The following is a 56,102-nucleotide window of genomic DNA, read 5'->3' on the forward strand; positions in this document are numbered from 1 at the left end:
GATCACGGATCTTCTCGCGCTCGGCGAGTGTCAGAAACCGCGGGTGAAGCTGCTTCTCCAGGGCTGTCAGGCCCACCGGTGGCGTGGTCACATCGGGCATCGTGACGGTCCCCGCCGCGTAGTCGACACGGCGCCCGTCCGGATAGGTGCGCGAAGAGCGGGTCTTCCTGACGCCCCAGTCCCAGTCCTTGGCCGTGCGCTCGTTCACACCGACCTGCCGGGCCGCCACCCGGCGGGCGACGCCCCGAGCCCGCAGACGCTCGTACTCGTCGCGCCGGGGGTGCCTGCGCGGCATGCGCACAGAAGTCCGTCCGGCCTTCCGGGCCCAGCCGAAGGCTGTGTTCCGGTTCACCCCCAGCTCCCGGGCCACCACGGTCACGTTCCCCACAGCATCCAGCCGCGCAAGGAAACGCTCCCTCAATCCCGCAAGATCAGCACGCTCAACGCCCACGGTCCTCGCAACTCCCACAGATCGCGGGTGTTGCGAGGACCGTTAGAACCCAAGGGGGGTCCCCCCGGACGGAGTCTGGGGGAGAACCGAGCCACAAAAACAAAACCGCCGCGGCCTACTCGCCCGTCTCCTTCGACACCGCCCGCTGCGCGATGCCGCCCAGGACCGCACGGGGCTCGGCGCCGGGGGCGACCGCCTCGCCGATGTGCTGCTTGATGTCCTCGCTGACCGACGCCCACGAGGTCTTGCCGACGGGCGGCAGCATCGAGGTGGGCAGCGCGTCCAGGAACTCCTTGAGGTCCTGGTGCTCCGGGTCGTCCTTCATCGTCGCGGACGCCGAGATCGTCACCGGCAGCAGGTCGTTCTCCGCGGCGAAGTCGAGGACGTTCTTGTCGTTGAACAGGAAGTTCATGAACTTCCCGATCTCGGCACGGTTGCCGTTCTGCTTGAAGCCCATGATCCAGTCGGCGACCCCCATCGTGGCCTTCGGCCTGCCCGCGCGTCCCGGCATGGGCACCTTGCCCAGTTCGATGCCCGCCTTCTCCGCGGAGTGCATCAGCGAGGGGTGGCCGTTGAGCATGCCGACCTCGCCCCGGGTGAACGCCGCGAACGCCTCCTTGCGGTTCAGCTTGCCGGGGGCGACGGGGCCGGTCAGCTCCTTCTCGACGAGGTTGGTCTTCAGCCACTCGAAGGTGTCGATGTTCTGCTCGGAGGCGATCACATAGCTGCCACTGGACCCCACGTACCCCTCGGTGCCGTTGCCGAGCAGCCACATCATGGTCTCCGCCTGGGCCTCCTCGGGTCCGAGCGGCAGGGCGAAGGGGTACTCGACGTCCGTCTTCTCCTTCAGCTGCCGCGCGCTGTCGCGCAGTTCGGCCCAGGTCGTGGGCGGCCGCGATATGCCGGCTTCCTCGAACAGCTTCTTGTTGTAGAAGAGCAGCCGGGTGGAGGCGACGAAGGGCAGCCCGTACTGGACCCGCCGGTGCTCGCCCGCGTCGGTCAGCGGTGGCAGGAAGTTGGACTGGACCGGAATGGAGAGAAGGTCCTCGGCGGCGTAGAGCTTGCCGTCGGCGGCGTAGTCGGCGTACGCCCCGATCTGGGCGATGTCCGGGGCCTTGCCGGCCTCGACCATCTCCGCCACCTTGCGGTCCACATCGTTCCAGGACTCGATCTGGACCTGAAGCTTCACACCGGGGTTCAGTGCCTCGAACTCGGTTTTGATCCCGGCCCAGTAGTCCTTGCTGCTCTGTCCGCCGTCGACGTCGTAGTCGGCGGCGATGAGCCGGAGGGTGACCTCGGACGAGCCGCTGGACGAGCCGCAGCCCGACAGCGTGGCCGTCATCCCCAGCGCGGCGGTGGCCGCGGTCACTCCCAAGAGATGCCTGTGCACAGCTGTTCCCCACCTTTGGGCCGGACAGCCTGACGGCTGGACGGCCCGAATTTGTGCGTGAAAGGCCCCCGTGACGCTCCCGTTGCGTCCCCATGTGCACCCGGGTGTCCCGCTACGTCCCCCGACGCTGCCCGGGATGAGGAGCGATTTTTCCCCATCGTTCTTCAGAGGTCCATGCCACGCGGTCTCGCTTGTGCAACTTCTTCATCACCGATGGTCACCATTGCCGGGGTACCGGGTCATGAGACAGGCTGCTGAGTACCTTTCGACACGAATGTGGCCCGCACGCGCGAGGAGCACGCCGTATGTCCCGTACAGCAACGGAAATAGCGACCCAGCCCGCCTGCTGGCGGCGGGCGGCCGAGTCGGCCGCAGGATTCGACGGGCTGCCACGGCCGGGCGAGCGGGTGGCCGTCACGGGCTGCGGGACCTCGTGGTTCATGGCGATCGCCTACGCGGCGCTGCGCGAGGCGGCGGGACAGGGCGAGACGGACGCCTTCGCGTCGTCGGAGTTCCCGGTGGGGCGCACGTACGACCGTGTCGTCGCCATCACCCGTTCCGGTACGACGACGGAGGTGCTGGAGCTGCTGGCGCGGCTGAGGGGCACGGTGCGGACCGTCGCGCTGACGGCGGACGACAAGACGCCGGTCATGGACGTGGCCGACGAGGTCGCCGTACTGGACTGGGCGGACGAGGAGTCCGTCGTACAGACCCGGTTCGCCACGACCGCGCTGGCGTTCCTGCGGGCCGGGCTCGGGGACGTGCCCGGAGTGAAGTCCGTCGCCGACGCGGCCGTGGACGCGGAGTCGGCGGTGACCGAGCCGCTGCCGGACGCCGTGCTCGCGGCGGAGCAGTGGACCTTCCTGGGCCGGGGCTGGACGTACGGGCTGGCGCTGGAGGCGGGTCTGAAGATGCGGGAGGCGGCGGGCGCCTGGACGGAGGCGTATCCGGCGATGGAGTACCGGCACGGCCCGATCTCCATCACCGCGCCGGGGCGGGTCGCCTGGGTCTTCGGCGCGCCGCCGGAGGGGCTGGCGGCCGATGTCTCCGCGGTCGGCGGGACGCTGGTCGCGAACGAGGCCGCGGATCCGCTGGCGGATCTGGTCCGGGCGCAGCGGCTGGCGGTGGCCCTGGCGGAGTCGCGCGGGTTCGACCCGGACCGGCCCCGCAATCTCTCGCGGAGCGTGATCCTGCCCTGAGCGCGCCCGGGTTGGCCCGGGGCCCCGGGGCGGGGGCACCCGAGGCCGGGGCCACCTGGTGTTCGTCCGGCACCCGAGGCCCGGGGGCATCCGGGGTTCGGGGTTCGCCCGAGGGCCCGCGGGTCCGCCCACGGCAGCCAGCCCGGGGTTCCTCGCCCGGGACCCCGGGGTTCGTCCGGGACGCGAGGCCAGGGTCACGCGAAGTTCGGGGTTCGCCCGAGGCCGGGGTCACCCGGTGTTCGTCCGGCACCCGAGGCCCGGGGCACCCAGGGTCCGGGGTGCCCCCGAGAGCCCGCGGGTTCGCCCACGGCAGCCCGGGGCGGACCCGAGACCGGAGGCACCCGGGGTCCGGGGTTCGCCGACACCCGGGCCGGGCCGGAGGTCAGGGGCCCGCGGGTTCGCCCGGCACCCCGGTGCCGTCCCCGGCAGCCCGCGCGACAGGCTCCTGACGGACCCCCAGAACCCGGGCCCGTCCCGGCCCGTCCCCCGTCCCCGGGTTCGGCCCGCTCCCCGTGTCCCGTGTCCGGCACCGCGCACCCCCGGGCCCCCCGGGTGCCAACCGTGCGACAGGCGCCCGCCGTGAACCCGAGCCCGGCCGGGCCCGCCCCCTCCCCCTCGCCCCGGCGCCCCAGGCCGCCCCGCCCTGGCGGGATCCCGCCCGGGGCTGGCGCGATCTTGTGCCGGGGCCGGTCCCGCCGTACGGAACGAGGGCTTCCGACCCTCCGCGCGAGCAAACCACTCACACGCGCGGATCGGGTCCAAACGGGTCGAGTCGCAGGCATCCACACCCCAAATCGCGGCAAACAATCCCAAAAAAAGCCACTTGAATTTGTATGGCCACGCAACAATCCGGTGTAGTGGACTAGACCTTTCGGGTGCTCACCCGCCAGACTGTGCGCGTGAGACACGTCATCGCCCTCGATGTGGGCGGCACCGGCATGAAAGCCGCCCTCGTCGGGGTGGACGGGACGCTCCTCCATGAGGATCGGCGCGCCACAGGGCGAGAGCGGGGGGCCGATGCCGTCGTGCAGTCGATCCTCGACTTCGCGGAGGACCTCCGTGCCTACGGGGTCGATCACTTCGGCCAGAGCGCCCTCGCCGCGGGCGTGGCCGTGCCCGGCATCGTCGACTCCGACCTCGGCATCGCCGTCTACGCCGCCAACCTCGGCTGGCGCGACGTCCCGATGCGCAACCTCCTCAGCCGCCGGCTGCGGGGCATCCCCGTGGCCCTCGGGCACGACGTCCGTACGGGCGGCCTCGCCGAGGGCCGTATCGGCGCGGGCAGGGGAGCCGACCGGTTCCTCTTCGTACCGCTCGGCACCGGTATCGCGGGAGCCATCGGCATCGGCGGCGCCATAGAGGCCGGCGCGCACGGCTACGCCGGCGAGATCGGCCATGTGGTCGTACGCCCCGACGGCCCCGACTGCGGCTGCGGCCAGCGGGGCTGTCTGGAGACCCTCGCCTCCGCCTCCGCCGTCACCCGCGCCTGGGCCCAGGCCAGCGGCGACCGCTACGCGGACGCCGCCGACTGCGCCAAGGCCGTCGAGGACGGCGACCCCCGGGCGATCGCCGTCTGGCGGGACGCCGTCGACGCCCTCGCCGCCGGGCTCGTCACCGCCCTCACCCTCCTGGACCCCCGCACCCTGATCATCGGTGGCGGCCTCGCCGAGGCGGGGGAAACCTTGTTCACACCGCTCCGGGCCGCGGTCGAGGGGCGCGTCACATTCCAGAAACTCCCCGCCATCGTCCCCGCCGCCCTCGGGGACAACGCCGGCTGCCTGGGCGCCGGGCTGCTCGCCTGGGATCTGATCGCCACCGACTCGGAGGTAACCGTCTAATGGCCGCACGCGCCGCACTGGCCGAGAGCGCCGCACGCGCCGACTGCACGATCCTCGCCGGAGCCCGGGTGGTACTGCCGACCGGGACCGTCCACAACGGACGGCTGATCGTCGACGGGACGAAATTCGCCGGGACCGCCCCCGACGACACTCCCGCCCGCAATCTGTCCGGCCACTGGATCGTCCCCGGCTTCGTCGACATCCACAACCACGGCGGGGGCGGTGCCTCCTTCACCGGCGGCACCGCCGAGGACGTACTGCGGGGCGTGCTGACCCACCGCGAGCACGGTACGACCACGATCGTCGCCTCCCTGGTGACCGCCGAGACGGACTTCCTCGCGCACCGGGCCGGGGCGCTCTCCGAGATCGTCGAGCAGGGGGATCTGGCGGGCATCCACTTCGAGGGCCCGTTCATCTCCCCCTGCCGCAAGGGCGCGCACAGCGAGGAACTGCTGCGCCACCCCGACCCGTCGGAGGTCCGCAAGCTGATCGACGCGGCGCGCGGCACCGCGAAGATGATGACGCTCGCGGCCGAGCTGCCCGGCGGCATCGACTCCGTACGGCTGCTCGCCGAGCACGGCGTGATCGCCGCGATCGGGCACACGGACGCCACGTACGAGCAGACCGTCGAGGCGATCGACGCGGGCGCGACCGTGGCGACGCACCTGTTCAACGCGATGCCCCCGCTCGGGCACCGCGCCCCCGGCCCGATCGCCGCGCTGCTGGAGGACGAGCGGGTCACCGTCGAGCTGATCAACGACGGCACCCATCTGCACCCCGCCGCCCTCGAACTCGCCTTCCACCGCGCGGGCGCGCGCCGCGTCGCCTTCATCACGGACGCGATGGACGCGGCGGGCTTCGGCGACGGCCACTACCAGCTCGGCCCGCTCGCCGTCGATGTCACCAACGGGGTCGCCCGGCTGGTCGAGGGCGGCTCGATCGCCGGTTCGACGCTCACCCTGGACACGGCCTTCCGGCGCGCGGCCACCGTGGACCGCATCCCCGTGGAGGACATCGTCCAGGCGATCTCGGCGAACCCGGCGAAGCTGCTCGGCGTCTGGGACCGGGTCGGCTCGCTGGAGCCGGGCAAGAACGCGGATCTGGTGGTCCTGGACGAGGAGTTCCAGCTCAAGGGCGTCATGCGCCAGGGTGCGTGGGTGGTGGACCCCTCTTAGGGTGATTCCGGCACAGAAACGGCGGGGCGGTCGGTCCGGGGTCTGGGCCAACCGCCCTTGCGTTTGGCATGATCAGGACCGCAGGCAAACTGTCGTACGAACCGTTCGTACGACGGGCTCGTACGGTTGGCACGGCAGGCTCGTACGGCAGGCTCGTACCGCCCGGCACGACGGGCTTGTACGGCCGGCACGACGGGCTCGTCGCGACGGACCCGTACGGCGGGCCGGTGCACGGGCTCCTGCGGCGGGCTCGTCCACGGGCCGGTGCACGGGCTGGTACTCGTACAGGCTGCCGGTGCGGCGGAACGGCCACGGTGGCCGGTCGCGGCGGCCGGCACGGCAGAGGCGACCGGGACAACCGGGACGGCAAACACGGAGGGGTGGCGCGGTGATCCTGACGGTGACGCTGAACACCGCGCTCGACATCACCTACCGCGTGCCCGCCCTCACCCCGCACACCAGCCACCGGGTCACCGACGTCCGGGAGAGGCCCGGCGGCAAGGGCGTCAACGTGGCCCGGGTGCTGTCCGCCCTCGGCCATGAGAGCGTCGTCACCGGCTTCGTGGGCGGCCGGTCCGGCGCCGTCCTGCGTGAACTCCTCGCGCCCCTCACCCCCCACGACGCCCTCGTCCCCATCGCCGGGACCACGCGCCGCACGATCGCCGTCGTCGACGCGGCGAGCGGGGACACCACCCAGCTGAACGAGCCCGGACCGGCCGTCACCGCCGACGAGTGGATCCGCTTCCTCGACGCGTACGACTCACTGCTGCGGGACGCCGACGCGGTCGCGCTCTGCGGCAGCCTGCCGCCCGGGATCCATGTCGGCGCGTACGCGGAACTCGTCCGCCGGGCCCGTACCGCCGATGTTCCCGTCCTCCTCGACACCAGCGGCGAGCCCCTGCGCCGGGGCATCGCCGCCCGCCCCGACCTCGCCAAGCCGAACGCCGACGAGCTGGCGCAGCTGACCGGCACCCGTGAGCCGCTGCGGGCCGCGCTGGGCGGGCGCCGCAGGGGCGCCCGCTCCGTGGTGGCCTCCCTGGGCGCGGACGGCCTCCTCGCGGCCACGCCGGAGGGCATCTGGCAGGCGAAGACCCCGGCGCCCGTGAAGGGCAATCCGACGGGCGCGGGCGACTCCGCGGTCGCCGCGCTGCTCGCGGGGGTGGTGGAGGGGCTGCGGTGGCCGGAGCGGCTTTCGCGCGCGGTCGCGCTGTCGGCGGCGACGGTGCTGGCTCCGGCGGCGGGGGAGTTCGATGTGTCGGCGTACGAGGAGTTGCTGCCGAGGGTGACGGTGGCGGAGCGGGCGGGGGTGGCATGAGCGGAGCGGGGCGGGTGTGGCAGGGCCGTGGGGGTCTGTGCGTTGGGGGTCGTGCGGAGGCGATGTGCCCGCGCCCCGGGGGCCCGCGCCCGCACCTCAAGGGCCTCTGCGTTACAAGTCATGCCCCCGCCCCGCACCCGCACCCGCACCACAAGGGCCCGCGCCCCACGAACCACGCCCCAGCCCCGCGCCCGCACCTCAAGGGCCTCTGCGTTACAGGTCATGCCCCGGGACCGCACCCGCACCACAGGGGCCCGCGTCCGGTCCCGGCGCCCGTGCCCGGCGACCCGCGCCCCATGGCGCCGTACCCCGGCCCGCACTCGCGCCCCAAGGCCCCGGGCCACATACGCCGGAGTCCGTCCAGCACCACGAACCAGGCCCCGCCCCCGCGCACCCACCCCAGGAGCCCGCACCCCACAAGCCACGCCCCGGCCCCGCACCCGAGCCCCAAGAGCCCGTCGCATCCCGCCCCTCGCCCCAGGCGCCCGCATCCGGGGCCGTCGTGCGCCCCGGGCCCGCGGCGCCGAATCCGCAACGACTCCGGAAAGTGAGGCGCGCCCATGCCCCTCGTCCGTACCGGTGACCTCGTCTCCGCCGCCGTCGCCGAGGGCCGGGGCGTCGCCGCGTTCAATGTCATCACCCTCGAACACGCGGAGGCCATCGCCGCCGGAGCGGAGAGCGCGGACTCCCCCGCGATCCTCCAGATCTCCGAGAACGCGGTGGCGTTCCACGGCGGCCGGCTCGCCCCCGTCGCCGCAGCCGCGGCGGCCGTGGCCCGCGCCTCCTCCGCACCCCTCGCGCTCCATCTGGACCATGTGACCTCACCCGCGCTGCTGGAGGCCGCCCGCGAGGAGGGCTTCGGCTCGATCATGTTCGACGCCTCGAAGCTCTCGTACGACGACAATGTGCGCCGGACGAACGAGGTCGTCCGCTTCGGTCTGCGGCACGGCATCTGGGTCGAGGCGGAACTCGGCCGGGTCGGCGGCAAGGAGGGCGAGACCCCGCTCGACGCGCACACCCCGGGGGTGCGCACCGACCCCGAAGAGGCCGCGGCCTATGTCGCCGCGACGGGGGTGAACGCCCTCGCGGTCGCGGTGGGCTCCTCGCACGCGATGACCGAGCGCACGGCCACCCTGGACCACGCCCTGGTCTCCCGGCTGCGCGACGCCGTCCCCGTACCGCTGGTGCTGCACGGCTCGTCCGGCGTCCCCGACGCCGAGATCCGCGCGGCCGTCGCCGCCGGCATGGTCAAGATCAATGTGGGTACAGCGCTGAACACCGCGTACACCGGCGCCGTCCGCGCCTTCCTGGCGGCGGAGACGGCCGCCGTCGACCCCCGCAAATACCTCGTCCCGGCCCGCGAGGCGATGGCCGGGACGGTCGCGGACTTCCTGGGACTGCTCAGAGCTCCCCGTCGCTGACCTGGAGCCAGTCGAGGATCGCGTCGCACTGGTTTCCCTGCTCGCAGGAGATCTTGATCTCGTTGGTGCCCTGCTTCAGGTTCACCGGCGCCCAGGTGGTCTGCCAGTTCTTCTCCAGCTCCGGGTCCGAGGAGTCGATGAAGTTCCTCAGGCGTATCGGATTGGAGTTGGCCTTGCCGTTGATCGTCAGGGTCGCGTTGGCGTCCTTCGCGGGGATGGCGTAGCGGACGTAGAGCCGGTACTCGCCGGCCTCCGCCACGCTGGCCTTCCACGTCACGGAGGCGCCGACCGCGTTGAAGCCGGTCACGAACGCCCCGCCCGTACCCTCCGCGCCCTCGATGTCCGTACCCAGCTGCGCGGGCGCGCCGAGCTGGAGCGTCGCCGCGTCCTGCTTGGGCAGGGCGGCCTCCGCGGGCTTCTCCGTCTTCGGGGCCTGCTCGCTCGGCTTCACCGACTCGGCCGCGCTGGGACCGCCGCCGGTCCGGGGGTTGCCGTCCGCCTTGTCCTTGTCGCCGCCGCTGGTCATCAGAGCGGCGGTGATGCCTATGACCACCACCGCGACCACCGCGATCGCGCCGAGCAGCAGGCCCTTGGTGTTGGGTCCGCGTCCGCCGCGGCCGGTGCCGGGGTTCGGGTGCGCGGGGCGGGCCGGAGCGCCGCCGGGGTAGGTCTCGGGCGCCGCGTACTGGGCGTTCGGCTGCCCGTACGCCTCCTGGGGGCCGTACCCCTGCTGCTGCGGGACCTGGCCGTGCGCCTGTCCATGGCCCTGCCCGTGACCCTGTCCGTGGGACTGGCCGCCGTACTGGCGCTCGCCGACCGTCCGTACCTGGTTGTACGAGGTCCTGGGGACACCGGGCTGCGCGGCGGGACCCGGGTAGCCGTAACCGCGGCTCTGGCCGGGCGGTGTGGCGCCCGCCGCCTGACCGTCCTCGTACAGGTAGCCGAACGGGTCGTCGTCCTCGGGCGTATTCCCGCCGTTGTTCGCGGCCGTCATCCCTTGTCACCCCTCACCATGTCGTCAGCGCTACGCCGACGCGGGCGAGCCTACCCGCTCCGCTGTGACCAATTGTCTGGCGTTGACCCGATAACCCGGGCCGCGCAGTGCCCCGGCCGGGGGTCCTGCCGCCCCGGCGCCCGTACGGTCCCCCGGCCCGGCGGGGACCTTCGCGTCCCGCCCGCGGGCCGGTCCCCGCAGGTCAGCCCGCCCGGCGGTGCACCTTCGACCGGGACCGCTTCTCGATGTACATCCGCTGGTCGGCGGATTGCAGCACCTCGTCCACCGACATCCCGCAGCTCGCCCAGCCGACGCCGAAACTCGCGCCGACCCGCACGCTCCGCCCGCCCACCCGGATCGGCAGGATGATCGCGTTCCGCAGGCGTACGGCCAGATCGGCGGCGTCCGCCGCGCCCAGGCCGTCGGCGAGGACGACGAACTCATCACCGCCGAGCCGGGCGACGGTGTCCCCCTCCCGTACGCCGGTGGTGAGCCGTCGCGCGACCTCGACCAGCACCGCGTCACCGGTCTGGTGCCCGAAGCGGTCGTTGATCGACTTGAAGCCGTCGAGGTCGCAGAAGAGGACGGCGAGCCCTTTGGCCCCGTCGTCGAGGTCGCCGTCGGGCGCGATGGTGTGCACATGGTGGTCGTAGGGGTCGCCCGGGGACCTGAAGTCGAAGCCGTCCGTGCTGTAGATCGCCTCGGCCTCGGACTCGTACGCCGCGTCCATCGCACCGACCGCCGTGCCCCGCCCCACCGGCTGCGGCAGCTCGCACAGCTTGGCGCTGAGCCTCGCGCGCAGCTCGGCGCTGTTGGGCAGACCGGTGAGCGCGTCGTGCGAGGCCCGGTGCGCGAGCTGGATCTCGTGGCGCTTGCGGTCCTCGATGTCCTCGACGTGGGTGAGCAGGAAGCGGGGGCCGTCGGCGGTGTCGGCGACGACGGAGTTGCGCAGCGAGACCCAGACATAGCTGCCGTCCCGCCGCCCGAGCCGGATCTCGGCCCGCCCGCCCTCGGCGGAGGTGCGCAGCAGGGTGCCGACGTCCTCGGGGTGGACCAGATCGGCGAAGGAGTAGCGGCGCATCGCGGAGGCGGGTCGGCCGAGCAGCCGGCACAGCGCGTCATTGGTCCGCAGCAGGCGACCGTGCTGGTCACCGCCCATCTCGGCGATCGCCATACCGCTCGGCGCGTACTCGAACGCCTGCCGGAACGACTCCTCGCTGGCGCGCAGCGCCTGCTGCTCTCGCTCCAGGCGGACCAGCGCGCGCTGCATATTTGCTCTGAGCCGTGCGTTGCTGATCGCAATGCCCGCCTGGGACGCGTACATCTGGAGGGCTTCCCGCCCCCAGGGGCCCGGACGGCGCCCGTTGCGGGGCCGGTCGACCGAGATGACGCCGAGGAGCTCACGGCCGGTGCCGGAGGCGTACATGGGCGCGTAGAGGCGGTCGCGCGGATGCCACTCGTCCTCGAAGCGGGGCTCGGGTCCGTCGGTGTGCCACTGGGGCACATCGTCCTCGATGAGCACCCAGCCCTCGGTGTGCGGGATGAACCGCAGCTCCCCCCACGCCTCCCCCATGGACAGCCGGCGCTCCCAGGACGGGCGGGAGCCGACCCGGCCGGTGATCAGGGCCTCGGCGGCGGCACTTCCGGCGAACGCGGCGACGACGAGATCCCCGTCGGGTCGTACGAGGTTGACACAGGCCAGCTCATAGCCGAGACCGGCCACTATCCCGTCGGCGACGGTCTGCAGCGTGTCGGCGAGGCTGCGGGCCATGTTGAGGTCCGCGACCACCTTGTGCAGCTGCCGCAGGGACGCAAGACGGACGTAGGGCTCCGACTCGGTCTCCATGCTCGCTCTCCCCGAGACCTCGACAGCAGACTCCAGGTATCTCTTCGGCCTTCTTGTTGCGGTCTTCTCGCGGTCGTCTCGCGCACTACTCGTCACGCGGTTTCCCGGCCACTGAATCACAGCGAGCTGTCCACTCGGTACACAGGGTCAACAAATACCGCCCTCTGTGACTCAAGTCACATCGACAGATGAGTGACCAAGGCTTCCGCGTGGAAGTGCGTTTGGCTCTTACCAGCGTTTTCTGAGAGCAAATCGGTGTTGCCGACGAACCGGACGGGGGCGCGGCGGGGGCGCGGGACGGGGGCGTATGGAGGGGCGCATCCGGGCCCGCGAGAAGACGCCGGGAGGGAAGGCGGCCGGGAGGGCGTACCGGGCTTCTCCGGGGTGCTCACGGGTGCTCACGGGACCGGGGGCCTTCCCGGGTTCCCCGCCGCCCCTCCGTGGTCCTAGGACTTTCGCCGGTCCTTTCGCCCGATGCGCCGGGAAGGTTCCCGCGGCTAGCGTGCGACTGTGCTCCAGACGACACCGGCCACCGGCCCCGATCCCGATCCAGCGACCGCGACCGCGATTCTGCATGCCGCGATCCCCCATGCTGAGGGGGTGAGCAACGAGGAGTTCCGGGCCGCCATGTCCCGGCTGGCGGCGGGCGTGGTCCTGGTGACCGCGCGCGACGACGACGCGGGCCCCCGGGGCGAGGACGCCGGGATGACGGCGACCGCGTTCGTCTCGGTGTCGCTGGACCCTCCGCTGGTGATGGTCAGCCTGCGCAACGGCTCCCGGATGGACGACCTCCTGTCCGAGCAGCCCCTGTGGGGGGTGTCCGTGCTCTCCGAGAGCCAGCGCCACATCGCGGGCCGTTTCGCGATGAAGGGCCGGGTCAGCGACCGCCTCCTCTTCGACGACATCCCCTATACCCGGGGGAAGGTCAGCGGCGCCCTCCTCGTCGGCGGCGCCCTGGCGACGCTGGAGTGCCGTACGGAACAGCGGGTGCCCGCGGGGGATCACACCCTGGTGATCGCGCGGGTACTGGAGGTGGGGCTGCCGAGCGCGGAGGGCGGGCCCCTGACGTACTTCCGCGGCCGGTACCGGCAGCTGGGCTGACCGCCCGGCCCGGCCGGCGGCTGGGCCGACCCGGCCGGCCCTCTCCAGCACCGGCAGCTGGGCCGACCGCCCCGCCCCCTCCGGTTCCAGCAGCCGGGCCCCACCCGGCCCGGGTGGGGCCCGGCCGGGTGGGGCCTGGCCGGGTGGGGCCTGGCCGGGTGGGGCCCGGCCCCGCTACAGGACCGCGATGCCCAACGGGCGCGAGCCGCCCGGCAGCCGGCGGGTGTCGCCGTCCGCGAGGCCGACGACGGTGATGCCGTCCCAGTAACCGTCCCTGGTGAAGCCCCCGGTGACATAGGCCGTCCGGCCGTCCCGGGACACGGCCACGTCCTCGTGCGGCCCTTCGAGGGGGACGACCCGTTCCCGGCCGTCCTTGGCACGGATGGTGAGCGACGCGTCCCCCTCGGCCGAACCGATCGGTCCGGTGCCGACCGCCAGCAGCGTGCCGTCGGGGGTGAGCGCGGCGCCGTGCTGGTGGGTGTCGGCCGTCATCCGCTCGATCGTCACCCGCCCGGTGCGCGGGTCGAGCACCGCCAGCCGCTCCCCCTCGAACGGCAGCAGCAGCCGCCCGTCCTCCCGTACGGCCGCGTAGTGCGGCTTGAGCCAGGAGCCGAGTCCGCCCTCCGTGCCGTACGGGGCCACCTCGAAGCGGCGGGCGTCGAGACCGTCGGTCCGCACGGCCGTCACATCGAAGGAGTCGTGGTTGGTCGCGTACACCTCGCGTCCGTCGCGTGACACATCCACGTCGAAGGGCCTGCGGCCGACGGGCACGGTGTCCACGACCCGGCGGGAGGCCGTGTCGACGACCTCCAGCACCCCGGCCCCGCCGGGCACGTTCACCCCTATATAGAGGCGCTTCCCGTCGGGCGCGAGCGCGATCCCCATCCCGCCGCCCCGGTACTCGCCGTCCGTGACGGGCCCGGTCTCCGTCCGGTACGGGATACGGCCGAGGCTCTCGCGGGTGCGCGTGTCCACGACCGCGACCCCCTCGGCCGTGGCGACCCAGGCACGGCCGTCCGCGCCGACGGTGAGCCCGTACGGCGCGGTCCCGACCTCGACGGAGGCGAAGGGTCCGCGCTCCGGGTCCATGAAGGTGACGGTGTCCCCGCCGAAGTCGGCGACGAGGAGGGTCCCGGCGGGGGTGGGTGTGCCGGGCGCCGGCGCGGAGGCCGCGGGCGGCTTCGGGCTCGTACCCCGGCCCTGGTCCTGCGCCGCGCCCTGCCGTGTGTCCGGGTCCGCGCCGCCCGGGTCCTGTGCGCACCCGGCGAGCAGCCCCAGCAGGACCGGCACCACGAGCAGGGCGCGACGCCTCTTCGGGCGTTTCGCCGGGCCTTCGACCGGTCCCCGCGCGAGGTCCTTCCTCCGGCCGTTCACCCGCCCCGCCCTCAGGCTCTCCCTGTCGCCTTTCACCGGGCGTTCCGCAGCAGGGCGGCGATCTCCTCGAACCCGCGCCGCTCCGCGTGGTCGAGCGCGGTGAGCCCGTCCTTGTCCCGGATCGTCGGGGTGGCCCCCGCCGCCAGCAGGGTCTCCACGATCTGCCGGTGGTCCCGCCCGCCGTCCCCGAGGATCACCGCCTCCAGCAGTGCCGTCCAGCCCAGGTCGTTGACGTGATCGACGTCGATGTCGGTCTCGTTCAGCACGGCCCGTACATACGCCACATGCCCGCGCTCGCTGGCGGGGATCACCGAGACACCGCCGAAGCGGTTGCGCAGGGCCGTGTCCGGCCGGGCGGGCAGCAGCGCCCGCATCATCGCGACACTCCCCGTCACCCCGGTGACCAGCCAGGCGCTGTCCGCCCGGTCGTCCTGCGCGTCCGGGTCGGCACCCGCGGCGACCAGCACCCGCGCGGCCTCGACATGGTCCCCCAGCGAGGCCAGCAGCAACGGCGTACGCAGCCGCTCGTCCCGCGCCTCGATCTCCGCACCCTCCCTGAGCGCGGCCGCCACCCCCTCGGCGTCCCCGCCACGGGCGGCTTCCAGCAACCTGGTGTCGACGGCACTGTTCATGGGCTCACTCCTGTGTGACTCGGGCGGCTGTCGGCCGGGCGGCGAAGGGCTCGTACCGCACTGTTCCTCCACCCTGCGCCACGGCACCCCGTCCACCGGTCCGCGCACCGGTCGCTTCCCGCGACCAGGACAGCTGACCCTTACATCATCCAATCGGCCGATACGGGCGTTCCGCCCGGGCCACAAGTACGGAAACCGTGACCCGGGCCCGGCGGGGGTGCCCCACCGCGCATATCACCATCATCGGACCTGTTCACCCGGGGTGGGTCCCGGGGCGAGAAGGGGCCCGCAGCATGGGCATTGCGTATTAGAGCGAGCGTTCCATCCAGCGGATGGGGGTGGGGGCGTGGGTGACGCGCCCACCGTGGGTGCAGTGCACGGCGGCGGTACGGGCTTGCCCAGCGCCCCGACGCTCACACGGAACCCGGTGCGCATTCCGCCGTGCGCCACCCGGTGACACCCGTCCGGACACCGCGCCCTACCCCATCAGTCCCAGCCGGTCGGCCATCCCCAGTACCGCCACATCCCGTCGTGGCGCCCGCACAGCGCGAAACCCTGTGTACCCGATCAGCCGCGTACGCGGCGGGGGTGCCACACGGGGTAGCTCACCGGCATCGGACCTGTTCGCCCGGGGTGGGTCCGGGGGTGAGAAAGGGTGCGCAGTGCGGGCATGCATAGTGGAGCGAGCGTTCCAACCAACGAATGGGGATGGGGGCGTGGGTGAGGCGCCCACAGCGGGTGCAGTGCGCGGTGAGCAGCGGCGGTACGGGGTTGTCGAGCGCCCCGCGTTCACACCGTCACCCCCGGGAGTCCCCCGGCCGCGTAGAACAGCACCCGTCGGGGCCGTACCGCCGTGAGCCGGAGCGTGTCGTCCAGCGGTGCGTAGGGCCGTACGAGCAAGGTGTCCTCGCCCCGGAGCGGAGTGTGCCGTTCCCTGACGTGGTGCGGAGTGGGGGTGGTCCAGGGCCGGGCCCAGAGGTCGTCCGGTTCGGGGCTGGCGGGCAACACGTCCGCGCGCTCGGGTAAGACCCGCTCCAGCGCCCACAGCAGGGCGCGCGTGATGAGGGTACGCATCTGGCAGCTCTCCGTTTCCGGCGGAATCGGCGGGGTGGCCCCGGCCCACTGGGGGTGGCGGACCGGGGCCGGGAACGCCCGCGACGGGTCGGCGAAGGCCGCGGGCGTGGTCTGTGTTCTGACGCTGGGACTTCGAGGGACCGCTATGCCTCGGCCGGCAGATCGTCGGCACCGGCCTCCGGGGGCGGCGACCCGAAGGCGGGACCGGAGGGGCGGCAGACCGTCCCTCCAGGGGCGGCCCCGCGCTCCGGCCCGCTCGCCCCTTCTCCAACGGGACCGCCCTCGGCCTGCACCACCCGCAGATACGCCGTCCTGATCTCCCGGAACCCGGTATGCCCGGTCACCCGCGCATGCGAGATCGCCCACGCCTCCGGCCCGAGCCCGACGGTGCATGCCTCCGAGCCCTCGTCTCCGGAGGTGCACTCGATCTCGCGCATCGGCTCGGAAACACCTTCGGACCGGTCCGGCCCGATGAGCCAGCTCGTCTGCTCCGCCATTGGCCTCATGGCCCCACTTTCACGGTCTCACTCAAGAGCATCGGCGTGCCCACACCGCACGACCGACGTGACTTGCACGTCATGGCGTCAACTCCCGTTGCAGGTTGCCTGATTCGTCCGTCCAGACAACCGCACACCCGGCCCTGGCGGTACCGTCGGAGGGGGTGGCAATGAGTGGCACACCGCTACTGCCCGCGACCGAGGGGTAAGGGCTCCATATGACGTCGCCGAACACAAGCCTCACGGACTGGCTCGAACGGTCCGGCATGAGTAACAAGGAACTCGCCCAACGGGTCAGAGCCACGGCCAAGGTGTGGGGGCAGCCGCACATCCAGACCGACGGAACTGCCGTACGACGGTGGGTCGCCGGCCTGCGGCCCCGCACACCGGTGCCCGACATCCTCGCGGACGTGTTCTCCGCACACTTCGGTTTCCGCGTGACGACGTACGATCTCGGTCTCGGTCTCGGTCTCGGCGATTCGTCCGGCGCCGGGCGATCGCTCGCTTACCACCGGTCCTTCCCGGCAACCGTCGAAACGGTCGCGGACCTGGGCCGGGCGGATGTGGATCGCCGGAACTTCCTGGCCGTCGCCCCCTTCGCCGCCGTGGCGGCCATCGGCCCTTCCCGCGACTGGCTGCTCAATACCCTTGACCAGCAGGCGAAGTCCGGACCGCGCGTACGTCTGGAGGATGTGACCGCGGTGCGGAACATGTTCGGCGAGTTCCAGCGCATGGATGTGCTCCAGGGCGGCGGATCCGGTCGCCTGATCCTCGCCGAGTACATGAATCAGCACGTCTATCCGCTCCTGCGCCGAACACACTCCGAAGACGTACGGCACGCCCTGTGCGAAGCAGCCGCCGAACAGACCTACCTGCTCGGCTGGATGGCGTACGACAACGGCGAGCACGGCATCGCCCAGCGCTATCTCGTACAGTCCCTGCGCCTCGCGGAGGAGTCCGGGAACGCCGCGCTGGGCGCTCATGTGCTGGCCGGTATGGCCGATCAGGCGACCCTGTTGGGCAACCCGGCGGAGGGCCGTCGGCTCGCGCAAGCGGGCCGGGCGGGCCTCGGCAGGAACACGTCGCATGCGTGCCTCGCGGACCTCTGGGCCCTTGAGGCCCGCGCGCTCGCCAAACTCGGCGAGGCGTCCGAAGCCGCCCGGGCCGTGGTCCGGTCCGAGACGGCTTTCAGCCGTGTCCGGGCGGACGACGAGGCGGAGTGGGCGGTCTTCATCGACTCGGCGTATCTGCACGGCGAACACGCGAACACCTTCGGGGACCTGGGTGACGCGGATGCGGCGGAGAAGCATGCCCGGCTGTCGATCGACCACGCGCGGCGGCAGCGCCGGGCACGGCGGGGTGCGATGTCGCAGGCGGCGCTCGCGGTATCCCATTTGCAGCGCGGGGACCTGGAGGCGGGTCATGCGGCGGGGCTCCGTACCCTCTCGCTATCACGCCAGGTAAGGAGTTCGCGGTGTATCGAAGCCGTACGGGATCTGCGCCGCCGCCTGAGGCCGTTCGGCGATCACCGGCTCGTCGCCGACTTCACCGAACGGTCTCGCGGGCTGGTGGGGGCTGCTTAGGAAGCCAGGACCAGTTCCCCGGCAGACGTTGCTGCGTACCCACTTCACGTCCGAAGGGCTCTGGCCCTGAACCGCGGTCGACGACCGTCAGCGCCCTTGCCCGTTGAGTTCGGAGATGTGCTCGGGAAGTTCCGTGAGACTCCTGACCCGGAGAGTCGGCAGTTGCTTCGCCGCGTCGGTATCCCACTGGATGGTCGCCCACGGCCCACGATGCACGAGTGCCGTGGCCATGCCGGAGGCGGTCGCGGGAACAATGTCGTTGTCGAGGCGGTCACCGACGTACAGGATCTCGTCCGGTTCGAAAGGCACCGCTTCGGCAACGCGCTCGAAGAACACCGGGTCCGGTTTGTCGGCACCCCAGTCGTCCGAGGTGCTGATCACGTCGACGTCACGGGAGAAGAGTTCACGCAGAATGCCACCGGCTCTCGCGGTCTGATTACCCGCGATGCCGAGCCAGAGGCCGTCAGCGCGCAACAGGGCGAGTGTCGGCCGCACATCGGGATAGAGGTCTTCTTCGCCGAAATGCTCCGGCTGTCCGGCTGCGGCCCGCGCCGTACGCTGCTCGTGCAGATCGAAGCCCGGACGAAACACCTGGAAAGTGTCGCGATAGTCCCGCCCCTGGGCGACCACCGCGCCGAACATCGCGGCAAAGGTGTGTCTCGGGATGCCGAGCCAGTCCGCCCATGTCCCGTACTCTCGGGTCTCGTCCACCAGGCACTCACCGACGTCGAACACCACGGCTCGGATCATGCGGGGATCCTATTGGACCCGCCGTTCCTTGGAGAGGTTCACTCCCCTCGGCAGGCTGGGCACGGCTTTGGGCGAGCAGGAAGGCCGACCAGGCGCGGGCGGGACCATGTCATGCGCGCGGGCTAACCCCAGTCGCGGCCCGTGCGGCCCCGCTTCGTTTCCGCGCGTTGCTTCTTCTCGCGCAGGCGGCGTTCGTTGATGCCGCGCGGGATCCGGGTCTTGCGGCGCGGCTTCGGCGGGGGAGCCGTCGCCTCGGCGAGGAGGGAGGCCAGACGGACCGCCGCCGTCTCGCGGTTGCGCCACTGGGAGCGGTGCTCCGAGGCGCGGACAGCGATCACACCGCCGACGAGCCGGTCCGCCAGCCGTTCCAGCGCGCGGTCCTTCCAGACCTGGGGCAGCGCCTCGGTGGCGGCCAGGTCGAAGCGGAGTTCGACCTGGGTGTCGCTGGTGTTGACATGCTGGCCGCCGGGCCCCGACGACCTGGAGAAACGCCAGATCAGCTCGGCCTCCGGGAGGGAGACGGAGCCACGGATGACATAGGGCCCGGACATGTGTCCATGGTCGCGTGCGCACCGCCTTCTCGTCACCACCTTTTGCCCACGGCACGCGTGGACTCGTGTCACGAATCGGCGATGAACCGAAAATCACAGGGAACCTGCTGGTCCTCCGCATGCGTTATGAGGGATAACGGTAGCTTCGGCAGGGCTCAAGCCCACAGACTCGACCACAAAGGGGACATCCCAATGGCAGTAAGCCTGTCCAAGGGCGGCAACGTCTCGCTCACCAAGGAGGCACCGGGCCTGACAGCCGTCACGGTCGGCCTCGGCTGGGACGTCCGTACCACCACCGGCACAGACTTCGACCTCGACGCCTCCGCGATCGGGGTGAACCCTGCGGGGAAGGTCGCTTCCGACGCTCATTTCATCTTCTTCAACAACCGGGCCACCCCGGACCAGACCATCGTCCACACCGGGGACAACCGCACCGGCGAGGGCGGCGGTGACGACGAGCAGATCAACGTCAATCTGGCCGGGCTGCCCGCCGATGTCGACAAGATCGTCTTCCCGGTCTCGATCTACGACGCCGTGACCCGCTCGCAGAACTTCGGCATGGTCCGCAACGCGTACATCCGTATCGTCAACCAGGCCGGCGGCGCCGAGATCGCGCGCTACGACCTGAGTGAGGACGCGGCGGTCGAGACCGCGATGGTCTTCGGCGAGCTGTACCGCAATGGCGCGGAGTGGAAGTTCCGTGCGGTGGGCCAGGGCTACGCCTCGGGTCTGGAGGGCATCGCCCGCGACTTCGGCGTCAACCTCTGACGTTTCCGCCCGTATCCACGGGCTCGGAGCCCCCGGCCGCCAGAACCGAAGACCTGGGCCGGGGGCTCCCCTGTGCGCGGCCATCTGGAAGAGAGGCCCTCCCGTGCGGGCCGCCTCCGGCCGGGGCGACCGCTCCCGGCCCGGGGCCGCAGGGGTCCGGCACCGCCTCACGCGGGCCCGCGCGGCCGGAACCGCCCGTAGAGCGGAAGTACCCCGGGCCGAGTGGGGCACGTACGGTACGCGGTGGCCCGGGGCGGAGGCGGCGTGACCTCCAGTAACCCGCCCGCCTCCGGCGTTTGGGGGCCACCCGCGCCCGGTGACCGCCCGCCCCGCGCCCGGGCATGGTCCCGCACGGTCCCGCACGGCCCCGGCACGAGCACGCCCCGGGCACGGTCTCCTCAGGGACGTGACGGTCTGTCCTTGCCGTACAGCCAGGTCTCCCACACCGGGTCCAGGTCCTTGCCGGAGACCTTCTCGGCGTACGCGGTGAAGTCGGCGGTGGAGGCGTTGGCGTGCCGGTACCGCTTCGCCCAGCCCTTCATCAGCCCGGCGAACGCCCGGTCGCCGACGGCCAGCCGGACCCGGTGCAGCACCATCGCGCCGCGCCCGTACACCGGAGCCTCGGAGATCCGCGCGGCGGAGGGCGGGGCGGCGGGCGGGAAGGCCCAGTTGGCGCTGTCGGCGAAGGCTTCCTCGTAGCTGTCCCGGACCGGTGTGTCCTCGAAGTCCTCGGCCCAGAGCCACTGCGCGTAGGTCGCGAACCCCTCGTTGAGCCACATGTCCCGCCAGGTCCCCGGTGACACCGAGTTTCCGTACCACTGATGCGCGATCTCATGGACGAGGGTGGTCGTGTCGAACTGCCCGGCGGGGATGACGGGCCGGTTCTGGGTCTCCAGGGCATAGCCGACCACGCCCTCGCGGACGGCGATCGCGCCGGTGGAGGAGAAGGGGTACGGGCCGAACCGCTCGGTCGCCCACTCCACGATCCGGGGGACTTGGGCGCTGACGCGCGCGGTTTCCGCGGCGGCGGGGTCGGTGGCGGTCCAGACCGGGAGCCCCTGGGGCGTACGGGAGGACGTCAGCCGGTACGGGCCGATCGCGAGCGTCGCGAGATACGACGCCATGGGCTCGGCCGACCTCCAGACGAAGGTGGTGCGGGGGCCGTCGGTGGTCTCGCGCGCCAGCTCCCCGTTGGAGACCGCCTTCAGCCCCCGGGGGACGTTGATCGCGAGGTCGTACGTGGCCTTGTCGCCCGGGTGGTTGTTGGCGGGGAACCAGGCCATCGACCCGGCAGGCTCCCCCACCGCGAGCGCGCCCCCCGGTGCCTTCAGCCAGCCCTCCTCGGAGCCGTCGGCGTCGGTGATGGTCCGTGGGGTGCCGGAGTAGCGCACGACGGTACGGAAGAGGGCGCCCTCGGTCAGATCGCGGCCCGGGCGCACGGTCAGCTCGTCGCCCGCCTGGTCGGCCGCGGCGGCCTCGCCGTCGACGGTGACGTCCTCGGCGCTCATCCGGTGGAGGTCGAGATTGAAGGCGCTGAGGTCCTGGGTGGCCCGGGCGAGAATCTCGGCGGTCCCCGCGAGGCGGCCGGTCCCCGGGTCGTAGTCGAGGGTCAGGCTGTAGTGCCGTACGTCGTAGCCGCCGTTGCCGAGCCGGGGGAACAGCGGGTCACGCACACCCGCGGCGCCCGGCGTGCCCTGGACACCACCGCTGCCGCCGGAGCAGCCCACGAGCAGGAGCAGGGCGGCGGCCGGTGCGAGGGCGCGCAGACGTGAGGGCCGGTGCATGCGCTGATCCTAGATCGTGGTGTGTACACGGGTCCCGGAGCCGTACGCGGGACGGGCGCGGGATGTTGACGCGGGGAGCGGCGGCGTACGGACAAGGCGCGGGTGGAAGGGAAAGACCCCGTGCGGGGCAGCGCCGGGATCAGGCCCGTACGGGGAACGACGCCTGGAAGGCGAGCCGCTCGTCCGCGCCGTCCCCGATCAGACAGAGGATGTCATCGAGAGCGAGGTACGCCTCCCACCGCTCCCCACCGCCCGCTTCCAGGACGCGGGCGATCACCAGGTCCTCCAGTTCCGGCACCCGCTTGTTCTTCCAGACCTTGTCGGCGAGGCTGACCAGCAGATCCTCGGCGCTGACGCCGGGATCCGTCCAGGACGCGTGTGTCGCGGCGAACCGTGCCCACTCCGGGCGGACGCCACGGGCCAGCAGGAGCTTCCGGCCTGCTTCCTCGTGGCACGAACCCGGGCCGGACAGTTCGGCGGTATGGACGGTCTTGCCGATGTCGTGCGTGGCCGCACCGAAGAGAACCGCCTCCCGGTCGACGACGAGACCGGGGCAGTGTCGGTCCGTCCAGTCGAGAAGTTGATGCGCCACGTCGTGGACGGCCCTCAGATGGGCGGCGAGGCGCGGCGGGGCATCCAGCTCCCGGAGAAGCCCGGCCACGGCGGGCGGGAGCGGACGCATGAGCGGCTCGCCGAGGGCCAGGGAAAGGTGATCCGACGGAAGCATCGGGTCAGTGTAGACACCCGATCCACCCGGCCCGCCGGGCTCCCCGGGTCACCCGGGCACGGTCCGGGAGGCCGCGCCTGCCCCCCCCGTCCGTACCGGCGCGGACAGGGGACAGGCGGCAGAGGGCGGGCGCGGGAGGACCCCACCCGCCCCCACACGCCCGCGTCAGCGGGCCAGCGCCGCGACGCCCGCCTTGGCGAACTCCTCGTCCTGCGCACCGCTCGGGGCGCCCGCGACGCCGATGCCCGCGATCGGGGCGCCCTTCGACTGGACGGGCGCGCCGCCGCCGAGGAAGAGCGTGCCGGGGATGTCCTTGAGGTTGGGGGTGCTCTCCAGGCGCTTGACCAGCTCGGAGGTGGGGGCGTTCCAGGAGACCGCGGTGAACGCCTTCTTCTCGGCCGACTCGTACGACTGGGGGCCGGCACCGTCGCCGCGCAGGGTCACGATGGTGTTGCCGTTGCGGTCGACCACGGCGACCGTGACCCGCTGGCCGGCCCGCTCCGCCGCGTCCAGCGTCGCCTGGGCGGCCTTGGACGCGGCGTCGACCGTCAGGTGGGTGGTCTGCTGGAGGTTGCGGTTCGAGGCGTCGGTCTTGGCCGTGGTGCGCGACTCTGCGGCGGGCGCGGAGGCGCTGGCGGAAACGGCTCCGAACGTACCGGCGCTCAGCGCGACGGCAGCGACGGCACCGGTGATGACGCGGGTGCGGGTCGACAGCTTCTTCATGATCGTGGACTCCTGTGTGCGGTGCTGGGTGGTCCTTCCGCCATCGATCCTCCGGCCGGGCACGGGCCTCATCGGTCGGCGTACCGGCTGTAGCGCACAGGCATCATGGAGGACGACCGGGTCGGCCGATCGGTTGATGCGGGTGTGGTCCCGCCGGGTCACCATGCAGAAGAAGACCCAGCTCTGGAGAGATGACGATGTTCCACCGAGGGCGCGCGCCCGCCCCCAGCGAGCGGCGGGACGACCGGGCCGCGGCGGAGACCGCCGGCCGCGGTCCGGCCGCCAGGTCCGCCGGGTCCGCCAGGGCCGCCGACGGGCGCCCCACCGGAACCGCAGGATTCGCCGGGGCTGCCGGTTCCATGGGTTCCGCCGGTTCCGTGGGTTCCGCCGGTTCCGTGGGTTCCGCCGGCAAGGGCGCCGACCGTGAGACCCCGGTCACGGGCGACCTCGCCCGGAGCGAGCACGGACCGGACACCCCCCGCCACGCCGGGCTCGGCGCCGACCGGGTAGCGGACGGGGACGGCGGTCGGGCCACCGGCCGGAACGGTGACCGGCCCACGGACCAGAGCGGGGACCGGAACACGGGCCAGGGCCCCCGCCCGGCCACCGGCCAGGACGGCGGCCGGAACACAGGCCGGGGCGGCAACCGGGCCACCGGCCCTGACGGTGGCCGGGGCACGGACCAGGACGGCAGTCGGGCCACCAGCCCGGACACGGTCCAGGACGGCAACCGGGGCGCGGGCCGGACCACGGAAGGCCGCGGTACGCCCCGGGACACCCCCCGCCACGCCGGGCTCGGCGCCGACCGGGGCGCGGCCCGGGACACCCGGTGGCTCGACGCGCTCATGAACGTCGCGTTCATCGCCCTCCTCGCGGGCGCCCTCCTCCGCTATGTCATCAACCACCCCGACAGCCCCCGCCTCCCCTGGGTCGTCGCCCTGAGCATCGCCCTCGCGGTGTTCCAGCTCACCGGTCACCGCCTGACCGGGCGGACCAAGCGGACCAGACAGACCGGGCAGGCCAGGCAGACCGAACGGGCCGGGCGCCGGGCCGAACGCGTACGGCTCGGGCTCGTCGTCGGCTGCTGGGTGATCGTCGTGCTGCTCGCGCCCAGCTTCGCCTGGTGCGCCGTACCGCTGATCTACACCGGGCTGCGGGCCCTGCCCACGCGCGCCGCGGTCGCCCTGGTCGCCGTGCTCTGCGCGCTCGTCGTGATCGCGGAGTGGCGGCTGCGGGACGGAGTGGACCCGAATCTGTTTCTGCTGCCACCCACCGTCGCCGCGCTCGCGACGGCCGTGTTCCTCCATATGAGCCGCCAGGCGGACCGGCTCCAGGCGCTGATCGACGATCTGATCCGTACGCGCCGCGAGCTGGCCGCGACCGAACGCCGTGAGGGCACCCTCGCCGAGCGCCAGCGGCTGTCCATGGAGATCCACGACACCCTGGCGCAGAGCCTGTCCAGCCAGCAGATGCTGCTCCAGGCCGCCAAACGCACCTGGGACAGCGAGCCCGCGACCGCGCGCGCCCATGTCCGTACGGCCGAGTCCATCGCCGAACGCAGTCTCGCCGAGGCCCGGCGCTTCGTCCACGATCTGGCTCCCTCCGAGCTGGCGGAGGGCGGCGGGCTCGCGGAGGCCCTGCGGGCGCTCGCCGAGCGGGAGACGGGCGGTGCCCTGCGGGTGCGGTTCCATCTGGACGGTACGCCCGTCCCGCTGCCCGACCGGGTCCAGTCGGCGCTGCTGCGGATCGCGCAGGGCGGGCTGGCGAACGTACGCGAGCACTCCGACGCGACCGCCGCCGCGCTCACCCTCAGCCATCTGGACGACCAGGTGGTCCTCGACATCGCCGACGACGGCCGGGGGTTCGTGCCCGAGGCCGCGCTCGGCGCCCTGCCCGGGCTGCGGGGGCACGGGCTCACCGCGATGCGGGCGCGGCTGCGGCAGCTCGGCGGGACCCTGACGATCGAGTCCGCGCCCGGTGAGGGCTCGGTCCTGTCCGCCGCGATTCCCCTGGAGACCCCCTTGGAGGAGGTATGACCGCCGTACGGATCCTGCTGTGCGACGACCACGCCGTCGTACGGGCCGGGCTGCTCGCTCTCCTCGGCAGCGAACCCGACATCGAGGTCCTCGGTGAGGCGGGCAGCGGTGAGGAGGCGGTCGCCATGGCGGCGAAGCTGAAGCCGGACGTCGTTCTGATGGACCTCCAGCTGGGGGCCGGGATCGACGGGGTGGAGGCGACCCGGCGGATCGCCTCGGCCGATGTGCACGTCCTGGTGCTGACGACGTACGACACCGACGCGGACATCACCCGGGCGATCGAGGCGGGGGCGACGGGCTATCTGCTGAAGGCGGAGCGGCCGGAGGAGCTGTTCTCGGCGATCCACGCGGCCGCGCAGGGGCGCACGGCACTCTCCGCGCCCGTCGCGAGCCGGGTCATGGACCGTATGCGCGGTACGGGCGGGCCGTCCCTGACCGAGCGCGAACGGGACATCCTGGGGCAGCTGGGGCGGGGGCTGGGCAACCGTGAGATCGCGCGGGCGCTGTTCATCAGCGAGGCGACGGTGAAGACCCATCTGGGCCGGATCTACGCGAAGCTCGGCGTCGATACGAGGGCGGGTGCGGTGGCGGTCGCGAAGGAACGTCGGCTGCTGCCGTAACCGAACAGCTCGCGGCCGGCCCGACCCAAGGACGGAGCGACCCACGGCCCGGACCGGACCACGGACGGAGCGACTCTCGACCGGGCCGGCTCCGACCGGTCACCACCGGCTGTTGACCGGTCCACGCTTCGCCAGGCCACCGGGCACATGTCACCGCTGCTCACCGGCCTGTTCCCCGGCCCGCTCCCCGGCGAGGAAGTGCCGGACATCGGCCGCCGGGGAAGCCATCTGCTCACCGGCCTCCGACCAGGTGGTCACCGATGCGCCCCGGTCGCCGGCGGCCCCCGTCCACGGCCGCAGGGTCCGGGTCAGCCCGACGTGCCCGCCGGAGCGGAAGACGGCTGACACCACCAGGTCCCGGCCGTCGGTCCCCCAGGTCCGTTCGCCGTCCCCTCCCCGGTAGTCGGCGGTGAGGTCGTCCAGGAACGTGGTGAGATCTCCGTCCCAGCCCCGGGCGACGACCTCGTTGACGCGAGCGGTCAGACCCGGGCCCGCAGTTCGACGGCAAAATGCGCGGAGTCCGCGTCGAAGCTGAACCGGTCGCGGAACGTCACGCCGACGGACGCGTTGCCCTGGCAGCGGATGGTGGCCCCGGGCTCGTCGCCGATGTCGTCGTTGAGGTCGTCGTTGAGGTCGTCGCCGATGTTGTCGCCGATGTCGTCGTCCGCTGAGGGCATGGACAGCACGCCAGTGCCACCCGTGCCGTGCTTCGGATTCGCCGCCGGTGGAGCAATGCCCCCTGCGTACATCAGAGGCCCGGGAACGACGCACGTCACGAAGTAGGGAACCTTCACCGGGTGGCCCACGCGCGGTACGACTCCCGGATCCGGCCGATCCGGATCATCCGCGTCATCCCGGAACGCCTCGTGAGGGCATACGGATCGCCGTACCGGCCCGTGGCGAGCGGCCGGCCGGGGAGATCGGCGGCGGGATGACCCTGTGTGCCCCCCTGTGCGTCCGCGTCGACGCCCAGGTCCCAGGCGCGTCCTTCCCTGTACCCGGCCCGGCCGAGGCCGCACGCCCGCCCGCCGCCGCACGCCCGCCCGCCGCCGCACGCCCGGCCGAGGCCCGGATCGGCGGTGGTGCCCCGGTACGAGGTGTGGTTCTCGGTCTCGGGACCGGGGTCCGGGGCGGCGGGCGGCATATGACGGTGCTCCTGGTGTCGTCGGACGGACGGGGTGAACCGGGCGGGTTCCGGCGCGGTGGTGCCGTACAACGACCGATACGGCGGTACGGCAGTACGGCGGTGAGCCGGGCGGCCCGGCGTTCGGCGCCCGCCCGACGGGAACGGACGTGCGGTGACGACGGGCCCGCGATGTCACTCCTGGGAGTACGGCGGACGCATATGCCCCGTCCGCCGGACGGGCCCGCCGTAGCGTGCCGACCACGCAGTGTCGCCGTGCTCAGGGTTTCGGCCGGGGAGCCGGACAGCCAAGGAGGTGACTGTCGCCATGCGCGACGGGAAACGGGAAACAGTGGCCGAACAGGGGGTTTCCCAGCCGGGGGAGAGTTTCGGCGCCCGGTTGCGCCGGCTCCGCAACGAGCGCGGGATGTCGCTCGCCGATCTCGCCCGGCACGCCCACTACAGCCGGGGCTACCTCAGCAAGGTGGAGAACGGGCAGAAGCCCCCCACCCACGGCCTCGCCGGCAGCTGTGACGAGGCGCTGGAGGCGGACGGCCTGCTGCTGGAACTGGCCCCGGGGCGCGAGGGCGAGGCCGAGGGGCTCTGCCCGTATCCCGGGCTTGCCGCGTTCCGGTCCGAGGAGGCCGCCTGGTTCTTCGGCCGTGAGCGGGCCACCGCCGAACTGATCGCCCGCCTGACCGAACGGCTCACCGACCGACGGCCCGGCGGCCGGCCGGACAGCCCTGGAGACAGCCCTGCGGATGGCCATGGGGGCGCCCCTCGGCCCGGCCGTACGGACGGCCATGCGGACGGCCCTTCCGGCGCAAGGCCCGACGCCCCCGCCGGCCCATGGCCCAGGGACCATGACGGCACGGGGAGCGAGCACGGGACCGGGCCAGGGCACCCGCACGGACCCGGCACCCGTTACGGTCCGGAGCGCACGGGCCCCGCCAACGGCCGCCGGGCCGGACTCCCCCGCCACCCCGGCCCGATCGTCGTCGTCGGCCCCTCCGGAGCCGGCAAGTCCTCGCTCCTGCACGCCGGACTCGTACCGGCGCTCGCCCGTGGCGCCCTGCCCGTGCCGGGCTCCCGGGACTGGCCCGTACTGTCCCTCACCCCCACAGCCCGCCCCCTGCGCGCGCTCGCCCAGGGCACGGCGGAGGCGGTCCGGGGCGGACTCGACCCCAACGCGGCGTTACGGGCCCTGAAGGAGGGCACCTTCGCGGACGTGGTCCTGGAGGCCCTGCGGAATCCGGCGGCCGGCACCCACCGCCTCCCCCGCAAGAACCCGCCGTCCCACCCCGACCGCCCCCACCAGCCCGACCATCCGGGCCACCCCGACCGCCCCCACCAGCCCCACCATCCGGGCCACTCCTACCACCCGGGCCACCCCGACCGGCCCCACCAGCCCGGCGGCCGGACTCCCGGACTCCTCGTCGTCGCCGACCAGTTCGAGGAGATCTTCACCCTCTGCCCCGACGAGGGCGAACGCCGTGCCTTCATCCGCGCCCTGTGCTCCCTCGCCGCCCCCGCCCCCTCCGGCGGTCCGGCCGTCCTCGTCGTCCTCGGTGTCCGCGCCGACTTCTACGGGCGCTGTCTCGGCCATCCCGAACTGGTGGCCGCCCTCCGGGACAGCCAGCTCCCCCTCGGCCCGATGACCCGTGACGAACTGCGCGAGGCCATCGCCGGCCCCGCCCGCCGTACGGGCCTGGAGCTGGAACCCGGGCTGGTCGAGGTACTGCTGCGCGACACGGGCGTCCAGGACGACCACGCGCCCTGCCCCGGCGTCGGCGCGCTCCCGCTCATGGCGCACGCCCTGCTCGCGACCTGGCAGCAGCGGGAGAACGACCGGATGACGGTCGCCGCGTACCAGCTCACCGGCGGGATCAAGGGCGCGGTCGGCGCCAGCGCCGAGCGGGTGTACGAGCGGCTGGACGACGCCGGGCGGGCCGCCGCCCGGCGGGCGCTGCTCCGGCTGGTGCGGGTCGGGGACGGCGACCAGGACACCCGCCGCCGGCTCGGCCGCGAACGGCTGCTGTCGCTGCTGCCCGATCCCGAGGCCGCGGACGGGGTGCTGACCGCGTTCGGGGACGCCCGGCTGCTCACCCTGGACGCCGACGGTGTCCAGATCACGCATGAGGCCCTGTTGTACGCCTGGCCCCGGCTGCGCGGCTGGATCGACGCCGACCGGGCCGGGCTGCGCAGCCGTCAGCGGCTGCTGGAGGCGGCGGAGGCGTGGGAGAGCGCGGGCCGTGATCCGGCGCTGCTGTACCGGGGGACGCAACTCGCGGTGGCCGTCGACTGGATGAGCGGCCGGCTCGCGGACGGCAGTGCGCTGGAGCGCAGGTTCCTGGACGCGGGCGAGGCGCGCCGCCGGGCGGAGGCCGCGGCCCAGCGCCGCCGTACGCGCCGGCTGTGGCAGCTGGTCTCGGCCCTGTCGGTGCTGGTGCTGCTGACGTTGACGGCCTCCGGATTCGCGCTGCGGCAGCGCTCGGCCGCGCTGGCCGAACGGGACGCGTCCGCCGCGCAGGTCGCGGTCGACCACGCGGAGCGGATGCGCCAGGTCGACCCGTCCCAGGCGATGAGGCTGAGCCTGGCCGCGTACCGGATCGTCCGTACGCCCCAGACGCGGGGCGCGCTGCTGGCCTCCTCCGGGAGCGTCTACTCGACACCCGCCGCGGGCCACCACTACTCGGTACGGGCGCTGGCCTTCGCCGGGGACGTGCTGCTGAGCGCGGGCGAGGAGGGCACGGTCCGGCTCACGGGCACGGGCACGCCCGGCCGTCCGCGCGCCCTCGCCACCCTGCGCGAGCCCCGGGGCGGCACGGGCATCGCGCTCGGCCCGGGGGGACGGCTGCTCGCCACCGGCGGGGAGGACCGAACGGTACGGGTACGGGATCTGCGCGACGGACGCCGTGAGGTGTTCTCCGCCCGGACGGGGGCGGAGGTGGAGGCCGTCGCGTTCAGCCCTGACGGCAAACGGCTGGCGGCGGCCGGGGCGGACGGCTCCGTCCGGGTGTGGCAGCGAACGGACTCGGGCGGATACACGGCGGGCACGGGCGATTCCGCCGGCTCCCCCGGCTCCGCGGGCGCGCAGGGTTCCCCGAGTGCCCGGAGTGTCCCGAGTGCCGGGGGCTTCCGAAGCTCCCGCGGCTTTGGTGGTCCCCGTCATACCGGTGGCTCGCACGGCTCCGGTGGCTCGCACGGCTCCGGCGGCGCCGACGAGCGTACGGGGGGCTCCGGCAGGCCCACGGCCGCCAAGGGCACCGCTCCGGAAGGCTCCGGCAGGCCCACGCGCGCCAAAGGCACCGCTCGGGAAAGCTCCGGCAGGTCCCCCGCACACTCCGCCGCCCACTCCGCGCACTCTGCCCGCTCGGTCCGTTCCGCCTACTCCGGCGGACAGGCGGCCCGGAAGCACACCGGGCCCGTGAACGCCCTCGCCTTCAGCCCCGACGGCCGGACGCTCGCGAGCGCGGGCGACGACCACACCGTACGGCTGTGGGATCCGACACGGCCGGGGCGGCCCGCGCTCGCCGCCACCCTGCGCGACCACCGGGCCCAGGTGCGGTCGGTGGCATTCTCACCGGACGGGCGGCTGGTGGCCAGCGCGAGCTTCGACCGGACCGTGCGGCTGACGCCCGTGGACGGGGCCGGGCGCCCCGGCACGTCGCGGGAGCTGACCGGGCACACGGGGCTCGTCAACAGCGTGGTGTTCCGCGCGGACGGGCGTCAGCTCGCCAGCGGCGGGGACGATCAGACGGCACGGCTGTGGGAGGTGCCCTCCGGACGCCATGTGGTGACGCTTCCGCAGCCGAATCCGGTGCGTTCGGTGGCGTACTCCCCCGGTGGCGGCACCCTCGCGACCGGCGACGACGAGGGGCGGCTGCTGCTGTGGCACCTTCCGCCGCCGGTGCTGCTCGGCCCGCCGGGCGGGCTCACGGCCCTGCGGTGGGCCCGCCGGGGCGGCCTGCTGGTGACGGCGGGCACGGACGGGACGGCCCGGCTGTGGAGCGCCCCCGCTCCCGGGGCCGGAAAGACTCCCGCGCACGGTCCGTTCGGCAGCCCGGTCGGTGTGCTGCGCGGGCACAAGGGTCTGATCAACGCGGTGGACGTGAGCCGTGACGGGCGGCTGCTGGTGACGGCGGGCGACGACCGGACCGCCCGGCTGTGGGACATCCGCGACCCGGCGAAGCCCGGGCGCCTCGCCACCCTCACCCGGCACACGGATCTCGTCCACGCGGCGGTCATCAGCCCCGACGGGCGGCTGCTGGTGACGGGGGGTGAGGACCGGACGGCCCGGCTGTGGGACATCGGCAACCCGGCGAAGCCCGTACGCCTGGCCACCCTCACCCGGCACACCGACCGGATCAACGGCCTCGCCCTCAGCGCGGACGGCCGGTACCTCGCCACCACGGGCGGGGACTACAAGGCCCGGCTGTGGGATCTGACCGACCGGCGGCGGCCGGTGCTGCGCGCCACGCTGGGCCATCCCAACCAGGTCAACCGTGCCGCGTTCTCCCCGGACGGACGGCTGCTGGCGACGACGGACGACGACCGCAGGACCCGGTTGTGGGACCTGCGCGCCCCGGGGCGGCTCGCCGCGATCCTCGTCGGCCACCGGGAGGCGTCCCGGGAGGCCGTCTTCGCGCCGGACGGCCGTACGCTGGCAACCACCAGCGACGACCGTACGGTCCAGCTCTGGGACATCGGGGACCCCCGTCGCCCCGCTCTCCTCACCACCCTCACCGGGCACACGGGATCGGTCCAGGGGGCCGAGTTCAGCCCCGACGGACGGACGCTGGCGACCGCCGGCATGGACTCCACCGTCCGGCTCTGGAGCAACGACGCCGGGGAGGTGGCGCGCCGGATCTGCGCACTGGACGGTCCGGGACTCACCGAGCGGGACTGGCCCGAGCACTTCCCGGGCCAGGCTTTCCGCCGCTCATGCGACTGACCGGCCGGGCCGGGGTCCCACCACGGCGCCCGGCCCGTTCCCGGCGCCCGGTACCGGGCGGTCCCGTAGGAACGGCGCGCACAGGGCGGGCCGATTCCGTACGGCGGGGTGTCCAGCCCGCACGCGGGTGCCGGGCGTCCCGTACGGCCGGGGCGGGCCGTTCCGGGCGGTGTGCCGGCCGTTCCGCGTGGCTCGCGGCGCCGGGCCGGTTCCGTACGGCGGTGACGCAGGCGCGGACCGCTCTCCACGGCGGGGGCCGGGCCGCTCGGTTACGGCCGGGGGCCGGGCCGTTCCCCGCGCACGGGATCCGGGCGGTCACACCCGGGCGCCCGAGCCGTTCCGTACGGGCCGGGCTCCGGGCCGTTCCCCGCGCCCGCGGGCGCCGGGCCGCATCTGTTCACGGGGGCGGGTTCGCGGGTGCGGGCCCGGCCAGCCACCCCGGGCCGCCGGGAGCCACAGCCCCGTCCCCCGGGGCCGGGCCCGGCGGTTCCGGGCGCCCGGGCTCCACGCGGGCGCGGGCGCCCCGCCGCAGCGCCCGGGCGCGCCCGAAGGGTCAGAAACCCTGCTTCGCATACGCGTCGTACGCCGACGCCGGCGCGACATCCGCGTCGCACTCCGCGCCCCGGGACAGCTGCCACTGCGTCAGATGACGCACCGGCCGGTCCGCGTCCTGCATCGCCCTCCGGATCCCGGCGGCGGCCTCGGGGTCGTTGTAGTAGACCTCCCCGATGATCCACGGCTGCCGGTAGCCGATGCGGTCCATGGCCGCGTCCGTGTCCATGAACTGCCGGTACTCGTCCCCGTCGTGCGGCTTTCCGTACAGATGAACTTCGAGGACCGCCGGCGGGCGGTCCCCGTACACCTCCGGCAGCTGCGGCACGCGCCCCGCCGACCAGACCGTCAGCGAGAACCCGACGGTGTCGGCGGTGCCGTAGGAGCGGGTGTAGTCGGCCCACAGGCGCTTGTCGTACTCAAGGAGGGCCCGGTATTTCGGCTCCGGCGGGGGCGCACCCTCATTGACCAGATCGAGGACGTACGGGACACCCGATCGGACGACCAGCTCCCGCACCTGACGGATGACGGAGAGGTTTTCGGCGTACAGGCCTTCGTCGACGGCGGTCCATCGCATCGGGTCGTTGGCGTCCAGGGGGATGAAGACCAGCTCCACTTCCTCGAACCCGTTCTCGGCGACGGCGTTCAGCAGATGGACCAGATTCGCGGTGTTTCCGTCGGAGAGCCGTCCGCCCGTGGAATCCATCACCGTGCCGGAATCGGGCCCCCGGTGGTGGTACAGGGGAATCCGCAGCCGTTTCTGGCCGGCGTCGGCCATCTGGCGCAGCTGGGCCCGGATCAGTTCGGGGGCCCGGTCATAGCTGTTGACGACGCCGTACGGCTCACGGTGGCAGCCTTCGAGGTGGTAGACGAAGTAGTTCGAACCCCCTTTGAGCAGGGGCGCGGGGGCGGTGGCCGCCGGTACCGCGTGCGCGGGCCGGGACGGTGCCGGCACGGAATGCACCGGCCCGGGATTCACCCATCCCGATTTCGCCGATCCCGCATTCACCGAACCGGAATTCGCCGGGGCGGCGGTTCCGGGTGCCGCGGTTCCGGGTGCGGCGCCCGCCTGTGTTCCCGCGAGGGCGAGGGCGATTCCGATTGCGGCCCCGCCGGTCCGCAGGCGTGCGCCCCGGGAACGGACGGCCCGGCGGATACCGCGGATACCGCGGCCGTTCCCCGCGATCGCGAAGTCCTTCGGGATCTCCCGCGGAACCTTCTGCGAGGTGTTCCCCGGGCTGTTCTTCCGGGTGTTCCCCGGGTTGTTCTTCCGGCGCATGGCGAACCCCTGTTCCTGTGCGCGCTGTCCACAGGAGCCGGATTCTCCGGCTCCCGCCCGGAAAGTACGCGCGTGCGCACGGACCGGGGGACGGCCGCGCCCCGGCTCGCGGGGGCGTGACACCATCGGCCCGTGCTCGACATCGGCTACTCCCTCTCCCGTCGCTTCCCCGATCCCCCGCAGACCGACTACCGGCGCGCGGACGTCCGGTCGCTGCGGCACGACCTGTTCTGCGGGGACGTGTATCTCGCCGACACCGAGGCGGACCGGGAGCTGTCCACAGCCTGGGGATGGGTGCCGGTCCTCGACTTCGCCTGGGCCCTGTGCGACATCGCCGAACGGCTCGACCAGGACCCCCTCGGCAGCCGCGCGTCCCGCCCGCAGCACGCCGAGCTGGACTTCACGGAGTCCGCCGACCGGATGCTGTTCGAGCGGCGGTTCGGCTGGGTGGACGTGGAGGCGGACTGGACGGCCGGGGACGAGCCCCCGCTCACCTTCAGCCACACCGAGCTGCGCCGGGAGGCGCGCGACTTTCTGCACGATCTGATCGCGGACCTCTCCGACATGCACGAAGGACTCGCGCGCAACCCCGTGGTCTGGGACCTCCAGGCCCGTTTCCCCCGGACCTGACCGGGAGGCGCGCGCACCGGGCGGGCAGCGGGCGGGCACCGGGCGAGTCACCGGCGGTGGCCTCGGGACCGCTCGGCCCTGGACTGCTGGGTCTCGTACCGCTTGGCCTCGTACCGCTTGGATTCGTACCGCCCGGCCTTGGACCGTTCGATCCCAGTCCAGTTGACCTCAAGCCCACTTGAGGTTGCAGGGTGTCAAGGAAGACTGCCGCAGACACCACCGGACACCCCAGGAGCCACCCCATGCACGCCATCCGCCTCCACGCCCACGGCCCCGCCGAGAACCTCTCGTACGAGACCGTCGAGGACCCGGTTCCCGGCCCCGGTCAGGTGCGCATCGCCGTCGCGGCGGCCGGTGTCCATCTCATCGACACGGTCATGCGCCAGGGGGCCGCCGGCTCCCCTGCCGGCGGTCCCGAGCTGCCCACGATCCCCGGACGCGAGGTCGCGGGCACGGTGGACGGGCTCGGCGAGGGCGCCGATCCGCAGTGGCTCGGCAAGAGAGTCGTCGCCCACCTCGGGTTCGTACCCGGCGGTTACGCGGAACTCGCCGTCACCGACACCACAAGACTCCATGAGATCCCGCCCGGTTTCGACGAGGCCGAGGCGGTCGCCATGATCGGCACCGGGCGTACGACGATGGGCATCCTCCAGTTCGCGGACCTGGGGCCCGGCTCCATCGCGGTCGTCACGGCCGCGGCGGGCGGTATCGGGACCCTGCTCACGCAGTACGCCAAGAACGCGGGCGCCACCGTCATCGGTCTCGCGGGCGGTCCGGCGAAGGTCTCCCGGGTCCGTGCGGAGGGCGCCGATCTCGCCGTGGACTACACCCGGCCCGACTGGCCCGACCAGGTCCGGGCCCATCTCGGCGACCGGGCCGCGACCGTGGTGTTCGACTCCGTCGGCGGGTCGACCGGGCTCGCGGCGGTGGATCTGCTCGGCAAGGGCGGACAGCACCTCGTCTACGGCTGGGCCCGGCAGGGCCCGGGCGGCGGTTCCCCCCTGACCTTCACCGACGCGGAGCAGGCCGACCGGGGCATCACCTCGCTGAACGTCCTCGGTCCGATGTTCCAGCCGGTGGGCGGGGACATCCGGGTACTGGAGGAGCGCGCGCTCGCCGAGGCCGCCGCCGGCCGGCTCCGCCCGCAGGTCCAGCGCTTCCCCCTGGCCGAGGCGTCCCGCGCCCACCAGGCGCTGGAAACCCGCGCCACGATGGGCAAGGTCGTGCTGGTGCCCTGATCCGGCCCGCCCGTCACCGGCACCGACACCGGTCCGCCCATCGCCCGTACCGGCCCCTGCTCATCAGCGGTACCGGCCGCACGGTCGCCGCTACCGGCCGGCCCACCCCTCGCCCGTACCGGCCGCACGGTCGCGGCTACCGCCCCGCCCGCCCGGCGGGAGCGGTACCGGCCGCGCGGTCGGTCAAGGGGCGCTGGCCCCGGCCCAGCAGCGCCCGGGCAATGGACACCTGGTCCCGTGGCAGGCGCGGTTCACCGTCGTCGAGGCCCCACAGCCCGTTCTGGAGCACCCGTCCGAGCGTCCAGGCCCGTGCCCGCTCCCGGTCCAGCCCGAGCGTCGCGGTCAGCAGGTCGAACCGCCACAGGGTCTCGGCCGGGTCGAAGCGGTTGACGAGAGCGGGCAGCAGCTCGAAGCCGGGGTCGCCGGCGAGCGGCTTGGGGTCGATGGCGAGCCAGGGCTCGCGCCCGGCGGCCAGGATGTTGTCGTAGTGCAGATCCCAGTGCAGCAGCCGGTCGCCGGGCTCCCCCGCCACTTCCCGTACGGCGGCGGCGCAGTCCCTCAGCAGGCGGCGCTCGTCCGCGTCGGCCACCGCCACCGCCGCCGTGCCGGACCCGGCGCCCGGGGGCTCCAGCGCGCCGGGGACCCTGTCGAGCATCGCGGAGGCGAGGTGGGCGAGGTGCCGCAGCCCGCCGGGCGCGGGCCGTGCCGTCAGCCGGGCCAGCAGCTCCGCCAGGATCCGTACGGCCTCCCGGGAGTCCTCCACCGCCGACAGATGGCGTGGTCCGAGCCGTTCCAGCAGCAGCGTGCCGGTCGCGGGATCATGGTCCAGGAGACGGGCGGCACCGTCCCCGTCCCAGGCCCGCAGCGCCTCCGCCTCGCCCGCGGTCTCCTCGTCCAGGCTCTGGAGTTTGAGCACGGATCGCGTGCCGTCCGAGCGCCGGACCGGCAGGACGAGCGCGCACATACCGTGCATGGCGGGCCCGGTGGGGGCCAGCTCCCAGCGCTCCAGAAACTCCTCGGCGCGCCCGGGCAGCGCGTCGAGAAAGGCACGGGCGCCCTCTCCCCCGTACCGGAGCTGCGCGGCCAGTGCCTCCGGAACCTCGATCATGCCGTCGATCCTACGACCCTCAAATCAACGAATTCCGTTGTTCTCATGGCCCCTCCGCCGTGCTTACAGTCGTACACCCGCGGTTCCGCTTACGGAACGGCCCGATGCGGGGCAATAACCAGGGGATGGCCCGATATGCACCGAGATATTTGGGGATGTCCCGGGAAATGAGCAGGGAATGAGCAGGAACCCTATGAGCAGCACGGCGAGCACCGTCAACGGCGGCATTTCGTTCTGGTACGCGCAGGACGGGTTCCCCGAGCCCCGCGAACCGCTCCCCGGTGACTCCACCGCGGACGTCTGCGTCGTCGGCGGCGGATACACCGGACTGTGGACGGCGTACTACCTGAAGAAGGCCGCCCCGTTCCTGAACATCACGGTCCTGGAGGCGAAGTTCTGCGGATACGGCGCCTCCGGGCGCAACGGCGGCTGGCTCTACAACGGCATCGCCGGGCGCGACCGCTATGCCGGGCTCCACGGCCGCGACTCCGCCGTACGCCTTCAGCAGGCGATGAACGACGCCGTCGGCGAGGTCATCCGGGTCGCCGACGAGGAGAACATCGACGCCGACATCCACCGGGGCGGGGTGCTCGAAGTCGCCCGCACCCCGGCGCAGCTGGAGCGCCTCAAGGCGTTCCACGCCGCCGAGGTCGCGTTCGGCGAGACGGACCGCCTGCTGCTCGGCGCCCGCGAGACGGCGGAGCGGATCCGGGTGGCCGGAGCCATCGCCGCGAGCTGGACCCCGCACGGCGCCCGGCTCCAGCCGGTGAAACTGGTGAAGGGCCTCGCGGCGGCCGTCGAGGCGCTCGGCGTCACCGTCCACGAGTCGACCCCGGTCACCGAGATCCGGCCGAAGCACGCGGTCACCCCCTACGGCACGGTCCGCGCCCCCTACATCCTGCGCTGCACCGAGGGCTTCACGGCGACGGTCAAGGGCGAGCGCCGGGCCTGGCTGCCGATGAACTCCTCGATGATCGCCACCGAGCCGCTGCCGCCGTCGGTGTGGGAGGCCATCGGCTGGGACGGGCGGGAGACCCTCGGGGACATGGCCCACGCCTATGTGTACGCGCAGCGCACGGCGGACGACCGGATCGCCATCGGCGGCCGGGGCGTCCCGTACCGCTTCGGCTCCCGTACGGACAGCGACGGCGGCACCCAGCCCGCCACGGTGGAGGCCCTGCGGGACATCCTCGTCCGGTTCTTCCCCGCGGCGGCGCGCGCCCGTGTCGACCACGCGTGGTCGGGCGTCCTCGGCGTGCCCCGGGACTGGTGCGCCACGGTGACCCTGGACCGCTCCACCGGCCTGGGCTGGGCGGGCGGTTACGTCGGCTCGGGCGTCACCACGACCAATCTGGCGGCCCGCACCCTGCGTGATCTGGTCCAGCAGGACTCCGGCCGGTCGGGCCCCACCGATCTCACCACCCTGCCCTGGGTGAACCACAAGGTCCGCAAGTGGGAGCCCGAACCCCTGCGCTGGCTGGGTGTCCAGGCGATGTACGCGGCCTACCGGGGCGCGGACCGCCGCGAGTCGTCGGGCCGTACGACGACGACGGACCGGATCGCCCGGCTGGCGGACCGGATCTCGGGCCGTCACTAGCGCAGTGACCGGCGGCCGGCCCCGGAGCGTCTGCGGCCCCGGGCCGGCCGCGTTCGACGGCTCCCGGCTGCCGGCTGCCGGCTCCGGGCCCCCGGCTTACGGCTCCCGGCCCACGCCGGGCGGGGCCCCCTCATACGGGTGCCCCCTGCCTCCCCTCGGCGGGGCGAGAGGCAGGGGGCGTTCCCCCGTGAGGGCCGCACGGCTGTGGAGGGGGCGAGGCCGGCCGTGCGGCCCTGGTGGGTCAGCGGACGGTGTAGGTGCTGTCGCAGTACTCCAGGTTCCCGCCGGGATACCTCAGACACGCCAGGATCGTGACGTCGACGTTGCTGCCGACGGGAGGAAGAAGCACCGGCTGGGCGGCACACGCGGTGCCGGCGCCGTTGGGATCCTCCACCTGCTGGCTGTACGTCCCCCACTGGAGAATCGCGACGGCACCGTAGGAGTCGGAGGGGCCCCGGTCACAGGCCTGTAAGTACCCGGTGGTGTCCGAGAGGGAGTACGCCTCGGCCGCCCCGTATCCCCCGATCGGGGATTTCAGGGACAGCCAGCCGATCACGAAATCCGCCGACCCGCGGTCGGGCGGAGCCGCCGAACTGACCGAGGCGCTCATCGCTACCGTGGCCAGGGCAGCTGCTGAAAGGGCCAGGACTCGTCGCAGACGCATCTGCTTCCTCTCATGTGCGGCGCATGGGTGGACCGTTCGACTGTGACGGCCCGGGGTCCGGGTGTCCTTGACTGTCCCTGCACAGTTATTGACGATCCGTGCACACGGCGGGCCGTACGGACCTGCCGGCCCCGCCGAACCCGCGCCTCATGGGCCGTCGCCACTCTGGACCGTCCTGCGGACGCACTCGCGGACCACGGCGCGCATATCGCCCGTGCTCTCCAGCAGTTCGCGCTGCGCGCGGGCCCCGCTTCCGGTGGCGAAGAGGGCGGCGCCCCCCTCCGGGGCGAGGGGCGGATCTCCCGGGCGCGGGGCGGATCGCCGTGGTCCTCCAGCGCCTCGCCGGCGTGGTCGAGCAGCGTGTGTACGACCGCCTCGACGAGTGGTGCGGGACGCCTGGGGAGCGGATGGATCAGCCGGTACTCCAGCCCTTAGGGAGGGGTGTCCGGGTCGGAGGGACGAGGCCGGGCCGGCGTGGTCTTCTTCGCCTCGCGGATCTCGTCCCCGAGGTCGTCCAGCGCCTGCGGAGTCGTCGCGGCGGCCAGCCGGGGGAACAGCCGCTCCTCCTCGTCCCGCACATGGGCGCCCACCTCCAGCCTCAGTTTGGCCACCAGATCGTCGAAGAGCGGATCGTCCGCGGGCCGGTGCTCCAGCTCCTTGAGAAGCTCCTCCACCATCGCGTGTTCCTCCAGGCCCTTGTCCGCCGGCGCGTCCCCGCCGTCGATGTGCTCGCGGACCGCGGGGTAGAGGTACCGCTCCTCGGTGACCGAGTGCCGCACCAGCTCCACCGTCAGTTCGTCCGCCAGCTCCCGCCGCTCCCGGTCCCCCACCGGCACCAGCTCGATCCGCGCGAACAACTGCTCCAACTCGCGGTGGTCCGCTGTCAGCTCCTCGATCACATTCCCGCCATGGCCCATCCCTCTCGCCTCCGCTCGGCCGCACCGGTGGCGCACCGGCAGGCGCCCCACGGACCACGGGTACCCGACCCCGCGACCGCCACGCGCCCTCCGCGCCGCCCGGCACGGCGTCCGCACCCGTTCGGAGGCCGGTAGTACGGCGGGCAGCACACCGAAGGCGCGTTCCGCCGACCACCGCCCCGCCCCGGACGGCGCCGCCCCATGAGCCACCCCGGACCCCGGGGAACCCGATTCCCGGCCGGCACTTGCGCCTCGTGTGTTTCATGGACGGTGAGCCGGGGACGCGTACTACCAGGGGGTTACTCCGTGATCGGAGGCGTCATGATCATCCTGGGCCTCATTCTGCTGATCATCGGCCTGATCGCGGGCATCGGCGCCCTGTGGATCATCGGGATCATCCTTGCCGGGATCGGCGCCGTCCTCTGGGTCCTCGGGGCGCTCGGTCACGCGGTCGGCGGCCGTCGGCACTACTGGTGAGCCCGGACCGTCCGCACCCCCGCTCTCCCGCCGGTATCCGTGCCAGGCGGTAACCGACCGGTGACACACCTTTGGGGGCGTATCGGAAGGAACCCTGAGGACCCCGTGCCACAGCGTTGTTCCGGGTGGAAGGAACCGGGTGGCAGGAACCAGGTGGCAAAAAGTCGCACCCGGTGACGAACGAAGAGGAGACGACCCATGCAGACGCAGCAACGGACGACCACACCGACCAATGCCTCCGCCAGTACCCCCAAGTCCGCTCGCACCGGGGCGAGCACGTCCGGATCCGCCGCCTCGCGCGGCACCACGACCATCGCGGAAGTCGTCGTGGTCAAGGTCGCGGGCATGGCGGCACGCGAGGTGCCCGGGGTCCACGCCATGGGCGGCGGACTCTCCCGCTCCCTCGCCGCCGTACGCGAGAGGGTCCCCGGCACCGGGACGGCGGCGGGCCAGGGCGTGAAGGCGGAAGTCGGCGAGAAGCAGGCGGCGCTCGATCTCGACCTCGTCACCGAGTACGGCCTTCCCATACACGAGGTCGCCGCCGACGTGCGCGAGAACGTGATCAACGCGGTGGAACGGATCACCGGCCTGGAGGTGATCGAAGTGAACGTCTCCGTCAACGACATCCACCTCCCGGACGACGACCGGGACGACGAAGAGGAATCCGCCCCGGCCCGCGTCCGGCCGCGGTGATGCGTCCGTCCCCCGTCGGACCGGCCGGACATCGCCGTGGCCCCGGTGCGCCCGGCCGTCCCGGACGCCCTCGCCGTACACCGCTCGTCCGCACCGCCCGAGCGCCCTGAACGCCCGCGCCGTACCCACCGCTACCGCGTCGGCGTGAGGCCGTACGGAGACCGCCGGGCAACCCGGGCGCCACACGGCTCGGGGCTCGGGTCCTCGGGGCTTGGGGCTGGGACCTGGGGCCGTACCGAGACGGGCACGGAGCCTCTGCGGGCCCGTCCGCGGAGGGCCCTCCGGCAGCATCCCGCCGCTGTGGAGCCACCGCGGGCCCGGTTCGGCAACCGCCGGCTCCCGGCCGAGGTGGCGGCGCCCGGTGGTCAGGCGTCGGGGTCCGGGTCGAATCGGCTGTCCCGGCAGCAGCGGACGAAGTCCTGGACGACCGGGTTGTCGTCGTCGGCGGGGGCCCACGCCACCGCGAGCCGGCTGGGGCTGACGCCGCTGACGGGGCGGTAGGTGATACCGGGCCGGGCGTGGAAGCGGGCGGAGGAGGCCACGGCGAGGGCGATGCCGTAACCGTTGGCGATCGCGCTGAGCCAGTCGTCGGGCTGGTCGGCGACGGCTCCGATACGGACCGGGTGACCCTCGCGCTCATCGGCGGCGAGCCAGTACGTCCGCCACCGGCCGGTCTCCTCCGGGGCCGCCACGAACGGCTCGTCCCACAGTTCCCGGAAGGGGATCACGTCGCTCGCGGCCAGCGGGTGTGCCGAGGGCAGCGCGACCCAGCGGGGCTCGGTGAGCAGGGTCTCCACCCGCAGGTCCTCCTGGCCGGGGAAGGGCAGCCGCAGCAGGGCGGCGTCGACGTCCCCGGCGGCGAGACCGGCCGTCGGGTCCGACCAGGCCGCCTGCCGCATTTCGACCCGCCAGCCCGGCCGGCGGCGGGTGAACTCCGCGACGATGCGCGGGGTCATCTCGTTGGCGGCACTGGCCAGAAAACCGACGCGCAGCACCCGCCCGGCCCGGCCCGCCGCACTCCTCGTCTCCCGCAGCGCCGCGTCCCACTCGGCCAGCAGTCCGGGGGCCCGCGCCGCCAGGGTCCGGCCCGCCGCCGTGAGCGCCATGCCGGCCCGGGACCGTTCGAACAGGGTCACCCCCAGCCGGCTCTCCAACTGCCGGATCTGCTTGGTCAGAGCCGGCTGGGAGACGAACAGCCGCTCCGCGGCCCCGGTCAGGCTCCCCTCCTGCGCCACGGCCACGAAGGAGCGCAGAAGCCGACTGTCCACATCCATTCCATCAGGTTATAGAAGCTGGTATTGGACGCAAACAGGGACTCCGACGAGTCTGGGTGACCAGGGGTCGTGACAAGCGGACCGCCGCCCCGCACGACCCGTCCCGTACGGAGGAGCCCCATGTTCACCGCCTATGTGATCGTCACCGCCGTGACCGTCGCGGCCAACGCCGGCATCGCCGCCGCGGACTTCGCGAAGGCCGAGTTCGTCCTCGCCAACTCCGCCGAGGTGAACGTCCCGCGGACCCGGCTCCCGTGGCTCGCCACGCTCAAGGCCGCCGGGGCGGTCGGCCTCCTGGCCGGTCTCGCGGGTTTCCGGCTCCTCGGCCTCGCCGCGGCGACGGGCCTCGTGCTCTTCTACGTGGGTGCCGTGGCCACACACATCCGCGCCCGGGTCTTCCACAACATCGCCTTCCCCGGCGCCTACCTGGCCCTGGCCGTGGCGTCCCTCGCGCTCGCCGCCGCCCGCTGAGACGGCCCCCGCCCGTGCTGAACCGCCGGATCACACCCTTGGTTCACCGCCGCGGTCTCCGCCGTACGCCGAGGTCTCCGCCGTACGGGGTACGCGCCGTCAGACGGCTCGCAGCGCCGCGAGGAGCTTGGTTCGCAGGAGCCGTACGGCCGGGGAGTGCTGGTCGCGGCGGGCGACGAGGCCGAGCCGGGCGTGTGCGGCGGCGTCGGTGAGCGGGACGGCTCGCAGGCCGGAGCCCTGCACGGAGGAGGCGCTGAGGACGGCGACGCCCGCGCCGCGCTCGGCGAGGCGGAGCAGGGCGACCGGGGAACCGGCGTCGAGGTCCACACGCGGGTCGAGGCCGAGCCGCCGGCAGGAGTACTCGTAGGCGGCGCGGATGCCGGTGCCCCGGGAGAGGCAGAGGATCTTCTCGCCCCGGAGGTCGGCCAGTCGCAGTTCCGCCCGGTCGAGGGGGTGCCCGGCCGGGACCACGGCGGCGATCGGCTCGTCGATGACGACGCTCGCCTCCAGATCCGGGGCGACCGTGCCCGCGTAGCCGATCAGGGCCAGGTCGAGGGAACCGGAGAGAACCTGGGACTGGAGGTCGTCGGAGTGGCCCTCGTGCAGGCTGAGTTCGATCCCGGGGTGGGTACGGCCGAGGTCGGCGACGGTGTCGAGGAAGGGCGGGATCGAGCAGCCCGTGATCATGCCGAGCCGGACCCGGCCACGGACGGCTTCGGCGAACTCGGCGGCGGTGTGCCGGATGGCGTCGAGGGTGGCGAGGGCGTTCTTCGCGAGAGGGAGGACGGCCTCACCGGCAGGGGTGAGGCGGACCTGACGGCCGGAGCGGTCGAGGAGCCGCTGGCCCAACTCGTGCTCCATCTTGGCCACTTGAGTACTGATACCGGACTGGCTGACGTGCAGGCGCCGGGCGGCGGCGGTGAACGTGCCCTCGTCCACGACGGCGGCGAAGTAGCGGAGCTGGCGCATCTCCATATTCAGAGATGATAGCTGGCATCGTATTCATCTGTTGGACAGATGGGTACGGCGGCCGGGAAGGTGGAGACATGACGACGAAGACCGCCCGAGAGCTGGCCGAGACCTACTTCACCGCCTGGGAGGCGGGCGACTTCGCGGCCCTGCGGGGGTTGCTGGCCGAGGATGTCGACTTCGCCGGGGCGCTGGGAACGGCGTCGGGGGTGGAGGAGGTGCTGGCCGGGCTGAAGGGACTCGGACAGGTGCTGGAGAAGATCGACGTAAAGGTGCGGGTGGCGGAAGGTGACGAGGTGATCACCTGGTTCGACCTGTGCACCGGCATCGCGCCGCCGGCGCCGACCGCGAACTGGATGCACGTGGAGAACGGGAAGATCGCCCGGATCCGGGTGACCTTCGACCCGCGCGGGCTGCTGGCGGGATTCGAGCAGCAGAGCTGAACGGGGAGAGAGCGCGGAAGGGCGGTGATCGCCGTGGGCGGTGGGGGCCGTCCCTCTACGGCGCTGCCCGCGTACGCGCTGCTCGTACGCACTGTGCCCGTACGCACTCCTCGTACGCGATGTGCTGACCCGTCCGCGTCCGGCGGCGCCGCCCCGAGGAAGGTCATCACACCAGGACCAGGCGGCGGTCACCCGGGACGGGGTGGAGCACCGTGGGTGCGACCGGGACCAGCGGCACGTTCACGGCTTCGGGGCGCCGTCCCGCCACGGCCACCTGCTCCGGTCGAGGGGTCGCACGGGTGCGGGTTCCGGAGGTGCGGCCTCTTCGCCGAGTGCGGTCGCGAGTCGGTCGGCGTATTCCCAGACTCCGGGGCGGGGGCCGCCGCTGCCGCCGGTGGTGGCGAGGGTGAGCAGGGCGGCCGCGACGGTGGCGGGCGGGGCGAAGCCGTGGACGGGCAGCGGCTGTCGCAGATCGATGCAGATGCCGTTGGAGTCGCCCCATTCCCAGGAGCGGCCGGGCCGGAAGGGCGGGTAGGGGGTGGGGTGCCATTCCCAGCCGAGGGTGAGCTTTCGGTATCCCGACCACAGGTCGTTGTCGATGTGGATGGTGCCGTCGAGGCGTATACGGGCCGGCCGGTCGCGGTGGTGGGTCCAGTACACGCGGATCTCGTGCGGCAGTCCGGCGTCGTCGAGAGCCGCCCGTGTCCGGGCCAGATAGGTGGCGACGATCTCGGGGGTCTCGGGGGTGCTCACGGGAGTTCCTCTCGGCCGGGTGGTGTTTCCGTGTCCGTCTACGGGAGTTCCCCTCGGACGCCCGCGCGGCGGGGCGGTCCCATCTGCGGAAACGTCCGCCCGATTCCCCGAGAGCAGCGTCCTGGTACTCCAGCGCACCGGTCGCGAGCCCTCCGCTTCGGGAGGGCGTCCACCGTATCCGCGGAACGGGCCCGTCACGCCGGTGGGCTGGGTTAGAGTCCCGGACTCACCGAGGAGGCGGAGCACATGCAAGATGCCGAGATCGTCAGCGCCCTGTGCCACCCGAAGCACTGGCTCGTCTATGCCCTGCCCTGGCCCGAGAACTCCCGCGACGAGCCGCTCGCCGAGGCCGCGGTCGTCATCGCTCCGCCCCTGATATCCGGGCAGACCCTGGACGCGCTGCCCGACCACGTCGTCGACGTCCTGGCCTGGACGCAGGCGTACGCGAACGAGCACCCGGACCAGGAGATCGTCTTCTTCACGGACATCACCCGCTGGCTGGAGTGGGAGAAGGACCTTTCCTGGGCGTCCCTGGGCATCGACTGGGAATGGGCCCTGACCGACATTCCGGAGCAGCCCCTCCTGTTGATGTACCTGACGATCAACCGGCGCGCCTACCGCCATCTGATCGACACCGCCCGCGTCGCCCGCGTGCACCACCTCGACGGCACGTCCGAGATCCTCACCGCCGAGGAACGCCAGGCCGTACGCGATGCCTTCGCGGGGCAACTGAAGGCCGACTGGCCCCCGTACATCCACAGGTCGCTGGCCGGCGGCAGCCTCACCATCGGCTGAGGGCTGCGGGCGAAGCGTGCTCGGCACGGGCGCGGACCTGCTGGTGGGACGTGTCGGGTGTCTGCTTCCCGTCGGACGGTTCCTCAGCACCGTGGGCGGTTCGGCGGGTGACACCGCCGTGGAAACCCGGGGTCAGGGCCCGGTCTCCGCTGCGCGTTGGAGAGTCTTTATCTCGTCCACCATGCTTCTGGCCCCCTTCAACTCTTCCGGGTGCACCAGGTCGTACTCCCCCTTGCCCTCCGTGTTCTCCGACATCTCCACCAGATCGTCCACGTAGTCCGTGTGGTGCTCAAGCAGGACGGTCAGGAGACTGTCGCCGCGCCGGACTGCTTCGGAGGGCATCGTGGCCTCCTCGCGGAAGCCGTAGACCGCTGAACGGATGCCGTAGACCGTTGATCTGCCCGACGCGAGTTCGGACAGGCGGTAGCACAGGACCAGGTGGGGGTTCTCCACGCCGACGCCCGAGGGGATCAGAAACACCAGGGGCAGCAGGTCGGGATCCACGGCGCGCAGGCGCTGCTCCTCCGGCTCGTACGGGTGGGCCCGCGGCGCCGGGCCGCCCCGGGTCGGCGGTATGGCCGGCTGCCACGGCTGGTTGGTCAATGTCGCCAGCAGGTCCAGTGTGTAGGGACCGGCCGCCGCGGCCGCGAAGAACTCCCGGGGGAAGTCGACTCCGTAGCACTCCCGCAGGACCTGCTCCGGGGACAGACCGTCCTCGTACAGCGCCCGCGCCAGACGGACCACCGGCCCGTACTCACGGCCCGCGGCATCGACCCTCAACCGCTCGAACTTGTCGGTCACCCTGCACACTCCCCTTCCACGCCCCTGTCCGGGACCACTTCCGCGCCCGGGCACCCGCAGCACCGGGCACAGTTCCGCCCACGTCACGCCCGCGCCTTTCGCGTTCCCGCCTCATCCTTCACCGCCCAGGCCGTCTCCCGCAGGATCCTCCGGATCCGTCGATCACAAGCAGGTGAGGGTGGTCCCGTCATCGCTGGTCAGGGGCGAGACGATCTCGGTGTGGCGCTGTTATCACGGCGTCGGTACCGCAATCACCGTTGTGTGCGGTCGCGTTACTGCTGGACCGGGCCAAGACCAGGAGGTCGGCCCCTCCGCCATCGAGGTGTTGACCCTCACGCAGCGTAAAGATGGACGATGCGGTGCATGAGTGACTTCTTCCATGCGTTCGAGATGAGTCCCGTACCCGCCCCGGGGCCCGACGCGGTGGCACCTGAGCCGTTCCGCGGTATCTATGGAATGCCGGCGTTCGTGACGATCCCGACGTCCGATCTGGCCGCGTCCACGGACTTCTGGGTGCGAGGGTTCGGCTTCTTCGAGTTGTTCGGCATTCCCGGCCGCATGGTGCACCTGCGCCGGTGGGCGTTCCAGGATGTGCTGCTCGTCCCCGCGGAGGCTGGTTCCACGCAGCCGCAGACCCCGGCGATGAGCGTGAGTTTCGCGTGCGTCCTGAGCGAGGCGGATCAGGTCGCCGAGGCGTGTCGTGGACTTGTTGCCGACAGCGTCACCGGCGTGCGTGACACTCCGTGGAACACCCGTGATGTCGAGGTGATCACGCCCGAGCGGGCGCGGGTCGTGTTCACCGCGGCGAAGCGGCTCGACCCCGACAGCCGGGAGGCGCGCGATCTTGAATCGGTCGGGATCACCGCCCCGAAGACAACGGGCGACGGCGACCATGGCGCTCATGGTTGATCCCTGCCCTCATGGTTGATCCCGGCCTCATGGTTGATCCCCGGCTCGACGACGGTCTTACGGTGGGCTCGGCCGCCGGGCTGACGGGGACACCGGCGAGGAGGTCCCCACGGCAGTACGTGCTCGCCGTGTGACACCGTTGGGGCGGCGTACGCCGTTGTGTGTCGGGTACGCCGCCCCGGGGCGGGTGGGGCCGCGGGATGCAGCCCGCGCATTCCCTTCGGGTCGCGGTCGAACTGCGCCGTCGCCCAGCGGTAGCCGAGTGCGGTCGGGTTGACGCACCAGGCGAGGGCGAGCCATCCGTTGTGGCCTCGTCGAGTGCCTACCCGGACCGCGGCATCCGCGTCGGGCGACGTCCGCCCCCGTCGGGTGCCGGGGAGAATGGGCCGCATGGACGAGCAGGTCATCCCCATTCTTCACGTCAAGGACGCCGCCGCGGCGGTCGGCGAGGGTCGCGTGGTACGAACGTCTGGGCTTCACCCGGCAGTGGGAGCACCGCTTCGAGCCGGGGTTTCCCGCGTTCGTCGAGATCGCTCGCGGGCGGGTGAGGCTGTTCCTGTCGGAGCACGAAGGCGACGCCCGTCCGGACACCCTGGTGTACCTCCGCGTCCGGGATGTCGGCGTCATCGCCGATGAGTTCGGTGTCAGGGCGACGGACGCCCCATGGGCGCGCGAGATCGAGCTGTGTGACCCCGACGGCAACCGGCTGCGGGTGGGCACCCCTTCGGAATGAACGCCCCCGGCCGGCACGCGGTCTTCCGGGCCCATGGGCCCTGGAGGTGCCCAAGGACGAACCCGGGCCCGTCCGGGCGGCGGGGTGTGGGGACCGGACAGGCCCGGGCGACCGGTGGGTGTGGGGCCCTACACCGTGAGCCAGGCGGCGTGGTCCGGGGCCAGCCGGTGGTCTTCGACGGGGCCGCTGGTCAGCAGGACCGAGGTGTGGTCGGGCAGCCGGTACGGCTCGGCGGAGAGGTTGACCACACAGACGAAACCGGGTTCGCGGCGGAAGGCGAGGACTCCGTCGGGTGCGTCCAGCCAGCTCAGGGACCCGTCGCCGAACGCGGGGTGCCCGCGGCGCACCCGGAGTGCGGCGCGGTAGAGCTCCAGCATGGAGGCCGGGTCGCCGGTCTGGGCCGCCACCGTGCGCGGGGCCCAGTCGGCGGGCTGGGGCAGCCAGGGCGCGGCGGTGGCGTCCTCGGGACTGAAGCCGTACGGCGCGGTCCTCCCGTACCAGGGAATCGGGACCCGGCAGCCGTCGCGTCCGCGCTCGGTACGGCCGGAACGCTCCCAGACGGGATCCTGGAGGACCTCCTCGGGCAGGTCCTCGACCTCGGGCAGGCCGAGTTCCTCGCCCTGGTAGACGTAGGCGCCGCCGGGGAGGGCCAGCGTGAGCAGGGCGGCGGCGCGGGCGCGCCGGGTGCCCAGTTCGAGGTCCGCGGGGCCCGCGGGGACGTACGACTCGTTGGCCACCCACTTCCTCGCTGCTCTGCGGCCGTAGCGGCTGGCGTGGCGCATCACGTCGTGGTTGGACATGACCCAGGTGGCCGGGGCGCCGACCGTGCCGAGCATCGCGAAGGTGTCGTCGATGACGGCGCGCAGGTCCTTCGCGTCCCAGGCGGTCATGAGGAAGTCGAAGTTGAAGGCGGTGTGCAGACCGTCCTCGCGGAGGTAGGCGGCGAGCCGTTCCGGGGTGTCCGTCCACGCCTCGGCCACGAAGGCGCGGTCGCCGGGGTACTCGTCGGCGACCTTGCGCCAGGCGCGGTAGATGTCGTGGACCTCGTCGCGGTCCCAGAAGGGATGGGTGGGACGGCCCCCGGCCAGGTCGGGCAGCTCGGGGTCCTTGACGAGGCCGTGCGCCACGTCGATACGGAAGCCGTCCACACCGCGGTCGAACCAGAACCGGAGGACGGACTCGAACTCCGCGTGCACGTCCGGGTGCTGCCAGTTGAGGTCCGGCTGCTGGGGGGTGAACAGGTGCAGGTACCACTCGCCGTCGGGCACCCGGGTCCAGGCCGGGCCGCCGAAGCGGGAGTCCCAGTCGTTGGGCGGCAGGGCGCCTCCGGGGCCCCGGCCGGGGCGGAAGACGAAGCGCTCGCGCTCGGGGCTGCCGGGGCCCGCGCTCAGCGCCGCCCGGAACCAGGCGTGCTGGTCGGAGGAGTGGTTCGGGACGATGTCGGGGATGATGCGGATCCCGTGCGCGTGCGCTTCCTCGATGAGCTGCTCCGCCTCGGCCACCGTGCCGAACAGCGGGTCGATCTCGCGGTAGTCGGCCACGTCGTAACCGTGGTCCGCCATCGGGGACTTGTACCACGGGTTGATCCACAGCGCGTCCACGCCGAGGGACTTGAGATAGGGCAGGCGGGAGCGGATGCCGGCGATGTCGCCGACGCCGTCGCCGTTCCCGTCGGCGAAGCTGCGGATGTAGACCTGGTAGATGACGGCGCTGCGCCACCAGGGTGCGGTGGTGGTGGTCACGGTTGATTCGCTCCTTGGACGTTTCGTGACGGGTTGTTCGGACGGCCGGGCGCGCGGGATGCGCCGGGGCGGGAAGGCCGGGGCGGAAATTGACGGGCCGGGGGCGGGCGGCCCGGGCGGGGAGTGCCGGGGCCGGGAGTGGGCTCCGGCCGGGGGCGCCGGGGCGGGAGCGCCGGCGCCGGAGCGCCGAGACAGGAAGACCGAGGCCGGACCCCCGGTACGCAGCCCGGGGCCGGGGCGCCCGGACGGAAGCGTCGGCACCCCAGCCCGGGGCCGGAGCGCCCCCGACGGAAGCGCCGGCACGGCAGCCCGGACCGTATGGCCGCCGGCGGCCGATCCGCGCGAGTGCGCGCGGACCTGCACGCCCCCTCGGCCCCCCCCGGCGCCGGGAGCGCACGCGGTACGCCTGTCGGCTGCTCCCGGCGCCCCCGGCAGGACACCGCGGCGCTCCCGCCGACCTCTTCGACACGGCTCGGCGTAGCCGGGACGTCACCCGGACGCGGCTTCCCCGTGCCGGGCACCGCCGGGTGCCCCGTGGGCTCGCGACCGGGCGCGGCTGTCCCGGCCTCAACGATCAGCGCGAGTCCCGGACCTCTTACGGCGTCTCGACCGGGCGCCCGCCAGTGTGTGGTTGCCCTGGCTGTCCGTACGCGGCGCGAGGCCGTAGTAGATCCGTGGCGCGCCGTCGAGCGTCAGCGTCACATTGCCGTTGGCGACCGGGATCTGCCGGACCTGCCCGATCACATCCACCTGCCGTACGGCGGTCGTGGCGGGGACCGTGATGGGGGTCTTGGTCGGCCAGGGGTCGATCCAGACCTCGGGAGCGGGGAAGTGCCAGTCAGTACGCTGACCGGCGGTGTTCAGCAGATAGCCGTCGGCCCGGTTCCACAGCACGACCGCGGGGCCGGCGGGTGTGTCGAACCACAGGCCGAACGTCCGCGGGTCGGCGAAGGTCAGCCGGCCCCGGAAGGTGGCCTGGTCGAGTGCCCGGGCGGCGGTCGCGTACGCCAGCAGCGACGGCTTCGGGCTGAGGTCGCGGTTCATCAGGCCGTAGTGGTACTCGACGTTGTCCGGGTCGGCGACCTGCGGCATGCCGAGCACACTGTCGTGGAACTGGTACCAGCACACACAGCGGATCCCCTCGGCCTTGGCCAGTGCGAGGGTGAGCAGCACGTTCTCCGCGGCGTGCCGGTAGGTGTCGTGCCACCAGCTGTTGGGCTTGGTCGGCGCGTACGCCTCGGTCAGCCAGATCTCCTTCTGGCCGTGCTGGGCCATCAGCGTCTTCAGCTGCCGCAGGCCGCCGTAGAAGTTCCAGTAGGTGCCGTCGCCGCCGGTGTTCCAGTTGTCGCCCGGCGGTATGTAGTCCGGGGTGAAGTTGCCGCGTCCGGGGTGGTAGGCGAAGGCGTCGATCAGATCCCAGCCGCCCCCGGCGATGAAGTTCTCCACCCACGGCTTGTCCATGCCCGCCAGCCCGTTGTTCATCAGCTTGACGACGGCGCCGGTGGCCGCTCGCCGGTTGAAGACCGGCCGCAGCGCCTTGTCGATGTACGCCTGCGCGGCGACTCCGGTGTTGAACGGTCTGTTCAGTTCGTTGCCGACCTCGAAGTAGCCCGCCCCGGCGGCAACGGCCACCGACAGTTTGTCCGCGGCCCAGGTGGCCGCCTCGGCGTCGGTCACCTCCAGCGACGGCTGGAGTTCGATGTTGTGCCGTATGCCGCGCGCGTCGAAGGCGGCGGGCGGCAGCCCGGGGCCGCCGTCGTACGCGATCCGTACCAGGTTGATGCCGGCCCGCTCCCACAGGTCCAGTACGGCACCTGCGCTCGGCCGCTGCAACCACGGGTAGTTGGCGACGCCGAACATACTGTCCGCGCCGGCCTGGTAGGCGTACGGCGGCAGTACCGCGAGGCTGGTCCGGGCGAACGCCTCGTCGGTACCGGACCGGACCACCACCTCGGCCAGGGCGATCCCTCCGGCGGGTGCGGTGAGGGTGAAGGTGTGCTGCCAGGTGCCGGCCGCGGCGACGCTGCCGGTCACGGTCGTGGCGGCCAGCATCGCTCCGTCGAAGCCGCGCGCCCACAGCTCCAGTTCGACGGATCTGGCCGCGCCGCCGTTGGCCACCAGGGCGGTGAGCTTCATCTGCTCACCGGCCGACTCGTACAGATTGAAGTCGCGGTCGGTGGTGAGTTCGAGGCCGAGTTCGCGGCCCCGGCCGATGGTGGCGGTGGCCGACGGGCGGGTCTCGGAGAAGAAGAAGTCGGCCCGGCTGGTCCAGCCGCCGGCCGGGTCGGCCACGCCCGGCGCGTGCACCCAGGTCGTGTTGGTCCAGGCCTGGCGGGACCGGTCCAGCAGGAACAGACCGTGCAGCCCGGTTCCCCAGGTGGAGGTGTGGGCGACACCGAGGGTGTCCTCGTACGGGATGCCTCCGCGGGCGTCGCGGACCCATTCGGTGATCGCGATGTAGTCGTCGGGCGCCGTCGGCGCCTGGATCGCCCGGCTGAACAGGAAGCCGTCCGCCACCAGTGTGTCCGCGCCCGTGATGCGCCACTCCAGCACGGCACGGGACGTACCGACGCTGAACCAGCCGGTGACGTTGGTCGGGCCCGCGGCGGCGTCGAAGGTGTAGTCCATCCGGATCGCGGGCGTCCCGTCCGGGAGCGCGCTCAGGGTCGGGGTGCCGCCGGTGGGCACATGGATGCCGGTGACCCGGTCCTTGATCTGGAACTTCGACCCGGCCGACCGTGTGACGCCACCGGCGTCACGGATGGCGAGCCTGCCGCCGGGACTGGCCAGCAGGCTGATGCCGCCGGCGGTCAGGGTGACATCGCCGGCGGCGGCGTGCGCCGCGGTCGGAATCGACTCGGCGACGAGTACGACACCGGCGGCGAGGGCGGCGCCGAGGAAACCCCGGCGGTCGAGAGTGGGTCGGGAGAAGGCCTCGGAGGTCATCATCTGCTCCTGTCCAGCGCTGGGAGGCGCACCCTGATAATGCCTATCTTCAGTTCGTCAACGGCACGTTCCCAGGCGGTTACCCCGGTGTCAACAGGTGCTTGCCCAGATGAACGTCTGTGCATTACGGTCATCGCCTGTAAGTGAAGATAGGCATTATCACGATGGAGGAGCGATGTCGCCGAGACCTCGCCGAGTCACCCAACGCGAGATCGCCGAGCGGGCGGGCGTCAGTCAGACCACGGTGTCGGTGGTGCTGAACGACCGCGACGGCTCGAACGTGCGGGTACCCGAGGCCACCCGGGCACGGGTCAAGGAGGCCATCGAGCAGCTCACCTATGTCGCCGACCCCGCGGCCCGCCGGCTCGCCGGTCTCGACAACCAGATCATCGGTGTCTTCACCTACGAGTCCGCGCTGTCCCCCGAGAGCATGGACTTCTACGGGCCCCTGCTGAACGGGATCGAGCGGGCCGCCGAGCACATCGGCTGGGACCTGCTGTTCTTCACCTCCTCACCGGTCGAGAACGGCACGCGGAGCCTCTTCCACCGCAAGACCCGGCTGCGGCTGACCGACGGCTGCGTCCTGCTCGGACAGCAGATGGTGGCGTCCGAGCTGGAACGGCTCGTCGCCGAGCAGTTCCCGTTCGTCGCGATCGGCCGCCGGGACGAGACCGCGGCGGCGGTGCCGTATGTGGCCATCGACTACACCACCCCGACCACGGCGCTGATCGATCAGGCCGCGGCCTGCGGACACCGGCAGGCGCTGTACGTCCACCGCGGCCGCGACACTCCGACAGCTCGGGACCGGCGCGGCGCCGTCGAAGCCGCCTCGGCGGCAGGCAGGCTGGCGTTCCTGCTGGTCGGCGAGGAGAGGATCGCCGAACTGCCCCGGCTGGCCCCGGCGACCGGCGCCACCTTGATCATCACGGAGGACACCTTCCTGGCCGAGGACGTCGCGCACGCGCTGTCCGGCGCCGGAGTCCGCGTACCGGACGAGATCTCGGTGGCCGCCCTCGGTGAGGTGCGCGGCCATCATGTCGAGGGCCGGGTACTGGCCGGCTTCCACGTACCCAGGCAGCAGCTGGCGACCGAGGCACTCGATCTTCTCCAGCTCCTGATCACCACGGATCCGCAGGAGTGGGCCGGTCTGGACATCCAGCGGCTGCTGGTCGCCGAGGTCGAGCCGGGGGACACGATCGTCGCGCGGACGGACGCCCGCTCATGACCGACAGCATCACGGCCGAGGTGGCGATCATCGGCGGCGGACTCGGCTCGGTCGCCGCGGCGCTGGCGCTGCTCCAGCGCGGCCGCCGGGTGGTGATGACCGAGGAGTACGCCTGGCTCGGCGGTCAGCTCACCTCACAGGCCGTACCGCCCGACGAACACATCTGGGTGGAGCAGTTCGGCGTCACCGCCCGCTACCGCGCGTTGCGGGAGGACATCCGCCGCTACTACCGCGATCACTACCCGCTGACGCCGGCCGCTCGCGCCGACCGGGAACTCAACCCGGGCCGTGGCCGGGTGAGCAGGCTGTGCCACGAACCGGGAGTGGCCCACGCGGTGATCACCGCCCTGCTGGCCCCGTACCGGTCGACCGGACGGCTCACCGTTCTGCAACCCGCGGTGCCCGTCGCGGCCGAGGTGAGCGACGCGGTGGTCCGCAGCGTCACCGTCGCGGACCCGCGGACCGGTGCGGAGACCGTGATCACCGCGGAGTACGTGCTGGACGGGACCGAGACCGGCGAACTGCTGCCGCTGACCGGAACCGAGTACGTCATCGGGGCCGAGGCGCGATCCGACACGGGTGAGCCGAGCGCTCCCGAGGTCGCCGATCCGGACAATGTGCAGTCGATCGCGTGGTGTTTCGTCTTCGATCACGTCGCCGGCGACCACACCATCGCCCGGCCGGACGACTACGACTTCTGGCGCTCGTTCGAACTGCCCTTCTGGGGTGCGCCGATGCTGTCCTTCACCGCCCCGAACCCCCGGACCCTCGTGCCGGAGGAGCGGACGATGAACGTCAACCCGGCCGGCGATGCCACCGGGGACCCCCGGTTCGACGCGGGCGACCGGGATCTGTGGCAGTTCCGGCGGATCGCCGCCCGGCAGAACTTCGCCGAGGGCTTCTACGACAGTGACATCGTGCTGGCCAACTGGCCGCAGCTGGACTACGTCGGCGGCTCGATCATCGACACCGACGACCGGCAGCGCCATCTGGACGCGGCGAAGGCGCAGTCCCGCGCCTATGTCTACTGGCTCCAGACCGAGGCGCCCCGCCCGGACGGCGGCCGCGGCTGGCCCGGACTGCGGCTGCGCGGGGACCTGGTCGGCACCGCCGACGGGTTCGCGCAGGCGCCGTACATCCGCGAGTCCCGGCGGATCAGGGCACTCACCACCGTGCGCGAGCAGGACATCTCGATCAAGGCCCGCGGCTACGCGGGACCCGCCCGGTTCGACGGCACGGTCGGGGTGGGGATGTACCGGATCGATCTGCATCCCTCCACCGGTGGCGACAACTACATCGACGTCGAGTGCGCGCCGTTCGAGATACCCGTCGGAATGCTGGTCCCGGTCACCACCCGGAACCTGGTGCCGGCCGCCAAGAACATCGGCACCACACACATCACCAACGGCGCCTACCGGCTGCACCCGGTCGAGTGGAACGTCGGTGAATCGGCCGGCGAGCTGGTCGCGTACTGCCTCGATCTCGGCCTGAGCCCGCGGCAGGTCGCGACCGACGAGCGGCTCGTCGACCGGCTCCAGGGCAGATTGACCGAGGCCGGGGTCGAACTCCACTGGCCGCAGATCGCGGGCTACTAGCCGGCACCGGGCGCAACGGGGACCGCCCACCCACCAACCCCGGGCGAAACGGGGACGCCCGCCCACCAACCCCGAACGCAATACGGACCGCCCACCCACCAACCGCGGGCGCAACGAGGACCGGTGAACGATTCCGGTCACCGCACCGGCCGGACCCCCCGGGCACCACACCCCGCCCGACAGCACAAGGACCCACACCGTGAACAGACAAGGACCCACACCATGAACAGAGCGAGAAAGCTGTTCGGCGCCGTCGCGCTGACGACCACGCTGACGCTGACGGCCGCCTGCAGCGCCTCCACCGACGGGTCCGGGGGGTCGGACTCCAAGGACGTGAAGCTGCGGATGACGGTCTGGACCTCGAA

At 72.6% G+C, this 56,102-nt stretch carries 48 protein-coding genes and 3 pseudogenes (1 of these 51 running past the window's edge); 24 read left to right on the top strand and 27 right to left on the bottom strand.

The features are described 5' to 3' along the window. Nucleotides 1-295 (bottom strand): annotated as a pseudogene (locus ACIBCM_RS24940) (IS30 family transposase); the annotation flags it as partial. A gap of 271 nt (nt 296-566) precedes the next feature. Then, the gene (locus ACIBCM_RS24945) at nt 567-1,841 is read right to left on the bottom strand and encodes an extracellular solute-binding protein (protein ID WP_399246765.1); all 1,275 of its coding nucleotides are present in this window, start codon (nt 1,839-1,841) and stop codon (nt 567-569) included. Between the two features lie 305 nt (nt 1,842-2,146). Here ACIBCM_RS24945 and ACIBCM_RS24950 point away from each other — a divergent pair, with 305 nt between their 5' ends. From ACIBCM_RS24950 to ACIBCM_RS24970, 5 genes are all read left to right on the top strand, one after another. After that, a complete protein-coding gene (locus ACIBCM_RS24950; RefSeq protein ID WP_399246767.1) occupies nt 2,147-3,040 on the top strand; it encodes an SIS domain-containing protein in 894 nt (297 codons plus the stop codon). Between the two features lie 899 nt (nt 3,041-3,939). Further along, a complete protein-coding gene (locus ACIBCM_RS24955; protein ID WP_399246769.1) occupies nt 3,940-4,878 on the top strand; it encodes an ROK family protein in 939 nt (312 codons plus the stop codon). Continuing rightward, on the top strand, nt 4,878-6,053 hold the full coding sequence (nagA, locus tag ACIBCM_RS24960; RefSeq protein WP_399246771.1) for an N-acetylglucosamine-6-phosphate deacetylase: 1,176 nt from the start codon (nt 4,878-4,880) through the stop codon (nt 6,051-6,053). The genes ACIBCM_RS24955 and nagA overlap by 1 nt, the downstream gene beginning before the upstream one ends. A gap of 388 nt (nt 6,054-6,441) precedes the next feature. Continuing rightward, a complete protein-coding gene (locus ACIBCM_RS24965; protein ID WP_399246773.1) occupies nt 6,442-7,368 on the top strand; it encodes a 1-phosphofructokinase family hexose kinase in 927 nt (308 codons plus the stop codon). A gap of 560 nt (nt 7,369-7,928) precedes the next feature. Beyond that, complete coding sequence (locus ACIBCM_RS24970; RefSeq protein ID WP_399246774.1) at nt 7,929-8,789, top strand: ketose-bisphosphate aldolase; 861 nt, start codon at nt 7,929-7,931, stop codon at nt 8,787-8,789. Here the strand turns inward: ACIBCM_RS24970 and ACIBCM_RS24975 are convergent. Continuing rightward, nucleotides 8,770-9,783 carry a CBM35 domain-containing protein gene (locus ACIBCM_RS24975; protein ID WP_399246776.1) on the bottom strand — a complete coding sequence of 338 codons (1,014 nt, stop codon included), beginning with the start codon at nt 9,781-9,783 and terminating at the stop codon, nt 8,770-8,772. The two genes, ACIBCM_RS24970 and ACIBCM_RS24975, sit on opposite strands and share 20 nt — an antisense overlap. A 202-nt stretch (nt 9,784-9,985) precedes the next feature. After that, the gene (gene cdgB, locus ACIBCM_RS24980; protein WP_399246778.1) at nt 9,986-11,629 is read right to left on the bottom strand and encodes a diguanylate cyclase CdgB; all 1,644 of its coding nucleotides are present in this window, start codon (nt 11,627-11,629) and stop codon (nt 9,986-9,988) included. Between the two features lie 510 nt (nt 11,630-12,139). Here cdgB and ACIBCM_RS24985 point away from each other — a divergent pair. Continuing rightward, nucleotides 12,140-12,730, top strand: coding sequence for a flavin reductase family protein (locus tag ACIBCM_RS24985; protein WP_399246780.1), 591 nt, complete (start codon nt 12,140-12,142; stop codon nt 12,728-12,730). Nucleotides 12,731-12,904: 174 nt separating this feature from the next. Here ACIBCM_RS24985 and ACIBCM_RS24990 read toward each other — a convergent pair whose 3' ends face one another. The 4 genes from ACIBCM_RS24990 to ACIBCM_RS25005 form a co-directional block, all read right to left on the bottom strand. Further along, a complete protein-coding gene (locus ACIBCM_RS24990; RefSeq protein ID WP_399246782.1) occupies nt 12,905-14,140 on the bottom strand; it encodes a YncE family protein in 1,236 nt (411 codons plus the stop codon). Next, nucleotides 14,137-14,736: an ankyrin repeat domain-containing protein gene (locus ACIBCM_RS24995; protein WP_399246784.1), complete on the bottom strand. Its 600-nt coding sequence runs from the start codon at nt 14,734-14,736 to the stop codon at nt 14,137-14,139. Before ACIBCM_RS24995 ends, ACIBCM_RS24990 begins: the two co-directional genes overlap by 4 nt. A 789-nt stretch (nt 14,737-15,525) precedes the next feature. After that, nucleotides 15,526-15,810, bottom strand: a complete 285-nt coding sequence (locus ACIBCM_RS25000) for a hypothetical protein (protein ID WP_399246786.1) — start codon at nt 15,808-15,810, stop codon at nt 15,526-15,528. A gap of 143 nt (nt 15,811-15,953) precedes the next feature. Then, entirely contained in the window at nt 15,954-16,247 is a 294-nt protein-coding gene (locus ACIBCM_RS25005) for a hypothetical protein (protein ID WP_399246788.1), read from the bottom strand. A 278-nt stretch (nt 16,248-16,525) separates the two neighbouring features. Here ACIBCM_RS25005 and ACIBCM_RS25010 point away from each other — a divergent pair, with 278 nt between their 5' ends. After that, entirely contained in the window at nt 16,526-17,890 is a 1,365-nt protein-coding gene (locus ACIBCM_RS25010; RefSeq protein ID WP_399246790.1) for a transcriptional regulator, read from the top strand. 87 nt (nt 17,891-17,977) lie between these two features. Here ACIBCM_RS25010 and ACIBCM_RS25015 read toward each other — a convergent pair whose 3' ends face one another. Together ACIBCM_RS25015 and arfB are read right to left on the bottom strand one after the other, a co-directional pair. Further along, nucleotides 17,978-18,640 (bottom strand): HAD family hydrolase, encoded by a 663-nt coding sequence (locus ACIBCM_RS25015; RefSeq protein WP_399246792.1) that lies wholly within the window; start codon nt 18,638-18,640, stop codon nt 17,978-17,980. Between the two features lie 122 nt (nt 18,641-18,762). Further along, nucleotides 18,763-19,191, bottom strand: coding sequence for an alternative ribosome rescue aminoacyl-tRNA hydrolase ArfB (gene arfB, locus ACIBCM_RS25020; protein ID WP_399246793.1), 429 nt, complete (start codon nt 19,189-19,191; stop codon nt 18,763-18,765). A gap of 192 nt (nt 19,192-19,383) precedes the next feature. On the opposite strand from arfB, the gene ACIBCM_RS25025 reads away from it, so the two are divergent. After that, nucleotides 19,384-19,959 carry a TerD family protein gene (locus ACIBCM_RS25025; RefSeq protein WP_389271394.1) on the top strand — a complete coding sequence of 192 codons (576 nt, stop codon included), beginning with the start codon at nt 19,384-19,386 and terminating at the stop codon, nt 19,957-19,959. A 398-nt stretch (nt 19,960-20,357) separates the two neighbouring features. Here the strand turns inward: ACIBCM_RS25025 and ACIBCM_RS25030 are convergent, their stop codons facing one another. From ACIBCM_RS25030 to ACIBCM_RS25040, 3 genes are all read right to left on the bottom strand, one after another. After that, entirely contained in the window at nt 20,358-21,743 is a 1,386-nt protein-coding gene (locus tag ACIBCM_RS25030) for a M1 family metallopeptidase (RefSeq protein ID WP_399246795.1), read from the bottom strand. A gap of 139 nt (nt 21,744-21,882) precedes the next feature. After that, nucleotides 21,883-22,470, bottom strand: coding sequence for an HD domain-containing protein (locus ACIBCM_RS25035; RefSeq protein WP_399246797.1), 588 nt, complete (start codon nt 22,468-22,470; stop codon nt 21,883-21,885). Nucleotides 22,471-22,635: 165 nt separating this feature from the next. Continuing rightward, nucleotides 22,636-23,193 carry a heme-binding protein gene (locus ACIBCM_RS25040; protein WP_399246799.1) on the bottom strand — a complete coding sequence of 186 codons (558 nt, stop codon included), beginning with the start codon at nt 23,191-23,193 and terminating at the stop codon, nt 22,636-22,638. 845 nt (nt 23,194-24,038) lie between these two features. On the opposite strand from ACIBCM_RS25040, the gene ACIBCM_RS25045 reads away from it, so the two are divergent. Continuing rightward, on the top strand, nt 24,039-25,229 hold the full coding sequence (locus ACIBCM_RS25045) for a sensor histidine kinase (RefSeq protein ID WP_399247090.1): 1,191 nt from the start codon (nt 24,039-24,041) through the stop codon (nt 25,227-25,229). Beyond that, nucleotides 25,226-25,849 (top strand): response regulator, encoded by a 624-nt coding sequence (locus ACIBCM_RS25050; RefSeq protein WP_399246801.1) that lies wholly within the window; start codon nt 25,226-25,228, stop codon nt 25,847-25,849. Before ACIBCM_RS25045 ends, ACIBCM_RS25050 begins: the two co-directional genes overlap by 4 nt. A 150-nt stretch (nt 25,850-25,999) precedes the next feature. On the opposite strand, the gene ACIBCM_RS25055 is transcribed toward ACIBCM_RS25050, so the two are convergent. From ACIBCM_RS25055 to ACIBCM_RS25065, 3 genes are all read right to left on the bottom strand, one after another. Next, nucleotides 26,000-26,332 carry a DUF6228 family protein gene (locus ACIBCM_RS25055; protein ID WP_399247092.1) on the bottom strand — a complete coding sequence of 111 codons (333 nt, stop codon included), beginning with the start codon at nt 26,330-26,332 and terminating at the stop codon, nt 26,000-26,002. Continuing rightward, on the bottom strand, nt 26,329-26,526 hold the full coding sequence (locus tag ACIBCM_RS25060) for a hypothetical protein (RefSeq protein ID WP_399247108.1): 198 nt from the start codon (nt 26,524-26,526) through the stop codon (nt 26,329-26,331). The genes ACIBCM_RS25055 and ACIBCM_RS25060 overlap by 4 nt, the downstream gene beginning before the upstream one ends. A 113-nt stretch (nt 26,527-26,639) precedes the next feature. Beyond that, a complete protein-coding gene (locus ACIBCM_RS25065; RefSeq protein ID WP_399246803.1) occupies nt 26,640-26,993 on the bottom strand; it encodes a hypothetical protein in 354 nt (117 codons plus the stop codon). Nucleotides 26,994-27,300: 307 nt separating this feature from the next. Here ACIBCM_RS25065 and ACIBCM_RS25070 point away from each other — a divergent pair, with 307 nt between their 5' ends. Next, nucleotides 27,301-31,926: a helix-turn-helix domain-containing protein gene (locus ACIBCM_RS25070; protein ID WP_399246805.1), complete on the top strand. Its 4,626-nt coding sequence runs from the start codon at nt 27,301-27,303 to the stop codon at nt 31,924-31,926. Nucleotides 31,927-32,479: 553 nt separating this feature from the next. Here ACIBCM_RS25070 and ACIBCM_RS25075 read toward each other — a convergent pair. Beyond that, nucleotides 32,480-33,757, bottom strand: coding sequence for a hypothetical protein (locus ACIBCM_RS25075; RefSeq protein WP_399246806.1), 1,278 nt, complete (start codon nt 33,755-33,757; stop codon nt 32,480-32,482). 132 nt (nt 33,758-33,889) lie between these two features. Here ACIBCM_RS25075 and ACIBCM_RS25080 point away from each other — a divergent pair, with 132 nt between their 5' ends. Continuing rightward, complete coding sequence (locus ACIBCM_RS25080) at nt 33,890-34,387, top strand: hypothetical protein (protein ID WP_399246808.1); 498 nt, start codon at nt 33,890-33,892, stop codon at nt 34,385-34,387. 242 nt (nt 34,388-34,629) lie between these two features. Beyond that, complete coding sequence (locus tag ACIBCM_RS25085) at nt 34,630-35,625, top strand: zinc-binding dehydrogenase (protein ID WP_399246810.1); 996 nt, start codon at nt 34,630-34,632, stop codon at nt 35,623-35,625. Nucleotides 35,626-35,761: 136 nt separating this feature from the next. On the opposite strand, the gene ACIBCM_RS25090 is transcribed toward ACIBCM_RS25085, so the two are convergent. Beyond that, nucleotides 35,762-36,733, bottom strand: coding sequence for an aminoglycoside phosphotransferase family protein (locus ACIBCM_RS25090; protein WP_399246813.1), 972 nt, complete (start codon nt 36,731-36,733; stop codon nt 35,762-35,764). 193 nt (nt 36,734-36,926) lie between these two features. Here ACIBCM_RS25090 and ACIBCM_RS25095 point away from each other — a divergent pair, with 193 nt between their 5' ends. Continuing rightward, complete coding sequence (locus ACIBCM_RS25095; protein WP_399247094.1) at nt 36,927-38,330, top strand: NAD(P)/FAD-dependent oxidoreductase; 1,404 nt, start codon at nt 36,927-36,929, stop codon at nt 38,328-38,330. A 241-nt stretch (nt 38,331-38,571) separates the two neighbouring features. On the opposite strand, the gene ACIBCM_RS25100 is transcribed toward ACIBCM_RS25095, so the two are convergent. Both ACIBCM_RS25100 and ACIBCM_RS25105 read right to left on the bottom strand, forming a co-directional pair. Beyond that, nucleotides 38,572-38,994, bottom strand: coding sequence for a hypothetical protein (locus ACIBCM_RS25100; RefSeq protein ID WP_399246814.1), 423 nt, complete (start codon nt 38,992-38,994; stop codon nt 38,572-38,574). 431 nt (nt 38,995-39,425) lie between these two features. After that, on the bottom strand, nt 39,426-39,911 hold the full coding sequence (locus ACIBCM_RS25105) for a hemerythrin domain-containing protein (RefSeq protein WP_399246816.1): 486 nt from the start codon (nt 39,909-39,911) through the stop codon (nt 39,426-39,428). Nucleotides 39,912-40,217: 306 nt separating this feature from the next. Here ACIBCM_RS25105 and ACIBCM_RS25110 point away from each other — a divergent pair, with 306 nt between their 5' ends. Next, nucleotides 40,218-40,388, top strand: coding sequence for a hypothetical protein (locus ACIBCM_RS25110; RefSeq protein ID WP_399247110.1), 171 nt, complete (start codon nt 40,218-40,220; stop codon nt 40,386-40,388). Between the two features lie 198 nt (nt 40,389-40,586). Then, nucleotides 40,587-41,081, top strand: a complete 495-nt coding sequence (locus ACIBCM_RS25115) for an Asp23/Gls24 family envelope stress response protein (protein ID WP_399246818.1) — start codon at nt 40,587-40,589, stop codon at nt 41,079-41,081. A gap of 365 nt (nt 41,082-41,446) precedes the next feature. Here the strand turns inward: ACIBCM_RS25115 and ACIBCM_RS25120 are convergent, their stop codons facing one another. After that, nucleotides 41,447-42,355, bottom strand: coding sequence for a LysR family transcriptional regulator (locus ACIBCM_RS25120; protein ID WP_399246820.1), 909 nt, complete (start codon nt 42,353-42,355; stop codon nt 41,447-41,449). A 120-nt stretch (nt 42,356-42,475) separates the two neighbouring features. Between ACIBCM_RS25120 and ACIBCM_RS25125 the strand changes: the two genes are divergently transcribed. After that, nucleotides 42,476-42,826 carry a DoxX family protein gene (locus tag ACIBCM_RS25125; protein WP_399246822.1) on the top strand — a complete coding sequence of 117 codons (351 nt, stop codon included), beginning with the start codon at nt 42,476-42,478 and terminating at the stop codon, nt 42,824-42,826. Nucleotides 42,827-42,925: 99 nt separating this feature from the next. Here the strand turns inward: ACIBCM_RS25125 and ACIBCM_RS25130 are convergent, their stop codons facing one another. Then, complete coding sequence (locus ACIBCM_RS25130) at nt 42,926-43,801, bottom strand: LysR family transcriptional regulator (protein WP_399246824.1); 876 nt, start codon at nt 43,799-43,801, stop codon at nt 42,926-42,928. Nucleotides 43,802-43,872: 71 nt separating this feature from the next. Between ACIBCM_RS25130 and ACIBCM_RS25135 the strand changes: the two genes are divergently transcribed. Next, entirely contained in the window at nt 43,873-44,238 is a 366-nt protein-coding gene (locus ACIBCM_RS25135; RefSeq protein ID WP_399246826.1) for a nuclear transport factor 2 family protein, read from the top strand. Between the two features lie 240 nt (nt 44,239-44,478). Here the strand turns inward: ACIBCM_RS25135 and ACIBCM_RS25140 are convergent, their stop codons facing one another. Then, nucleotides 44,479-44,991: a hypothetical protein gene (locus tag ACIBCM_RS25140; RefSeq protein WP_399246828.1), complete on the bottom strand. Its 513-nt coding sequence runs from the start codon at nt 44,989-44,991 to the stop codon at nt 44,479-44,481. A gap of 246 nt (nt 44,992-45,237) precedes the next feature. Here ACIBCM_RS25140 and ACIBCM_RS25145 point away from each other — a divergent pair, with 246 nt between their 5' ends. After that, nucleotides 45,238-45,786, top strand: coding sequence for a hypothetical protein (locus ACIBCM_RS25145; protein WP_399246830.1), 549 nt, complete (start codon nt 45,238-45,240; stop codon nt 45,784-45,786). Between the two features lie 132 nt (nt 45,787-45,918). Here the strand turns inward: ACIBCM_RS25145 and ACIBCM_RS25150 are convergent, their stop codons facing one another. Beyond that, nucleotides 45,919-46,587, bottom strand: a complete 669-nt coding sequence (locus ACIBCM_RS25150) for a hypothetical protein (protein ID WP_399246832.1) — start codon at nt 46,585-46,587, stop codon at nt 45,919-45,921. 363 nt (nt 46,588-46,950) lie between these two features. Here ACIBCM_RS25150 and ACIBCM_RS25155 point away from each other — a divergent pair, with 363 nt between their 5' ends. After that, nucleotides 46,951-47,496, top strand: coding sequence for a VOC family protein (locus tag ACIBCM_RS25155; protein ID WP_399246834.1), 546 nt, complete (start codon nt 46,951-46,953; stop codon nt 47,494-47,496). A 218-nt stretch (nt 47,497-47,714) separates the two neighbouring features. Here the strand turns inward: ACIBCM_RS25155 and ACIBCM_RS25160 are convergent. Beyond that, a pseudogene (locus ACIBCM_RS25160) lies at nt 47,715-47,822 on the bottom strand (ABC transporter permease); the annotation flags it as partial. A 64-nt stretch (nt 47,823-47,886) separates the two neighbouring features. Between ACIBCM_RS25160 and ACIBCM_RS25165 the strand changes: the two are divergent. Further along, nucleotides 47,887-48,229 (top strand): annotated as a pseudogene (locus ACIBCM_RS25165) (glyoxalase superfamily protein). 128 nt (nt 48,230-48,357) lie between these two features. Here the strand turns inward: ACIBCM_RS25165 and ACIBCM_RS25170 are convergent. After that, on the bottom strand, nt 48,358-49,971 hold the full coding sequence (locus ACIBCM_RS25170; RefSeq protein ID WP_399246836.1) for a glycoside hydrolase family 13 protein: 1,614 nt from the start codon (nt 49,969-49,971) through the stop codon (nt 48,358-48,360). Nucleotides 49,972-50,538: 567 nt separating this feature from the next. Next, a complete protein-coding gene (locus ACIBCM_RS25175) occupies nt 50,539-52,920 on the bottom strand; it encodes a hypothetical protein (RefSeq protein WP_399246838.1) in 2,382 nt (793 codons plus the stop codon). Nucleotides 52,921-53,092: 172 nt separating this feature from the next. Here ACIBCM_RS25175 and ACIBCM_RS25180 point away from each other — a divergent pair, with 172 nt between their 5' ends. The 3 genes from ACIBCM_RS25180 to ACIBCM_RS25190 all read left to right on the top strand — a co-directional run. Further along, nucleotides 53,093-54,142: a LacI family DNA-binding transcriptional regulator gene (locus tag ACIBCM_RS25180; RefSeq protein WP_399246840.1), complete on the top strand. Its 1,050-nt coding sequence runs from the start codon at nt 53,093-53,095 to the stop codon at nt 54,140-54,142. Continuing rightward, on the top strand, nt 54,139-55,737 hold the full coding sequence (locus ACIBCM_RS25185; RefSeq protein ID WP_399246842.1) for an FAD-dependent oxidoreductase: 1,599 nt from the start codon (nt 54,139-54,141) through the stop codon (nt 55,735-55,737). Before ACIBCM_RS25180 ends, ACIBCM_RS25185 begins: the two co-directional genes overlap by 4 nt. A gap of 222 nt (nt 55,738-55,959) precedes the next feature. Next, on the top strand, nt 55,960-56,102 hold the start of the coding sequence (locus tag ACIBCM_RS25190) for an ABC transporter substrate-binding protein (RefSeq protein ID WP_399246844.1). It continues 1,129 nt past the right edge of the window; only the first 143 of its 1,272 coding nucleotides appear in the window; it begins with the start codon at nt 55,960-55,962; its stop codon lies beyond the right edge, outside the window.

Source organism: Streptomyces sp. NPDC051018 (genome assembly GCF_044456085.1).
Taxonomy (GTDB): domain Bacteria; phylum Actinomycetota; class Actinomycetes; order Streptomycetales; family Streptomycetaceae; genus Streptomyces.

What these genes read in the sequence shown, in the direction of transcription:
- ACIBCM_RS24950 (WP_399246767.1), top strand. Translation starts at nt 2,147, where the DNA reads ATGTCCCGTACAGCAACGGAAATAGCGACCCAGCCCGCCTGCTGGCGG.
- nagA (WP_399246771.1), top strand. Translation starts at nt 4,878, where the DNA reads ATGGCCGCACGCGCCGCACTGGCCGAGAGCGCCGCACGCGCCGACTGC.
- ACIBCM_RS24970 (WP_399246774.1), top strand. Translation starts at nt 7,929, where the DNA reads ATGCCCCTCGTCCGTACCGGTGACCTCGTCTCCGCCGCCGTCGCCGAG.
- ACIBCM_RS24975 (WP_399246776.1), bottom strand. Translation starts at nt 9,783, where the DNA reads ATGACGGCCGCGAACAACGGCGGGAATACGCCCGAGGACGACGACCCG.
- cdgB (WP_399246778.1), bottom strand. Translation starts at nt 11,629, where the DNA reads ATGGAGACCGAGTCGGAGCCCTACGTCCGTCTTGCGTCCCTGCGGCAG.
- ACIBCM_RS24995 (WP_399246784.1), bottom strand. Translation starts at nt 14,736, where the DNA reads ATGAACAGTGCCGTCGACACCAGGTTGCTGGAAGCCGCCCGTGGCGGG.
- ACIBCM_RS25000 (WP_399246786.1), bottom strand. Translation starts at nt 15,810, where the DNA reads ATGCGTACCCTCATCACGCGCGCCCTGCTGTGGGCGCTGGAGCGGGTC.
- ACIBCM_RS25005 (WP_399246788.1), bottom strand. Translation starts at nt 16,247, where the DNA reads ATGCGCGAGATCGAGTGCACCTCCGGAGACGAGGGCTCGGAGGCATGC.
- ACIBCM_RS25010 (WP_399246790.1), top strand. Translation starts at nt 16,526, where the DNA reads ATGACGTCGCCGAACACAAGCCTCACGGACTGGCTCGAACGGTCCGGC.
- ACIBCM_RS25015 (WP_399246792.1), bottom strand. Translation starts at nt 18,640, where the DNA reads ATGATCCGAGCCGTGGTGTTCGACGTCGGTGAGTGCCTGGTGGACGAG.
- arfB (WP_399246793.1), bottom strand. Translation starts at nt 19,191, where the DNA reads ATGTCCGGGCCCTATGTCATCCGTGGCTCCGTCTCCCTCCCGGAGGCC.
- ACIBCM_RS25025 (WP_389271394.1), top strand. Translation starts at nt 19,384, where the DNA reads ATGGCAGTAAGCCTGTCCAAGGGCGGCAACGTCTCGCTCACCAAGGAG.
- ACIBCM_RS25030 (WP_399246795.1), bottom strand. Translation starts at nt 21,743, where the DNA reads ATGCACCGGCCCTCACGTCTGCGCGCCCTCGCACCGGCCGCCGCCCTG.
- ACIBCM_RS25035 (WP_399246797.1), bottom strand. Translation starts at nt 22,470, where the DNA reads ATGCTTCCGTCGGATCACCTTTCCCTGGCCCTCGGCGAGCCGCTCATG.
- ACIBCM_RS25040 (WP_399246799.1), bottom strand. Translation starts at nt 23,193, where the DNA reads ATGAAGAAGCTGTCGACCCGCACCCGCGTCATCACCGGTGCCGTCGCT.
- ACIBCM_RS25045 (WP_399247090.1), top strand. Translation starts at nt 24,039, where the DNA reads ATGAACGTCGCGTTCATCGCCCTCCTCGCGGGCGCCCTCCTCCGCTAT.
- ACIBCM_RS25050 (WP_399246801.1), top strand. Translation starts at nt 25,226, where the DNA reads ATGACCGCCGTACGGATCCTGCTGTGCGACGACCACGCCGTCGTACGG.
- ACIBCM_RS25060 (WP_399247108.1), bottom strand. Translation starts at nt 26,526, where the DNA reads ATGCCCTCAGCGGACGACGACATCGGCGACAACATCGGCGACGACCTC.
- ACIBCM_RS25065 (WP_399246803.1), bottom strand. Translation starts at nt 26,993, where the DNA reads ATGCCGCCCGCCGCCCCGGACCCCGGTCCCGAGACCGAGAACCACACC.
- ACIBCM_RS25070 (WP_399246805.1), top strand. Translation starts at nt 27,301, where the DNA reads ATGCGCGACGGGAAACGGGAAACAGTGGCCGAACAGGGGGTTTCCCAG.
- ACIBCM_RS25075 (WP_399246806.1), bottom strand. Translation starts at nt 33,757, where the DNA reads ATGCGCCGGAAGAACAACCCGGGGAACACCCGGAAGAACAGCCCGGGG.
- ACIBCM_RS25085 (WP_399246810.1), top strand. Translation starts at nt 34,630, where the DNA reads ATGCACGCCATCCGCCTCCACGCCCACGGCCCCGCCGAGAACCTCTCG.
- ACIBCM_RS25090 (WP_399246813.1), bottom strand. Translation starts at nt 36,733, where the DNA reads ATGATCGAGGTTCCGGAGGCACTGGCCGCGCAGCTCCGGTACGGGGGA.
- ACIBCM_RS25095 (WP_399247094.1), top strand. Translation starts at nt 36,927, where the DNA reads ATGAGCAGCACGGCGAGCACCGTCAACGGCGGCATTTCGTTCTGGTAC.
- ACIBCM_RS25100 (WP_399246814.1), bottom strand. Translation starts at nt 38,994, where the DNA reads ATGCGTCTGCGACGAGTCCTGGCCCTTTCAGCAGCTGCCCTGGCCACG.
- ACIBCM_RS25105 (WP_399246816.1), bottom strand. Translation starts at nt 39,911, where the DNA reads ATGGGCCATGGCGGGAATGTGATCGAGGAGCTGACAGCGGACCACCGC.
- ACIBCM_RS25115 (WP_399246818.1), top strand. Translation starts at nt 40,587, where the DNA reads ATGCAGACGCAGCAACGGACGACCACACCGACCAATGCCTCCGCCAGT.
- ACIBCM_RS25120 (WP_399246820.1), bottom strand. Translation starts at nt 42,355, where the DNA reads ATGGATGTGGACAGTCGGCTTCTGCGCTCCTTCGTGGCCGTGGCGCAG.
- ACIBCM_RS25125 (WP_399246822.1), top strand. Translation starts at nt 42,476, where the DNA reads ATGTTCACCGCCTATGTGATCGTCACCGCCGTGACCGTCGCGGCCAAC.
- ACIBCM_RS25130 (WP_399246824.1), bottom strand. Translation starts at nt 43,801, where the DNA reads ATGGAGATGCGCCAGCTCCGCTACTTCGCCGCCGTCGTGGACGAGGGC.
- ACIBCM_RS25135 (WP_399246826.1), top strand. Translation starts at nt 43,873, where the DNA reads ATGACGACGAAGACCGCCCGAGAGCTGGCCGAGACCTACTTCACCGCC.
- ACIBCM_RS25145 (WP_399246830.1), top strand. Translation starts at nt 45,238, where the DNA reads ATGCAAGATGCCGAGATCGTCAGCGCCCTGTGCCACCCGAAGCACTGG.
- ACIBCM_RS25155 (WP_399246834.1), top strand. Translation starts at nt 46,951, where the DNA reads ATGAGTGACTTCTTCCATGCGTTCGAGATGAGTCCCGTACCCGCCCCG.
- ACIBCM_RS25175 (WP_399246838.1), bottom strand. Translation starts at nt 52,920, where the DNA reads ATGATGACCTCCGAGGCCTTCTCCCGACCCACTCTCGACCGCCGGGGT.
- ACIBCM_RS25180 (WP_399246840.1), top strand. Translation starts at nt 53,093, where the DNA reads ATGTCGCCGAGACCTCGCCGAGTCACCCAACGCGAGATCGCCGAGCGG.
- ACIBCM_RS25185 (WP_399246842.1), top strand. Translation starts at nt 54,139, where the DNA reads ATGACCGACAGCATCACGGCCGAGGTGGCGATCATCGGCGGCGGACTC.